Source organism: Paenibacillus oryziterrae, from assembly GCF_042610485.1.
In the GTDB taxonomy this organism is placed as follows: domain Bacteria; phylum Bacillota; class Bacilli; order Paenibacillales; family Paenibacillaceae; genus Paenibacillus_AQ.
Genome location: NZ_JBGJZO010000014.1, coordinates 1 through 57,671 on the forward strand (window position 1 = coordinate 1; position 57,671 = coordinate 57,671).

56 protein-coding genes, 3 pseudogenes and 1 riboswitch (1 of these 60 running past the window's edge) are annotated in these 57,671 nt (G+C 40.2%); of the genes and pseudogenes, 42 read left to right on the top strand and 17 right to left on the bottom strand.

The features are described 5' to 3' along the window. The first annotated feature begins 109 nt into the window (after positions 1–109). From ACAN55_RS15255 to ACAN55_RS15305, 11 genes are all read left to right on the top strand, one after another. Complete coding sequence (locus tag ACAN55_RS15255) at positions 110–418, top strand: hypothetical protein (RefSeq protein WP_379134367.1); 309 nt, start codon at positions 110–112, stop codon at positions 416–418. Beyond that, positions 388–708 carry a hypothetical protein gene (locus tag ACAN55_RS15260; protein WP_379134369.1) on the top strand — a complete coding sequence of 107 codons (321 nt, stop codon included), beginning with the start codon at positions 388–390 and terminating at the stop codon, positions 706–708. The genes ACAN55_RS15255 and ACAN55_RS15260 overlap by 31 nt, the downstream gene beginning before the upstream one ends. A 271-nt stretch (positions 709–979) precedes the next feature. Then, positions 980–2,059 (top strand): hypothetical protein, encoded by a 1,080-nt coding sequence (locus ACAN55_RS15265; RefSeq protein ID WP_379134372.1) that lies wholly within the window; start codon positions 980–982, stop codon positions 2,057–2,059. A 311-nt stretch (positions 2,060–2,370) separates the two neighbouring features. Then, complete coding sequence (locus ACAN55_RS15270; protein WP_221803540.1) at positions 2,371–2,841, top strand: NUDIX domain-containing protein; 471 nt, start codon at positions 2,371–2,373, stop codon at positions 2,839–2,841. A 9-nt stretch (positions 2,842–2,850) separates the two neighbouring features. Next, positions 2,851–3,633 (top strand): DUF5919 domain-containing protein, encoded by a 783-nt coding sequence (locus ACAN55_RS15275; RefSeq protein WP_379134375.1) that lies wholly within the window; start codon positions 2,851–2,853, stop codon positions 3,631–3,633. Positions 3,634–3,905: 272 nt separating this feature from the next. Continuing rightward, the gene (locus ACAN55_RS15280) at positions 3,906–4,772 is read left to right on the top strand and encodes a hypothetical protein (RefSeq protein ID WP_379134377.1); all 867 of its coding nucleotides are present in this window, start codon (positions 3,906–3,908) and stop codon (positions 4,770–4,772) included. Between the two features lie 98 nt (positions 4,773–4,870). Beyond that, positions 4,871–5,188: a hypothetical protein gene (locus ACAN55_RS15285; protein WP_379134380.1), complete on the top strand. Its 318-nt coding sequence runs from the start codon at positions 4,871–4,873 to the stop codon at positions 5,186–5,188. A 172-nt stretch (positions 5,189–5,360) separates the two neighbouring features. Then, on the top strand, positions 5,361–5,873 hold the full coding sequence (locus ACAN55_RS15290) for a hypothetical protein (RefSeq protein ID WP_379134383.1): 513 nt from the start codon (positions 5,361–5,363) through the stop codon (positions 5,871–5,873). A 4-nt stretch (positions 5,874–5,877) separates the two neighbouring features. Then, positions 5,878–6,066, top strand: a complete 189-nt coding sequence (locus ACAN55_RS15295; RefSeq protein WP_379134386.1) for a hypothetical protein — start codon at positions 5,878–5,880, stop codon at positions 6,064–6,066. 1 nt (position 6,067) lies between these two features. After that, positions 6,068–6,676: a hypothetical protein gene (locus ACAN55_RS15300; protein ID WP_379134388.1), complete on the top strand. Its 609-nt coding sequence runs from the start codon at positions 6,068–6,070 to the stop codon at positions 6,674–6,676. 300 nt (positions 6,677–6,976) lie between these two features. Beyond that, positions 6,977–8,767, top strand: coding sequence for a TniQ family protein (locus ACAN55_RS15305; RefSeq protein WP_379134391.1), 1,791 nt, complete (start codon positions 6,977–6,979; stop codon positions 8,765–8,767). 343 nt (positions 8,768–9,110) lie between these two features. Here ACAN55_RS15305 and ACAN55_RS15310 read toward each other — a convergent pair whose 3' ends face one another. Continuing rightward, positions 9,111–9,620 (bottom strand): helix-turn-helix domain-containing protein, encoded by a 510-nt coding sequence (locus ACAN55_RS15310; protein ID WP_379134394.1) that lies wholly within the window; start codon positions 9,618–9,620, stop codon positions 9,111–9,113. A 197-nt stretch (positions 9,621–9,817) separates the two neighbouring features. Between ACAN55_RS15310 and ACAN55_RS15315 the strand changes: the two genes are divergently transcribed. From ACAN55_RS15315 to ACAN55_RS15335, 5 genes and pseudogenes are all read left to right on the top strand, one after another. Continuing rightward, complete coding sequence (locus ACAN55_RS15315) at positions 9,818–10,585, top strand: hypothetical protein (protein WP_379134397.1); 768 nt, start codon at positions 9,818–9,820, stop codon at positions 10,583–10,585. Beyond that, a complete protein-coding gene (locus ACAN55_RS15320; RefSeq protein WP_379134400.1) occupies positions 10,566–12,626 on the top strand; it encodes a hypothetical protein in 2,061 nt (686 codons plus the stop codon). The genes ACAN55_RS15315 and ACAN55_RS15320 overlap by 20 nt, the downstream gene beginning before the upstream one ends. Position 12,627: 1 nt before the next feature. After that, positions 12,628–13,569 (top strand): TniB family NTP-binding protein, encoded by a 942-nt coding sequence (locus ACAN55_RS15325; protein WP_379134403.1) that lies wholly within the window; start codon positions 12,628–12,630, stop codon positions 13,567–13,569. Positions 13,570–13,599: 30 nt separating this feature from the next. Next, a complete protein-coding gene (locus ACAN55_RS15330) occupies positions 13,600–15,573 on the top strand; it encodes a TniQ family protein (protein ID WP_379134406.1) in 1,974 nt (657 codons plus the stop codon). A gap of 431 nt (positions 15,574–16,004) precedes the next feature. Next, positions 16,005–17,142 (top strand): annotated as a pseudogene (locus tag ACAN55_RS15335) (IS3 family transposase). 1,029 nt (positions 17,143–18,171) lie between these two features. Here the strand turns inward: ACAN55_RS15335 and ACAN55_RS15340 are convergent. Both ACAN55_RS15340 and ACAN55_RS15345 read right to left on the bottom strand, forming a co-directional pair. Beyond that, positions 18,172–18,759: a hypothetical protein gene (locus tag ACAN55_RS15340; protein ID WP_379134409.1), complete on the bottom strand. Its 588-nt coding sequence runs from the start codon at positions 18,757–18,759 to the stop codon at positions 18,172–18,174. A 109-nt stretch (positions 18,760–18,868) separates the two neighbouring features. Beyond that, the gene (locus ACAN55_RS15345; RefSeq protein WP_379134413.1) at positions 18,869–19,438 is read right to left on the bottom strand and encodes a hypothetical protein; all 570 of its coding nucleotides are present in this window, start codon (positions 19,436–19,438) and stop codon (positions 18,869–18,871) included. Between the two features lie 980 nt (positions 19,439–20,418). On the opposite strand from ACAN55_RS15345, the gene ACAN55_RS15350 reads away from it, so the two are divergent. From ACAN55_RS15350 to ACAN55_RS15380, 7 genes are all read left to right on the top strand, one after another. Further along, positions 20,419–20,682: a hypothetical protein gene (locus tag ACAN55_RS15350; RefSeq protein ID WP_379134416.1), complete on the top strand. Its 264-nt coding sequence runs from the start codon at positions 20,419–20,421 to the stop codon at positions 20,680–20,682. Positions 20,683–20,910: 228 nt separating this feature from the next. Further along, positions 20,911–22,965 carry an AAA family ATPase gene (locus ACAN55_RS15355; protein ID WP_379134418.1) on the top strand — a complete coding sequence of 685 codons (2,055 nt, stop codon included), beginning with the start codon at positions 20,911–20,913 and terminating at the stop codon, positions 22,963–22,965. Continuing rightward, positions 22,950–24,746: a UvrD-helicase domain-containing protein gene (locus ACAN55_RS15360; protein WP_379134421.1), complete on the top strand. Its 1,797-nt coding sequence runs from the start codon at positions 22,950–22,952 to the stop codon at positions 24,744–24,746. Before ACAN55_RS15355 ends, ACAN55_RS15360 begins: the two co-directional genes overlap by 16 nt. Positions 24,747–24,862: 116 nt before the next feature. Further along, complete coding sequence (locus ACAN55_RS15365) at positions 24,863–25,441, top strand: hypothetical protein (RefSeq protein WP_379134423.1); 579 nt, start codon at positions 24,863–24,865, stop codon at positions 25,439–25,441. Positions 25,442–26,746: 1,305 nt separating this feature from the next. Beyond that, on the top strand, positions 26,747–27,196 hold the full coding sequence (locus ACAN55_RS15370; RefSeq protein ID WP_379134426.1) for a hypothetical protein: 450 nt from the start codon (positions 26,747–26,749) through the stop codon (positions 27,194–27,196). Positions 27,197–27,413: 217 nt separating this feature from the next. Continuing rightward, positions 27,414–28,733, top strand: a complete 1,320-nt coding sequence (locus ACAN55_RS15375) for a hypothetical protein (RefSeq protein ID WP_379134428.1) — start codon at positions 27,414–27,416, stop codon at positions 28,731–28,733. A 965-nt stretch (positions 28,734–29,698) separates the two neighbouring features. Next, complete coding sequence (locus ACAN55_RS15380; protein ID WP_379134431.1) at positions 29,699–29,950, top strand: hypothetical protein; 252 nt, start codon at positions 29,699–29,701, stop codon at positions 29,948–29,950. A 290-nt stretch (positions 29,951–30,240) separates the two neighbouring features. On the opposite strand, the gene ACAN55_RS15385 is transcribed toward ACAN55_RS15380, so the two are convergent. The 5 genes from ACAN55_RS15385 to ACAN55_RS15405 are packed head-to-tail and all read right to left on the bottom strand — an operon-like array spanning position 30,241 to position 35,355. Further along, positions 30,241–30,936 carry a 4'-phosphopantetheinyl transferase family protein gene (locus tag ACAN55_RS15385; protein ID WP_379134434.1) on the bottom strand — a complete coding sequence of 232 codons (696 nt, stop codon included), beginning with the start codon at positions 30,934–30,936 and terminating at the stop codon, positions 30,241–30,243. Between the two features lie 45 nt (positions 30,937–30,981). Next, on the bottom strand, positions 30,982–31,758 hold the full coding sequence (locus ACAN55_RS15390; RefSeq protein ID WP_379134436.1) for an arylamine N-acetyltransferase: 777 nt from the start codon (positions 31,756–31,758) through the stop codon (positions 30,982–30,984). A 31-nt stretch (positions 31,759–31,789) separates the two neighbouring features. Next, a complete protein-coding gene (locus ACAN55_RS15395) occupies positions 31,790–33,058 on the bottom strand; it encodes a beta-ketoacyl-[acyl-carrier-protein] synthase family protein (protein WP_379134438.1) in 1,269 nt (422 codons plus the stop codon). A 2-nt stretch (positions 33,059–33,060) separates the two neighbouring features. Next, positions 33,061–34,341, bottom strand: coding sequence for a beta-ketoacyl synthase N-terminal-like domain-containing protein (locus ACAN55_RS15400; RefSeq protein WP_379134441.1), 1,281 nt, complete (start codon positions 34,339–34,341; stop codon positions 33,061–33,063). Between the two features lie 3 nt (positions 34,342–34,344). Then, positions 34,345–35,355, bottom strand: a complete 1,011-nt coding sequence (locus ACAN55_RS15405; protein ID WP_379134444.1) for a GDP-mannose 4,6-dehydratase — start codon at positions 35,353–35,355, stop codon at positions 34,345–34,347. A 199-nt stretch (positions 35,356–35,554) separates the two neighbouring features. Here ACAN55_RS15405 and ACAN55_RS15410 point away from each other — a divergent pair, with 199 nt between their 5' ends. Genes ACAN55_RS15410 through ACAN55_RS15435 form a run of 6 tightly spaced genes read left to right on the top strand, consistent with a single transcriptional unit; the run spans position 35,555 to position 39,347 of the window. After that, positions 35,555–35,947 carry an acyl carrier protein gene (locus tag ACAN55_RS15410; RefSeq protein ID WP_379134447.1) on the top strand — a complete coding sequence of 131 codons (393 nt, stop codon included), beginning with the start codon at positions 35,555–35,557 and terminating at the stop codon, positions 35,945–35,947. A 59-nt stretch (positions 35,948–36,006) separates the two neighbouring features. Next, positions 36,007–36,762, top strand: coding sequence for an SDR family NAD(P)-dependent oxidoreductase (locus ACAN55_RS15415; RefSeq protein ID WP_379134451.1), 756 nt, complete (start codon positions 36,007–36,009; stop codon positions 36,760–36,762). 40 nt (positions 36,763–36,802) lie between these two features. Beyond that, positions 36,803–37,264, top strand: a complete 462-nt coding sequence (locus ACAN55_RS15420) for a hypothetical protein (protein ID WP_379134453.1) — start codon at positions 36,803–36,805, stop codon at positions 37,262–37,264. Position 37,265: 1 nt separating this feature from the next. Then, on the top strand, positions 37,266–38,489 hold the full coding sequence (locus tag ACAN55_RS15425; RefSeq protein ID WP_379134456.1) for a glycosyltransferase family 2 protein: 1,224 nt from the start codon (positions 37,266–37,268) through the stop codon (positions 38,487–38,489). Continuing rightward, positions 38,479–38,904, top strand: coding sequence for an acyl-CoA thioesterase (locus ACAN55_RS15430; protein WP_379134459.1), 426 nt, complete (start codon positions 38,479–38,481; stop codon positions 38,902–38,904). The genes ACAN55_RS15425 and ACAN55_RS15430 overlap by 11 nt, the downstream gene beginning before the upstream one ends. Then, on the top strand, positions 38,901–39,347 hold the full coding sequence (locus ACAN55_RS15435) for a 3-hydroxyacyl-ACP dehydratase FabZ family protein (RefSeq protein WP_379134462.1): 447 nt from the start codon (positions 38,901–38,903) through the stop codon (positions 39,345–39,347). Before ACAN55_RS15430 ends, ACAN55_RS15435 begins: the two co-directional genes overlap by 4 nt. Before the next feature lie 3 nt (positions 39,348–39,350). Here the strand turns inward: ACAN55_RS15435 and ACAN55_RS15440 are convergent, their stop codons facing one another. Beyond that, positions 39,351–40,160: an SDR family NAD(P)-dependent oxidoreductase gene (locus ACAN55_RS15440; protein WP_379134464.1), complete on the bottom strand. Its 810-nt coding sequence runs from the start codon at positions 40,158–40,160 to the stop codon at positions 39,351–39,353. A gap of 93 nt (positions 40,161–40,253) precedes the next feature. Here ACAN55_RS15440 and ACAN55_RS15445 point away from each other — a divergent pair, with 93 nt between their 5' ends. The 12 genes and pseudogenes from ACAN55_RS15445 (at position 40,254) to ACAN55_RS15500 (ending at position 50,031) form a co-directional block, all read left to right on the top strand. Continuing rightward, the gene (locus tag ACAN55_RS15445) at positions 40,254–41,231 is read left to right on the top strand and encodes an NADP-dependent oxidoreductase (protein ID WP_379134467.1); all 978 of its coding nucleotides are present in this window, start codon (positions 40,254–40,256) and stop codon (positions 41,229–41,231) included. 25 nt (positions 41,232–41,256) lie between these two features. Further along, entirely contained in the window at positions 41,257–42,219 is a 963-nt protein-coding gene (locus tag ACAN55_RS15450; protein WP_379134470.1) for a phosphotriesterase family protein, read from the top strand. A gap of 31 nt (positions 42,220–42,250) precedes the next feature. Next, entirely contained in the window at positions 42,251–43,486 is a 1,236-nt protein-coding gene (locus tag ACAN55_RS15455) for a sugar efflux transporter (protein WP_379134473.1), read from the top strand. After that, positions 43,486–44,649 carry a glycosyltransferase family 2 protein gene (locus ACAN55_RS15460; protein WP_379134639.1) on the top strand — a complete coding sequence of 388 codons (1,164 nt, stop codon included), beginning with the start codon at positions 43,486–43,488 and terminating at the stop codon, positions 44,647–44,649. Before ACAN55_RS15455 ends, ACAN55_RS15460 begins: the two co-directional genes overlap by 1 nt. 188 nt (positions 44,650–44,837) lie before the next feature. Further along, positions 44,838–45,062: a hypothetical protein gene (locus tag ACAN55_RS15465; RefSeq protein WP_379134476.1), complete on the top strand. Its 225-nt coding sequence runs from the start codon at positions 44,838–44,840 to the stop codon at positions 45,060–45,062. Positions 45,063–45,164: 102 nt separating this feature from the next. Continuing rightward, the gene (locus ACAN55_RS15470) at positions 45,165–45,695 is read left to right on the top strand and encodes an NAD(P)H-dependent oxidoreductase (RefSeq protein WP_379134479.1); all 531 of its coding nucleotides are present in this window, start codon (positions 45,165–45,167) and stop codon (positions 45,693–45,695) included. A gap of 23 nt (positions 45,696–45,718) precedes the next feature. Continuing rightward, complete coding sequence (locus ACAN55_RS15475) at positions 45,719–46,426, top strand: SDR family oxidoreductase (protein ID WP_379134482.1); 708 nt, start codon at positions 45,719–45,721, stop codon at positions 46,424–46,426. Positions 46,427–46,490: 64 nt separating this feature from the next. Continuing rightward, positions 46,491–46,643, top strand: a pseudogene (locus tag ACAN55_RS15480) (iron chelate uptake ABC transporter family permease subunit); the annotation flags it as partial. An 86-nt stretch (positions 46,644–46,729) separates the two neighbouring features. Beyond that, positions 46,730–47,131, top strand: a complete 402-nt coding sequence (locus tag ACAN55_RS15485; protein WP_379134485.1) for a NusG domain II-containing protein — start codon at positions 46,730–46,732, stop codon at positions 47,129–47,131. 105 nt (positions 47,132–47,236) lie between these two features. Next, on the top strand, positions 47,237–47,503 hold the full coding sequence (locus ACAN55_RS15490; RefSeq protein ID WP_379134488.1) for a GNAT family N-acetyltransferase: 267 nt from the start codon (positions 47,237–47,239) through the stop codon (positions 47,501–47,503). Between the two features lie 184 nt (positions 47,504–47,687). Further along, positions 47,688–47,876, top strand: a riboswitch (cyclic di-AMP (ydaO/yuaA leader). Positions 47,877–48,048: 172 nt separating this feature from the next. After that, a complete protein-coding gene (locus ACAN55_RS15495; protein ID WP_489685776.1) occupies positions 48,049–48,588 on the top strand; it encodes an NfeD family membrane protein in 540 nt (179 codons plus the stop codon). 21 nt (positions 48,589–48,609) lie between these two features. Then, positions 48,610–50,031, top strand: a complete 1,422-nt coding sequence (locus tag ACAN55_RS15500; RefSeq protein ID WP_379134494.1) for a flotillin family protein — start codon at positions 48,610–48,612, stop codon at positions 50,029–50,031. Positions 50,032–50,196: 165 nt separating this feature from the next. Here the strand turns inward: ACAN55_RS15500 and ACAN55_RS15505 are convergent. Then, positions 50,197–50,532, bottom strand: a pseudogene (locus ACAN55_RS15505) (cell wall hydrolase); the annotation flags it as partial. A gap of 29 nt (positions 50,533–50,561) precedes the next feature. On the opposite strand from ACAN55_RS15505, the gene ACAN55_RS15510 reads away from it, so the two are divergent. Continuing rightward, positions 50,562–50,894, top strand: coding sequence for a peptidoglycan-binding domain-containing protein (locus ACAN55_RS15510; protein ID WP_379134496.1), 333 nt, complete (start codon positions 50,562–50,564; stop codon positions 50,892–50,894). A 16-nt stretch (positions 50,895–50,910) separates the two neighbouring features. Here ACAN55_RS15510 and ACAN55_RS15515 read toward each other — a convergent pair whose 3' ends face one another. From ACAN55_RS15515 to ACAN55_RS15545, 7 genes are all read right to left on the bottom strand, one after another. Beyond that, positions 50,911–51,423, bottom strand: coding sequence for a hypothetical protein (locus ACAN55_RS15515; RefSeq protein WP_379134499.1), 513 nt, complete (start codon positions 51,421–51,423; stop codon positions 50,911–50,913). A gap of 139 nt (positions 51,424–51,562) precedes the next feature. Continuing rightward, the gene (locus tag ACAN55_RS15520; RefSeq protein WP_379134502.1) at positions 51,563–52,108 is read right to left on the bottom strand and encodes a hypothetical protein; all 546 of its coding nucleotides are present in this window, start codon (positions 52,106–52,108) and stop codon (positions 51,563–51,565) included. A gap of 16 nt (positions 52,109–52,124) precedes the next feature. Continuing rightward, on the bottom strand, positions 52,125–52,643 hold the full coding sequence (locus tag ACAN55_RS15525) for a hypothetical protein (protein ID WP_379134505.1): 519 nt from the start codon (positions 52,641–52,643) through the stop codon (positions 52,125–52,127). Between the two features lie 246 nt (positions 52,644–52,889). Further along, positions 52,890–53,534, bottom strand: a complete 645-nt coding sequence (gene sleB / locus ACAN55_RS15530; RefSeq protein WP_379134508.1) for a spore cortex-lytic enzyme — start codon at positions 53,532–53,534, stop codon at positions 52,890–52,892. Between the two features lie 79 nt (positions 53,535–53,613). Continuing rightward, positions 53,614–54,579, bottom strand: coding sequence for a sugar ABC transporter substrate-binding protein (locus ACAN55_RS15535; protein ID WP_379134511.1), 966 nt, complete (start codon positions 54,577–54,579; stop codon positions 53,614–53,616). Beyond that, complete coding sequence (locus ACAN55_RS15540) at positions 54,579–56,174, bottom strand: response regulator (protein WP_379134515.1); 1,596 nt, start codon at positions 56,172–56,174, stop codon at positions 54,579–54,581. The genes ACAN55_RS15535 and ACAN55_RS15540 overlap by 1 nt, the downstream gene beginning before the upstream one ends. Further along, positions 56,171–57,671, bottom strand: the 3' portion of a protein-coding gene (locus tag ACAN55_RS15545; RefSeq protein WP_379134518.1) for a sensor histidine kinase. The gene runs 305 nt beyond the window's last position; 1,501 of the gene's 1,806 nt are visible here — the last part of the coding sequence; its start codon lies off the right edge, out of view; it ends in the stop codon at positions 56,171–56,173. Before ACAN55_RS15545 ends, ACAN55_RS15540 begins: the two co-directional genes overlap by 4 nt.

The window sequence follows — 57,671 nt, forward strand, 5'->3', positions numbered from 1 at the left end:
AAAGTCCCATGTGTTCTCCCCAACCTTTCTGTTACTTCCATTTTACTGGGTTTAGGAGTTTACACAAACTATTTTACAGACTCGAAAGAGTTTGCTGGCTGTAATTATTTTGGGAGTATTATACTTTATCTTAGGCTTCATAGCTGTTCAACTGGGTTGGATGACTTCATCTAACTATAATTCTTATGCTACGATCGTTGGCGGTGTTGCTACATTGTGCGGTTTAATAACATTTGCGTTACCAAAACTAACAGCTAAAGATATTGAAACACTAGAAATAGAATCACTTCATCGAGTCGCTAAGGTAGCTGAAGAGTTGAACTCAAAAAATACAGAATTAAATTTACGGGCAACTGAAATAACTAAACTAGAACAACAAAAAAAGAAATGGAATTCCTTGTCCGTAAAGCAGGCTTAAGTATATTTTTACAAGATCAAGTTGAAAGAAGTGAAAAAAGAATTCTAGAAGTGATAAGTGAAAATCAAGAAGTATTGCGTTTACTTGGAGAGATAAAATCAAACAAAGAAAAGTTAATAGCTTTAGATGAAGAAATTAAAACGAGCGATCAAGTGCAATTATTACAAGAAATTATTTATAGAGCAAAAATAGAGAATAATGATATTTCTGTTGGATTTCAAGGTTTAACTATAAGGCTAGCCAATCCAATTGATGTATTATACAAGGCAATAAGAAACATAATGAGATAATTGAAAGAATAATCGAAGAAGGCAATTACTGCGCATAACAGAATATTCACGCTGCGGGCCATGCGGCCCTTAATCTGCCCGAGGTATTTTCGAAGATGAATAATCAGGCAGATACGTCCATTCTCCTAAGATAAGAACTATCTATGGGGAATGGACGTCGCGAATACGACAACGTTAAGCGAAATTCCCGAGACCATAAAAAATTATGTCATAACAAGCTTTAAACATTGGGCTCTAATTATTTTTAATTAAAGACTTGGAGGAATTAGTTGTGTCAGACTTCATTCGAATGCATCAGTTAGGATTTTCGGAATCAGAAATTGAATCATTCAATCAGAATAAAATTGAATACAACAAAAGGGCAAGCAACATTCTTAAGAAAAGTAGAGAAGATTCGAAAAAGTCACAATGCTATATATGTGGAAAAGACTCTAGTAGCTTTTGTAATTCTCATTCAGTACCAAGATATTGTCTGGAGCATATAGCTCTAAATGGACGTGTTTATTATTCGGGCAATTTAGTTGATACGCCCATGTTCGATAAGGAAAAAGGAGTAAATGAAGCAGGAACCTTTCGAATAATCTGTAGGAATTGTGATAGTACAGTATTCAGTGATTACGAAAATCCTGAAAACTATTCCAATGTGCCAACTGATAAAATGTTGTCCCAAATGGCAATGAAGAACTACTTGAAGAATATCAGTAAACGTGAACTGGAAATCTCATTGTATAATAATTTATCTGAAATGTCAGGCAATGATCTATCACAGCAGCAAATAATTAATGAGTTGGATCTAAACGAGTATATTAATGGATTTGAATATGCGAAAAAGGCAAGTGAATCCAAATGGAATAATAACTACTATCTATTCTATTATGAAATACTTGATTATGTTGTACCAATTGCCTTCCAAAATAATGTATCGTTGGTAGGTGATCTTGAAGGCGGTGTTATTAATAATATATATCACTCATCTGCTGACTACGTCTTAAAGGATATTCATATTTGTGTTTTTCCATTAAAGAATACTAGTGTGGTACTTATGTTTATTAAGAATGGAGAAAGCAGGTACAGGGCTTTTTTCAAACAATTCAAGAGGTTATCAGTCAACGAGAAACTCAAAGTAATAAACTATATATTGTTCAGCTATTCTGAAGATGTCTTTATTTATGGTGGACTAGCAGATAGTTTATTGAAAGATGAAAGATTAAAATTAGTTGCCAAGCAGACACCAATTGCAATAGCAGACTCTCCATTTTTTGATCCATTAGCACAAGCTTTAAAGACTTTTGATCTAAATAAAAGATCTACTATACCAAATTTATTAGATGAGAATTATAAAGTGAGATGATATGTAAAAATTATAAAGATTAAACTTTGAAAGCAGTACAAGAAGTCGGGAACTTCGCTTAACAGAGTATTCACGCTGCGGTCCATGCGGCCTTTGGTCTGCTAGTGGCATTTCGAAGAAGCGGAATCAGCAGGGAGGCAACCCTGCACTGGCTTAGTCCGTTGGACCCAGGGCAAGCGCCCTTCAAGCCAGTAAGAGTTTGTGAATCCAGCAACGTTATATACAATTCCTGAAAAATTTGTACAAGTTAATGTAATAGTCATGCTAAACTTACTTCTAGCTAGTCAATTAGTTGGGGAGGAATCTAAGTCATGGGTAGAAAAGATTATTATTATGATAATAATGCTCCTAAGCCAAATGTTATTGTTGCAGCAGCTTCTGCTGTTGTGACTAATAATGAAAATCAAATATTGCTCCATAAGAGAAGAGATAATAATTCATGGTCTCTACTTGGAGGGGCAATGGAATATGGTGAAGATATAAAGACAACTATAATAAGGGAAGTGAAAGAAGAGTCAGGTTTGGAAGTTCGGATTGAAAAACTTATTGGAATTTATTCAGATCCCAATCACATAATTGAGTATTCTGATGGGGAGATCAGACAACAATTTTCAATTTGTTTTCATTGCATCGTAGAAGCTGGTGAAATTAGTGTTAGTAATGAATCTTACGAAGTTCAGTTTTTTAATAAAGAAGAGATAACTAAATTAATAATGCATCCCGCACAAAAAATTAGACTGGATGACTTTTTCTTGAATTCTTCAAAATCAATGATTAGGTAGGGGTTCTCATTGGAAAAAAATAAAAACGAATTACTTGTCTATATTGTTGTCGTACTCCTGGGAGTTATTGCTGTTGTAACTGGTCAGTTTTTAGGAAGCACTTTTAAGGGGATACTTACTAGTATCGGGACTTCTGTACTTGCTTCAGCTATCATATATTTTTTGCTAAATCATTTTGTTGGTAGCCCTATCCTTCCTATAATATCCAGTTTACAAAAATTGGATTTGAGTCTAAAAGAGTCAGTGGAACTTCTGAATCAAACATCTAAGGTAGGCTTGGTTGGGATATGGAGTAGAAGAGTATCAATAGACAACGAGGTGTGGATAAAAAAGATTAAAGAATCTAAGTCGAAAATAGATATTTTAGGATATGCCATTCACTTCCTTCCAGAACATTATGAGTTTAATAAACTGATTGAATCAAAAAGTAAAGAAGGATGTCGTATAAGGTTTTTATTAGGGAAACCTGATGGCTATTACATAAAAGCTAGAAACATTGAGGAAAAGAATGAAGGGTCTATTCCCGAAAGAATCGAAACAACGTTGGCTAGATTAGGACCTTTGATCGAACAGGGATTAATAGAAATTAGATTACACGATGCTCCCCTCTATAATTCAATTTACAGATTTGATTCAGAAATGTTGGTGACTCCCCATCTCTATGGGTTAAGAGGAGCTGCAGCTCCCCTAATAAATTTAAAAGAAATCGATAAAGGAATCTTTGAAATATATGGGCAGCACTTTGAAGATATATGGTCGATTTCTGAAGAATATCTGATGTCAGCAGATTAAGTGATATCAATTTTAGAGTAGGGACTTAGCCGGAAATAGAACAATTTCAGGGTTAAGTCCTTATATTAATAAACAATCTATTTTATAAAGCACAAATTACTTAACGCATAGTTATTGGAGACAGGAACAGTATATAACAAAATATTCACGCATCGGGCATACGTCCTTGGTCAGGTATGAAAGGATTTCGGGAAAGCAGGAGCAACCGGACACACAAACGCCAGGCGTCGTGAATACAGGAACGGTATGTGAAATCTATTAAAGGAGTTAATATGAAAAAATCATATAATCTATATTTGGTATTATCTTTATCGTTTATAGTCATTATCTTAATTTCTTTTTTTGTAGGTATAAAACCAGAGATTATTTTTGGGTATTCGGTAGCGACTTTAATTTTTGCAGCCATTGATTTTATTATCGTGTTACAAGAAGGGAAAGGTAGAGTATCTTCATTAAAGAATGAAGATATTGATAGTACATTAGATGAGTACATGGGCGCAATTGACGTAGTTGTTGAAGATACAATGGGAAGTATACGAGATGGGAAAAGAGAACTAGTTAATACTAGAAAGAAATTTTATGAAAAATTATTAGCTCAACAGCCTCTCTTTAATATAAAAAAGAAAAATGTGAAAAAAGCTATGAAGCCGGTTGAAAATATAAACGAGCTAAACAGAGACTTTAAATTTGCAGATGGTCTTTTTGATAAGCTTACCGGAGATTTACAAGCATTGGATCCTGAAAAGCGTGGTAAAAAGCCAAGCAAATTAGTATGGTTGTTCTCAATGGTTGGATTGATCTTAGTGTTAGTTTCTCCATTCATACCTGAGCTAGTATACGTTTTTATTTTTGGTAAAAATTTCAGTTCTATAGGAACATATCTTGTTCTGTTAAGTTTAGCTTTGATTTTTTTAACAAGCTATTTCAGAAGTAAATATGAGGAACAGGCTTTAGAACTTCAAAAGTCACAATATTATGCTATGCTCAGTCAATTTGAAAAAATAAAATTTCAAATGGATTTCAGTATGAAAGATTTAAGAGACGCTTTAGAAGATTCATCAGAAGAATTTGGTGAGATTATGAACTTAATAGCTTCAAGTCTTGAAAAAGTTGTAGAGACAAAAGAAGAAAAGAAATAGACTTCACATAACAAAATATTCAAGTATCGGCGCCATGGGGCGTTTCGTGAATACCAGAACGTTAGTTGGAATTGCTAGGTTACAAAGAGAGGTAAAACATGATGAGAGAATTAAATTCAAGACCTAGGCTATTGAGATGGCATTTCGATGATAAAATTGAAACGGATAATTCAGAAGAATGGAATTGGATAGAGATCACGATGCATTTCACCGATGATTCGAAACGATGGAGCACTTTATACACACCAAAACGATTTCTAAATAACTTGTCCAGACCAAACGTAGATCCACCAGGTCTTCATATTCAACAACTTATTGTAGTCAGAAGCTATGAAGTTAGTGACATTGATAGAGTGCTAAGAGTTTTCGATGAGGAAGATAAATTGATAGAAGCCTCAATGGCATATCCTGAATGATTCGAAGAAGTCAGCAACATTATCTGCATTATATTCACGCATCGGGGCTGACACCAGTCGGACCAGGAAGTCAGGAGTGAAGAAGCGTACGCTGGGACACATCTGAGAGCCTAAGCACATCGCGCTAAGGCTCTAGACGTCGTGAATGTAAGATGCGTTAGTCGAAATTCAATTGGGGATTGACATCATCAAAACACAAATACGAAACAAAATAGAGAATGTCCTTCTCTTTTTATACGAATATGACAGTTATCTAATTGAAAACAATTTACATGAAAGAGCAATTACTCATAGAATAGGATCGTATTTAATCAAAGAGTTTCCGCAATGGGATGTTGACGTTGAATATAACAGAGTCGGAAATGATCCAAAGAAAATCCATGAAATTGAAAGTTTAATTTATGAGGAGATTTACAAGAAAGGCCTCCAAGATCATTTTAATAATAATATGAATGTTTTGCCGGATATAATTGTACATAAGAGGGGAACAAAACATAATTTAATAGCACTTGAGCTTAAAAAATGGTATTCATCTGTTGAAGAAGACGAAATAGATAGAATAAAGCTTAAATGTTACTTGAAAGAAAAATCATTAGAATATAACTATGCGGTTTTTATCAAACTTCTTAAAGATAGGAAACATATACTGGAAGTTTACTCTATCGAAGAATTGAACTTCGGTTAACATAATGTTCACGCTTCGGCGGACGAACCGCCTTGGTCCGGCGGGATTAGATGAGGAGTCGGGGATGCAATTGCTAGTAGCAGGCAAACGGAACAGCCGGACACATCCGACATCCGACATTCGTCAGACGTTGGGAATATGTGAAACGTTATCTACAATTGCCCAAGTATATAAATTCAAAGGAGAACAATAACTTGAATAAATTTGATAACTATTACAGAGCTAGCAGTTTTATTATTGAAAAGACCCGACCCGTATTTTATCTATTTGATAAAATTCCACTGAGAATCCCCTACAGATGGCTAAGTCTTAACCAAATGCATCTTATGAAAGAGAGGTTAATACATAATTATTCCGATTCAGAACTTAGAACTTTAAAAGCTGTGGTAAATAGTGAAATGGAGTCAAAAAAGAACTTTGGACCTAATAATATTCTAATTACAGTTTTTATTACGGGGGTGTTTACATTTTTAATTAGTTTTTTTATTTCATATATTAATTTTGTTGGTCAAATTTATACCATGTCTCTCAGAGGTGATATTAAGGACACTGAAATTTTGAATGAAATTAATGCAGATTTAAATAGCCATTCAACTGGATCAAAGTTTGAAGAATTCTTAACTAACCTTTTTACTGAAAATATGACAGGATATTATAAGTTTTTCTTTATAGCATTTGGATTTATTATCATCTATGTATTTTGGTATAAATTTAGTTTCATGAGACTAGTAAAGTTGGATAATATTATAAACCAATCAATTGAAGAAAAGAAATTAACTGAAGAATATAATGGGAAAAAATAAACTGTTGCTGACATCGGAAGATGATTGAAATTCTGCTTAAAGAAGAGGCAACAGCAGATAACACCATTTTCAGGCATTAGGCGATTCGGACATAAGTCAGCCTGAGGCATTTCAGAGGAGAGAAGTTAGGCGGATACCCGCACCATCTAACATCATAGTTGCAGGTCCCGTTTTGAAGGACAAGCCTGATCAAAGGCTTGTCCTTTTCAGATTCATTTATTATCTTATTTTTTTGAAAGGATAAATGAATATATTATCTCAACGCTGGAGATCAATGATGATAGTTCCTAAATTCATAGAGTGACAGGTGAGAATATGAACCCATTAACAGTGAGGATGAAAATATCAGATAGCGAGTCGCTGCAAAGTTATTTAATGCGTTGTGCCAAAGTAAATGGAAGAAGCTTTCATGAGCTTTTTAATTTACTTAAGAAAAACAAATATAAGTTATATAGCTGGGATTATCACAGGCTTGATTATTGTCCAACGAATGTGATTAATACTGATTCCCTAGAGCAAATCACCCATCTCAGGAACTCGGAAATACGCAATGCAACATTTTCAAATGTCATCCATACGTTTAAGGAAAGCGGTAGTGAGACTACATGTAGGTTTCTTAATAACTTGATACGAGACAAGCTACATTACTGCCCAATTTGTTTAGCTGAAAAAAAACAGATCAAACTAATCTGGAAGATAACGGATGTAACCACTTGTTTGATACATCAAAGGCTGCTCCTACATAAGTGTGCTCACTGTAATAAAGAGATTGATTACCAAGAGATTTACCAAGTTGACAAATGCCCGTACTGCCTACATGGGCTGGCTGATAATACTTCACACCATGAACATTTAGAAGATGATCTTGTTCAAAGAGAAGAATGGTATGCAAAAAACTGGATGTATTTGTTGCATAATCAATCTGAAGTACAGCTAAGTTCTAATGACATAGCGATTCGGCTTCTTTTCATTCTTAGTGAAAGAGCTGCCCTCTTAAACAAAAGAGAGGTTAGAGGGAAGATTAAAGAAGCAACATTTATTCACTTTCTCCAATGTGCCCGAGGAACAAGGAAGAGGAATTCTATTCGCCTCCAAACCCTGTTGTCCATATTGTATAAGCATCACTTTGAAATCGATGATTTTTTAACATTGAAGGTACCAGTATCATTTGTAGACTCCTTGATGCCTTCAAGGGGAGCATCATTATCTCCTACTTGCATAGCTCCGTGGTGCTTGAATTTTGGGTCCTACATGTCACTAATTAAAACACCGTCAAAAAATATCAAGAGTAGAAATCAGACTCTAAAAGAATACTTGGTTTGTAAAGAATGCGGCTGTGAATATGCTACCACGACTCAAAATGAACTCATTGAAAGAACCTATTTCATTTCCGGATATAAAATATTGTCCAGTAGGGATATTTCCAAATTGACTTGGCCAGAGAAGGAGAAGGTATTTGGACTGAAAAAAAACCGCATTCAACGGATCTGTGCCTATTTTTATACAAGAGGTATCTTTACGGAGAATAATTTCAAAAATGAGTTAGAGATGAAGAAATTACAACTTTTTTGTGATGCGATTTGCCGAGGGGATTCAATATTTGAAATTCAGCATTGGAAAAATTGGAAGAATGATGATCAATATTTAAAATATAGATACCATCCATTGGTCATTAGGACAATAGTTGAATGTAATTATCAACAAGAAAGATCAACAGAAGTGAACCTAAATAAAGAGTTTGGGAGCCTTGTCAAGGAGATCTGCGAGTGGATGGTGAGTGAGAATAAAGCAATTACGATATCATCCGTTTCTAAAACAGTCGGTTGTAGTGCTACAACTTTACGCAGTAAGGGAGGGGCTATTATCGTTGTCAAATATAAGGGTATTCAACAGGAAGAAAGTGTAAAGGCACTAAGGAAAAAAGTTTTAGATCAAGTGATTTTCTATTTCGATTCTCATATAGGTCACATTTTCTCAATAGATTTATTTAAGAATCTTGAAGTTAGCAGGACTACACTAAAGAAACAAGCTCCAGAGTTATGTACAGAAATCGAGCAAATGCGAAAAGAACGAAATTACCTTTGTAGTTAAATCTCTGACGAGAGTTTTTTTAGAAAAAAATATCCGTATAGTTATAAAATATAACTATACGGATATACTAATTTCTATTAACAGTAAAAGGCGGGTGATAGTTCTGAGAATGTTAAGTTTAGCTGTGGTTACGCCAAAAGGAATTCGATTTCACTCGATTTATTATTCATGCCCAGAGGCTATCCTATCTAAATGGTTTGAGAGAGCGAGGGTAGAAAAAGAATGGAAAATACTCGTTATATATGAACCGGAAAAGGTAGAGGAAATCCAATTATATATCAATTCACAATTTGGATGGGTAAAGGGAAATGCAATTAATTCGTTCCTGAAACTATAAGGACATTTACATCCTGATTATTCTTCCTTCGGCTCCCATTATGAAACAAACATCGGTTTCATTTTCCACCTGATCCAACAGGTTTTGCTTTATAGATTTCACTGATTCTATTTCATTGATTATAGTCTTAATCAGTAATTCTCTCTCCAAATGGCTAAGCAATTGATCTTTAACGACAATACCATAGGAGGAGCTAAGAAGCTTAATCAAGTCAAAAGTGACGTACCCTTTTTGAAGTGACGATCCAAGCTCTTGTTCTTGGTCAGCGATAATATCCAGACGAGTTGCCATATCTAATTGATCACTAAAAATATCTTCAACTCGGCCAAGCAGATAGTCTGTTGATGTCTTTAGTATTTCGGCTAGTTTTGCCATATCTTCATTATCCGGTGAACTGTAGCCACGCTCCCAGTTGGAAATGACCTGAGTGGATACTCCAACTAAATCTCCAAGCTGACGTTGCTTCAACTTGATATTTGTTCTTAATTTGCGTATCCGATCACCAAAAGTATTCATTTCATCATATCCTTTCTTCCGTTACTTTTTATTTATTTTAACATAAACTAACGGAATATTGGAATGATTAATTGACAAGAGATGATTAATGGATAATAATAACGAAAAGCGTTCTTTTTTAAGAATAATAACGAAAAAATGAAATTTTTAATCCTTTCAGTAAATAATGCAGTGAGGAATGCAGAAGGAGTTGAAATATGGATTGGGATCATAAAGATTGGATTTTGGAAGATCAGCTTTATTACCCGAAGAGACGTGTTGATAATAAGATCAGCTGGCAGAGACCACATATTATCGGTTCTATAACCAGTACTAAATTGAATAATCGTGTGGTCGAGTACCATTCCTTAAATGAGCGATTGTTTTATTATTTACTTGAACTCGATCCGGGAGTTATTCGATACTACGTTCAACCTGTGGAAGTTGCAATCAAGCATCTTGATCCTGAAGGACAGGAGAAATTCTGGATGCATGTACCAGATGCACTAGTTTTTCGAAAAGATCAAATTCCTCTGCTTGTACAAATTAAAGAATCACCTGATGGACAAACAAAAACATTTGTACGTTGCAATCAAGCATGTTCATTTCACTCTAATAATGTTGGATGGAAGTATGAGGTTATCTATCCCAAGACACTTCCGGATAAAGTGTTATTAAACCTCAAATTCTTATCGCAATTCCGTAAGTCCCGCAAATATTATGAACAATGGATTGATCAGGTAATGAATAAAGCGGCTTATCTAGAAGGTGTCAGTATTATTGAATTAGCCTTAAGTTTCTCTGGAATAACAGACTTTCGCATAATCCTGCCGCTAATCTACCATCTTATAGCAAATGGGAAGTTATGGGTTAATATCCTAGAACAAGTATCTGAACAGACGATAGTTTCAGTAGGTAATGTGTTGAATCCCTTTGAACTAGTTTTTCAGCAGGGAGGTTATTTGGATGAAGTTACACAGAGTTAAGGAGAACATGGAGTTTCAATTAGAAGGAATTAGATATAGGGTAACGGAAATTGATCCGCCAAAAGTTTTTGCTATCTCCACAGGGTCTATTGAAGAAGTGGAATTTAACTACTTTGAACTTATTAATCAATCAACATTTTATTCCGTTGATACCTTGATTGATAAAGCAACTCAACAAAAAGAGGAAAAAAAGTTTGTATCTATACTCGATACTATAACTGAAGAACAAAGAAAGGTGGTTGAAGATCGCTATGATATGATTCGGCCTGTCTTGTTATTGGAAAAAGCAAAGTGTGGGGATGTTCGAGCTGCAGCTACACTGCAACAAAAATATAGTCATTATTTTAAAAAGAATACGATTGCACAAATGACTCAAGAAGCATTAATTGAACTGGTGGCAGCCGTATATAATTCTTCTAACCGGACAATAAAACGAAGGCTTGCAGAATACCGAAAAGAAGATTCTGCGCTTCCCAATCGAGGCAAGGAGGGATTAATACCTAAAGTATTCAAACACAATTTTAATCGAATAGATTGTAAAGTATTAGAAGTTTGTCACCCAAAAAAGCCGGATTTAGTCCTTGATCAGATAAGGGTTAGGTTACCGGAAGAGATGCTTCCTATCATTAAAGAAGTAATTGAAAAAGAATATCTCACCTTAAAGAAGGATACTCCCAGAACAGTATTCGAATCTATTGAAGCTAAATGCGGGAAACAAGGAATCGCCCCCCCCATTTACGATACGGTATATAAAATATTAAGCAGACTCGACCCGGAAATTAGATCACGAATGAGGGAAGGGAGAAAAGGCCAAGAACAATACAACGAAGTCAGCAGAGGATTTTCTAATAAGGAAGCAATGTTTCCATTACATATTGTAGAGATCGATCACACACAATTGGATATTGATGTGTTGGATGAAAGATCTGGATACGTTATTGGGAGACCCTATATTACCCTTGGAATTGATGTGTTTAGCCGAATGGTATGGTGTATGGATATTTCTTTTGAACCTCCTTCGGCCAATAAAGTCCGGCAAGCTCTCATGCATGGTATGTTCTTTAAAAATGTAAAGGAAAAGTACAAAACACTAAACGAGTGGGATGTCTATGGTATTCCCAATATTATCTATATGGATAACGGTCCAGAATTTAAAAATGCTGATGTAAAACGGATGATTAATGAAACGTTAAAGTCTGAAGTTCAATATCGACCAGTCAAGACACCGCGGTACGGTGGAACCATCGAACGCCTCTTCGGAACGATAAATTCGAAATTAATTCATCGATTGGATGGAACTCGAAAAGGGAGCGTTATTGCAAAAGGGGATTATGATTCTGAAGCTGAGGCCATATTTACTTTAGAGGATATTCGAGAGCTTTTAACTGTTTATATTACTGATGTCTACCATCATGAAGTTCATAAGGGACTACCATTTTTTTCACCTGTACCAGCAAAGAGATATTATGATGGGCTACACAAAGTGGGTCTTCCTGAATGGATTGATAAGGAAGACGAAGAGTTTTATCGGATGGAGTTGTTGCCGGTAATTTTAAGACCATACACACGTGACGGTGTACGCTTCGAGAGTATCATCTATAAAAGTACTACTAAAGCTAAACGCTTTATTAAACCAAGGACGTATAAATATAAGATTAAATATGACTGTAGCGATATATCCAAAGTATATTTACTAGATGTAGAGACCGGAGAATATATAGAGTTACGCCCTCAGCAGGAAATGTTAGAGGAAACAGAGGGCATGAATCAATACACATTCAAAAAAGTTCTAGAAATCATGAAAGATAAAGGATTATTGGAGGCCCGAAAAATCCCTGGAGTAAAAAATATTAAGAAAGCTAAGGAAATGTTGGCAGAAAGGGTAGAACAAAGGGCGAAAACTAGAAGAAAAGAAAGAGCTCAAGCAGTACGAATGAATATGGAACTTCCAAATGTTAGACCACCAGCATCGGTTAGCTCTCCAAAACCTGCTACGCTCAGTCAGTTGTTTAAACAAATAAAACCAAGAGAGGATGAATAGCATGATCAATCCATCACCCATTAAAGAGAAACCATCAAGTTTTGCGGAACGTGTTGCGAATTTAAATATTCTGCATCCAAAGGTTCAAGAAATTTGGTCATTACTAGATTCTATTCGTTATCATAATTCTTTCCAGGGGGGAAGAAACTCTCCAAGGCATCGCTTTATTATTGGTCTTTCCGGAGTTGGGAAGACTCAAATGGTAAAACGATATGCTGAAAAAAACGAAGGGTATACTCATATAGATGAGGACGGTACTGAGAGAGATATAAGACCGGTTCTGTATGTTAATTTACCTGATCCTTTTACAATAATGGAACTTTACCAGAGCGTAGTTCATAGCTTAGGGGCACCTCAAATTCCAGGACGCCCTTCTATAGGAGATGTTAAGAGGCAAGCATTCACACTCCTTAGCGAGCAGAGGGTTGAAATGGTTATTTTTGATGAAATGGACTACATATTATCTTCACGCTATGTTAGTAATGAGGAAGCAATGAGTGCGATAAAACATATTTCAAACCATGGAGGGGTATCCGTTATTTGTGTGGGAACATCCGCTATTGAAAGCTTGAGAAAATTGGATTCACAGTACTTCCGCAGGCACCCCCCTACCTGTCTGGACCGTTTCAAAAAGTGTGATGAAGAATTTCTTCAATTATTAAAATCAATTGAAGAACAATTGATGCCTCCCCATGAATTAAATCTTTCAGATGTATCTGCAGTTCACTCTCTTGCACATATTCTTCATAGAGCTAGTTATGGTTTAGTAGGCTATTTAACACCAATTCTTCAAGAAGCATTTCTTCTTTTGGGAGTTTTTGAACCTGAGTTTAACGAAAAAACAGCAAATTTAGCACTCGAATCGGTTTTGGAAAGAGCGTATACAAACATAATTGGTGAGGTAGCGGAAGAGGAATTAGATAAAATGATTCTTACAGAATAATACCTTGGTGTGTTTAGAGGAGGATTCTTATTGAAGTTTGGTATTCGTTGCAAACCACTCCAAGGGGAGTCATTATCAGGATATTTAGAGCGTCTTTCCTATCGAAATGGCTTCCCTTTCTTGAAGTTGATCAGATTACTATATAAAACAGATAAACAGTATTGGAAATCTCTAAGTAAAATTGACTTGTATTCAGATACGAATATAGACATAGAAAGAACGGCGGAGCTTGTAGATCTATCTGTCACTTGTTTAAAGTCAATGACCATGCAACCTGCACATAAACTATATCAGAGATTCTCACCAACGCATTCGCTCAAAAAAAGCATGCATAATCACCATCGACGATTTTGTTCAACTTGCCTATCAGAAGGTGTAACTCATCGTTTGTTTTGGCAAATTCATGAAATAAAAATTTGTGATAGACACCATATGAAATTGCAAAGTAACTGTACGAATTGTGGTCATTTGCAACCGTATTTAAATCGTAAACCACTAACGAGACGTTACTGCGACAATTGCGAGTATGATTTAGCTGTAGGGTCTGAATCGAACGAACTTGCACTTTCAGCATCAGTGATTGATCAACAACTAAAAGTGTATAAAAGTTGGGAATATTTATTCAGCAGAGAGATTGGTGCAGCGTCCCTATTCCAGAAGGATGAGTTATCCTACTGTATGTCTCTTTTATACGCAGGCCAACATTGTGAAGAAATGTTTGATATAAAAAGATTAGGGGCAAGTGATAATGAGATACAGATAATATTGAGTGCAATAAGAGGGTCGAAGTGGGGGAATGTAGTCACTATACCTCGGACAATGAAAATTATACACTCTCGGAGTATGACATTGGAAGAATTCTTAAACTTGACTGTCCCGGGAAGTTACTCAGAAAGCGTTGAGAATTATGTACGTGGAGTCAAAAAAGAATTTGGTCCCTGCTTAGCACCTTGGTGTAAAGCATATTTATCTAAAGATTCAATGAGGGCTCTTCATAGACAGAAAAACAAAATACTTCGAAACAATAGAAGATATAACCATCTAGCATGGTGTACAAGTTGTAGCCTAATATACGGGAGGAGTCGGAATTCGGAGTGGGAAGAGGTAGATAATTATATCTCACATGGCTATGCTGTTGCACTAAAACTTTTAGAAGAAGGGTTCTCAGTTTTCGATATACGGAAGCAGATGGGTGAGTGTAATGTGGTTTTATTAAGATGGTTTGGCTATTTCGCTAATCGAAAGGTTATCTCTAATCAGTATATTATAAATTTTTTACCGCATACCATTGATCAGAGTTTTCTTGAAAAAATGATATCACTTGATACTCGTCCCAAAAAAGCTAGAGTGGAATCAGCAAAAGCGCTTTTTCAATGGAAAATGAGAGATTATTTTTATTATTTGGGTGATGCAAGAGTTATGGAGCATATAGCTCTCTCCTCAAAAAAGATCCAGCCTAAGGGACAAATTGCGAGGAAACTTCTGCTCCCTAGGGTAAGAGATACCTTAGAGTATCTACTGAAAAATGAAATTGAAATAACATTTCAGTCAGTTGCCTTAAAATTAAATGTGTCAGCTAGTCTTATGAATGCTAATGGTTATAATCAATTGATTAAGGATTATAGGAATAAACAGATTCTTCTGTTTCGTTCCAAACTTTATCATCAAGCGGAAATATATATATTAAGCCAATCTAACAGTCCTGGTCTATTTATGAAAAATTTTTACCGTAGCATTGGGAAAGCCGAGACTTTGATTGATTCATATTTCCCTGAGTTTAAACGCTGGGTGGAAGATCAAAGAGTTATTCATAAAGTACGGTATAAGGAATATCAAGAAAAACACCTTGCTGAAAAGGCGAGGAAAGTCATCGGCGAATTAGCAATTCTTGGAGAAAAAATCACTCAAAGTTCATTAGCAAAACACTTGCATGTTAGTCAAAAAGCTATAAGCACTAATCCATATATTATTGAAATGATAAATGCCTATTACATAAATCAATGAGGTATAAACTAGATTACCCCAAAAATCTAATGATTTTTCAAATAACGACGACATGAAAGATTCATTTTATCATATTCGGTTGCCATTCAAAAAACCTCCTAAATTATGATTAGATTTTATTCAAAAAAGTACATACGGTTGAGCAATTGGTTCAACTCCAGTTTAATTTGGTATTCCAGACCTCGACTCCAATATTCACGATTGCTGAATTTGGTCATAATAATTCTTATGTGCTTCCTAAAGGCAGAGTCTGCTGCCCATTCAGTTTTATAAATATCTTCGACCTCAGTCCTCATTCCTTCATAAGTAAACCACTTGGCCATCCGAAAGTAAATTGGGGCTGACCCCATAACGTGAGACAAATCAAAACACCTTCAAGAGAATGGAACCTTGTCGTAAGATAGGGAGATAACCTTGGAGGTGTTTTTGCGTTGGCAACCAGAGTGAGCTATCCCGTAGATATAAAGATGAAAGTTATCGAAAGGAGATTGGCAGGAGTACCCGTGAGAGAGGTCATGGAGCAGCTTGGAATACGGAATAAGGCGCAGCTACTGACATGGAAGAGATGGTATCGAAACGGTGAACTGCATCGAATGGAACAACCTGTGGGTAAGCAATACAGCTACGGAAAAGGTCCAGAACATTCTTCTGAGCTTGAGAAGGTAAAAGCAGAGAACCGGTTTCTTAAACAGCAATTGGATTTGCTAAAAAAGTACAAGGAGTTGGAAAGGAGGTGGAACCAGCGGTCGCCGTTGCCTGGATCGAATCCATTCGAACAGAAGTAACGGTATCTGAGGCTTGTGCATGGCTCGGGATCGCGCGAGCTACCTACTACCGCTGGAAAGCGGCTGGAACTCGAAATACAGAGCAAACAGTGGAAAAGATCCGGCAGCTTTGCACGCAGCACAAGTTTCGGTATGGCTACCGGAAAATCACGGCGCTCTTTCGGGCAGAAGCGCCTATTAACCACAAACGGGTTCAGCGGATTATGCAGCGTGAGGGGCTGCAATGCCGGGTGAGGATGAAGAAACGAAAAACTACGGGGCAACCGGCACAACCTGCGGAGCATCTGCTAAAGAGGCAATTTCACGCGTCCGCTCCCTTGCAAAAGCTGGTCACGGACATCATTTGCCGTTTGGTGGCAAGATGCTGTACCTTTCAAGTGTTTTGGATCTGTACAACGGAGAGATTGTCGCTTACAGTATAGCGGACAGACAGGATACATCCTTGGTGTTGGATACACTGGAGCAGCTTCCGGAGCGGACAAACATGCTGCTCCACAGTGACCAGGGCAGCGTGTATACGTCTCAGGCGTACCAGAGCGTGGTCAAAGGAAAAGGCATTACCATGAGCATGTCCCGTAAAGGAACGCCCGCTGATAATGCCCCCATCGAATCGTTTCATTCCACACTAAAGTCTGAAACGTTCTACCTCGAAGATCTCATGTGTACAACGACTGCAATCGTTGAACAGACCGTTCGAGACTACATCCACTACTATAACTCAATTCGGATTCAGGCGAAACTAAATAACCAGTCACCGGTAGACTTTCGGCGACTGGCTGCTTAAACTTGCAAGGTGTTTTGATCTCTGTCTCACAAACGGGGTGCAGTCCCTTTTGAGGTAGATGTTTTGAAAAAACTTCCATCAATACGTTTGCAGCTTCCTTTTCCGCTTGACGCTTGGATTCGGAATCAGCAATATTATCGAATGAGATTTCAAGATTCATTGCGCGATTAGTGAAGAAAACGGACAACCACTTTTGGACCATGCTTCGAAGATGCAGAACGAAATTTTCGTAAATAACAGCTCGCGTCTCGTGTCCACTTCCATACTCCAGCTTTCTTTTATGAGTATAAACTGAGCGTCCATGGTAAGTTTTTCTTTTAGACTCATATTGGAAATAGTTGTTTTGTGAATCTCGGGCATTAAGAGCAACCATCGTCTCACCAAACAGATTCAACATAACCTCTACATCGGTATTAATCTTAATTGTTAAGGCGGGCTTAGCGATATCCTTTACCTGCAAATAGCGAAGTCCTTTACTATCCGGCATATGAGATTCGTTTACTTGTCGCACAATATCGAATAGGGCATCGTAAAAAAACTCATTCGTTAACTTCATTTCTTTCATGACGTCGCCCACTAAGGATTCTAGTTGCACTGAATCAAGTGAGATAAGTTCCAATTGGGTATTAATCCCAAAATTATGGGTCCATTTTTTACTATCTTCTTCGTTTTCCTTCACCAACTCATCAAACGCTTTTTTTGCGAATTTCACTGCATTCTCTTTTAGTAAGCTGAGATCTCCTTCTGCCTCCATACAGATTTCTTTCATTCTAGAATATACCCGGAAATCTGCTCTAGTCCTCAAAATCTTTACGGGAAGACCATTCATTTTTTCCTTAATTTCCTTTTGGTTTAGAAGTACCTTGAAATTGTCGTAAACTGTTTTCTGAGCATCTGCACCGCAGAGAAAGAGAAAAGCATCAGTTTTCAGTCCTAGATTATGCTTCATCGTATCCTGCATCACATCAAGACTTTCACCTGTTTGGGTTAACCCTGGCGTATCCAAAATATTTAACCTTAGAACTTTTCCTAAAATAGCCTCTTGATGGAAGTTGGCCTAAAACGATGATAAAAATGCAGCGGAAGGTCGAACGCAATATGCCAATTCATCCAACACGAGAGAATAGGCGCTTTTTTATCATATGTGCTTCGAATCAATGCTTCAATAGGATTCTCAATCGTCTCGTGACTTGTGGTTGCATTTTTATTGTCATCAATAATACCATCAATGACTGCATAAATCTGGTCGTCATAAAGCCACTTGCAATTCTCCATAATCTCATTTTGAATAAAACTATGAAGTCGTTCAAACCAATCAACGACGTTATTCATAGGTGCGGCCAGGTCGAAATTTGTAAGTCGCTCTTGAATGACCATTTCGTATATTTCTTTCTTTTTGGGCTTTGGATAAGCAGTTTTTGTTTCCTTCTCCTTTTCCCGAACTGCATCACGAAGATTTGGAATCAGAGCATCAATTAACTTTGCCAGTAAGTCATGGAGTTCATCTTTCGTCGGACAACCTGTCTTACGCTTCTCAACGTAGTCTGCAAAATGGTATGCCCGGTCTCGTGGATTCAACAAACTATAGGTAGATCGAATTATTCCTTCATTTTCCAACATTAACCTTCGATATTGCCTTATCTCTGAAAAATCAAATAAGAACCTTCTTTAGCTACTCCGCCGATGAGTGGATCTCTGCATTGACGATCCCTTGCTCCGAAATTGTTCAGAAGGACTTCGTTGGTCCGACTGAATTCATTGGCCCACTTGATACTGCGTAATAATCATTTATCAGCTCATATCCTGCTTCATCATTGTAACGATTATATTTACATGCAAACTTGATGTTTTGTATACGGCTGGGATAACCACATTCATATGTGAGTTGTTTTCGCATGTTGCCTTCATATATCCAGAGTAGGATCTGGGTTTCACGAAATTCTTCGTTCAACAACCCCGCAAGTGCCGCGCCGTTAATATTTGCTCGCAATTCTTGAAGTAGAACAACGGGCTTATAACATTTTGGTAGGAGTACTCGGTATAGACTAAAGAGCTCTTCCTGAATTAAGTGAATGAATTCGTGAGCGAGAATGAATTTGACAACGTTCGGTTGTGAATCCATAAAACATTCGATAAATTTTTTTTGGAGTTTTATATTCCCCAAAGCGGTTACTCTTCCCAATCCCCCTTTGTCGTTTGTGTAGATGAGTTTGATTTTTCGTTTGAATTTCGTTTTTTCCTGAAATTCGGTTATCCATTGGTATAATTCGGGGTATTTTTGATTTGGTATCTTCATTTCTATGAACCTCCTGGTTGTAGTTTTCCCCAGAATATCATGTAGGTGCGTCTGTGGTCAGCATTTAACCTGTTCTAGTCGGTTCGAGTCCCATTTTCTGCTGAGTAATAAATCCCACTTCAACAAAGATATATATCTTCGAATTCTCGAAATGGTATTGTGATGGATCTCGGCAAGAATAATGATTTTGGTTAAAGGGTCTATTTTTCGATTGGTGTCTTTTGTGACGAACCTTGACTTGGCACGATAGTAAGTAACGCCTGCATAGAATCTCGCCAGTCGCTGTTTATGCTCTAGTTTAGGGAATGGCTGCTACTTTACCCGGACGTGCCCAATGACCTCCGATAATGACTGAAACGTTTGTTTTCAAGTTATCTGCAGGATTGTTAGCCTTTTGGAACCGCCGCATGCGGACTCGAGGTGTAAGTTGCAACAGGCTGTGCTCATTTGAGTTATAGTCTGTTTTTATACCAAATTCAAAGTGAAAAACCTATTTGAACCTTTTTTTTGGTATGTATACTTTTACTTTCAACTGCTGATAATGTTAGTGAGTATAATTAATGATTTTTATGGATGGGAATGATGATTTGTCATATAAAGAGATTTTTGACCTTCACGTACATCTGCTTTCAATCTATGAAAAAAACAATTCACCAAGCTCTTATGAGCGTGAAATTAACTATTACAGACAACAATATTTTATTACTCAAGATATTGTTCAAAAAAATTTGTTTTAAATCAGTTAATTTTGATTTATGAAAAAAGTAGAAAAGCACAAATTAGATGGGGTTCGGAGTCGTACTTCTGAGGTGAAGAAAATGACCCTCTTGTAGAAAACCATACAACATGAATCTAGTTCATCCAATTCGCTTTGATGCTATACTCTATTATTACTAAAACAGATTTTAAATGGTGGCAGGAAGTAAACGAAAGATATAATTTGTTGTATATTAGAAGAACAAACGGTAGGAGGTGAGAGGTTGAATATTCCCACTAAGCCTTATTATGCAGTTGATAAAACCATATATTTTACGGACGGGGTTGAAGAAGTGTTAATCTACACTGTTGATCAAGATGATGCTGTTGAGGCAATATGTGAGTTGCTTAATAGTGCTTATGACTCAGCATATCAAGATGGTTTAAATGCTTCTTTAAGCGGACATCACAAAGAACTGCTTGATAAATTGCTCATGCTAACAATGGAGAATTCTCGACTGAAAAGTTTAATTAAGATGAATGAATAAAGTGAATATTTTCATAGTGTAATTATCTATACGACTAAAGTAATGATTATACTAAACAAAAAGTCCAGCAATAACGCGATGCCATGTGGCTTCGTGTTTTATTTTGTCTATTTGTGGATAAAGATGGGGCATATGGAAGGGGGATCGTTTTGTCTGTCGAATTATAAATGTAAATAGGATGCTTATTTTATTCTTTACAGAATTTTTGTTCTTAGGAAGGGAGTAAAAATGTATATATCTAGTGTTAGTATAAAAAATTACAGGAATTTTAAAGATACATCCATTATCTTCAATGATGGTATAAATGTCGTTATCGGTCATAACAATGCAGGGAAGACGAATCTTATAAAAGCATTATCACTTATTTTAGATCCGAGTGGAAAGAAGAGATTAGACATATATGATTTTAATAAGGCTGTTCTATTAGATGAGATAAAATCTAATCCTCCTAAAGTTTCTATAAGCATGACTATAAAACAGAGTGAAAATGAAGATCTTCTCTCTGATGATCTAGTGACTGTAGCTGAATGGTTAACAAAACTTGATGAGCCATATGAAGCAGCTATCACCTATGAATTTTTTCTCCCAGAGAAAGAAGTTGAAAAGTATAAAGTAGCTATTAATCGGGCCACAGATTTAGATAAAGCATGGCGGATCATTCAACAGGAGTTCTTGAGACTGTATGTTTCTAAAGTATGGGGAGGCGCTATTGTTAATCAAACCATCGCCGACAATGAATCATTGCAAAAGTTTGACTTTCAATTTTTAGATGCAATTCGAGATGTCGAAAGAGATATGATCTCAGGAAGGAATTCTTTGCTTAGAGATGTCCTGGATTTCTTTATGGATTATGATATTAAATCTGATCCTAAGCGAACAGAAATAGAGAAATTAGAGGAAATAAAAATAAAAAAGCAATCTTTCTCAGATAGTGCTGATATGCTGATAGCAGATCTCCTGAAGAGAATGTTGCTTGGTAAAAACCAGATATTATCCTATGTCAAAGATACTGGGGCAGCATTTAATAACGCCAAACCTGATTTTGAAGGGAATATATCTGATGTCGATTTGTTTTCAGCGTTAAAACTAATTGTGGAATATGAATCAGGTATAAAGATACCAGCGACTCATAATGGTTTAGGCTACAATAACTTGATTTTTATGTCTTTATTACTGTCAAAAATGCAAGTGAATTCAGATGGGAGCTACTTAGGAAGTAATGCGAAAGTTTTTCCTGTCTTAGCCATTGAGGAGCCCGAAGCTCACTTGCATCCAGCGATGCAATATCAATTTCTGAAATTCTTACAGAAAAATAAAGAGGAAAAAAAGGTAAGACAAATATTTGTGACCACCCACTCAACGCACATTACTTCTTCTGTCTCTTTAGATGAGATGATCTGTTTGCATAATGAGATTGGTGAAACAAGTGTAGGTTATCCGGGGAAAGCACTCAGTGAGAACGATAAAAGCAAAAAATACGTTCAGCGATTCTTAGACGCTACTAAATCAGATATGCTCTTTGCACAAAACGTTATTTTAGTGGAAGGAATAGCAGAGCAACTGTTGTTACCAATTTTCGCAAGATATTTAGGTGTCTCATTGGAAGAAAAACATATAGCTGTGGTTAATGTCGGTGGAAGATATTTCGAACATTTTCTTTATTTATTTAACTTGAAAAATCCTTACGCAATACATAAAAAGATAGCATGTATAACTGATAGAGACCCTGAGAGAAAAGTGAAGGGAACAAAAGGCGAAAACTATAGCAAATGCTATCCTTACGAATATGGTGCCCAAAATGATAAGTATGAATATAAGCAAAATCCTGCATTTATGATGTATCCACAAGATGGACATTCTAACATTGCTATTTTTACTCAGGATGAGTCTGAAGGAAAAACCTTTGAGTATGATTTGATTTTACATAATCCTTCACTAAAGTTATTCCTAACAAATTCAATGAAAAATCAAGATGAAATTCAAAGGTTAATGGAGTTATATAAAATGGGGGGAGAACTTGTGGAGTACGAAAAAACACTAAGGAAAAGTGAAGAGAATGATAGAATAATTGAAAGTTTAAAATTCAATACTTCTTGGAAAAGTGATCAGAAATCAAAGGCTTTTATAGCTTCACGATATCTAAATTCTGTTGGCAAGGGTGAAAATGCTTTGGAGTTAGCTTCTGTACTGACAGATAATTTTTATAAGAGGGGAACAGACGAATTTCAAACTATTAATGTCCCAAATTATATTAAGGATGCCATCACATGGATAGTGGAATAATCGAAATTGACTCCGATGCTTTAGTACCTTTTGAAAATCATTTTCGTGTAGCAGCGGGACCTGGTGCAGGAAAAACATACTGGCTTGTACAACAAATTAAAAATGTTTTACATCATTCTCAAAGGTTGGGAAAGTCTCGGAAAATAGCTTGTATTACCTATACCAATATTGCAGTAGAAACCGTTTTAAAGCGTTTAGGCACTAATAGTAATCAAGTTGAAGTTTCTACGCTGCATAGTTTTTTATACAGACATATTTTGAAGCCCTACGCCTTATATCTAGGTAGTCATTATGAATTGAATGTAAAAGAGATGAGTGGGCATGATGACACAGTAGTACATCAAAAAAAAGTAAAACATTGGATTGAAAATCATTCCAATGTAAATTTGTTAGTGCATCCGTATTCCGTAAAACAATTAACTATGCGTGAAGAAAATACAATACCACTAATCAATTGGCTACATCACTTAAATTACGAATTCAATATGCAAGGGGAGCTTACGCTCGTTGGTAATCCTAAACGAGCATATAGAATAGAGAAAACCGGTGATAAGGAAGTACGTAAGTATCTTAATAAAGTCTGTTTAGGTATTCTAGAAACAGATTTTTTTGAGTACAAAAAACTTTATTGGTCTAAAGGAATCGTGGATCATTCAGATGTTCTTTTTTTCAGCTATCAACTTCTTCAAAAGAAACCATTTATTTTGAATGTTATAAGGGCAAAATTCCCGTATTTGTACATTGATGAATTTCAAGATACTAATCCCATACAAGTGGAGATTCTGAAACTTATAGGTGCCAAGGAGACTATCGTTGGTATTATTGGTGATACAGCACAATCAATATACAGTTTTCAAGGGGCGGATCCTGACCAATTTACTTCTTTTTCTCTACCCAATCTTTCAGAATATGTTATGAAGAAGAATAGAAGAAGTACTAACCGCATTATAGATTTGTTGAACTTTACTCGGAAAGATATTCAGCAGGAATATTTTAGGGATGTTGTTGGAGATAAACCTAAACTTCTGGTGGGAGAAAGAATACAGGCCTTATTAAAGGTGCAGGAATTTTGCCCCGATGGTGAAGAGCTTTACTCATTATCACGAGACAATCCAACGTCAAATGCCATGAGAAGATTTTCTTGCGAATATACATTTAACGAGAAGTTAATAGATGAGCTCTTAAAAATTGATAAATCAACCAGTAGTAACAGTTATAGAAGTAGGGTAGTTATTAGTTGTTTGAAATCTGTAGAATATGCTTGCAATGGAGATATAAAGAAAGCAATAAAAGAAATTGAAAGCATTGAACGAAATGTTAGTAATAAAGAAGAGAGTAGGAAGATCGCGTTAAAATCGCTTTATTTTCTCATGAACGAGTATTCTTCTTATAAGAATAAGACTTTATATGAATTTTATTTGTGTATTAAGAATGCTATAAAAACAGAAATATCTAAGTTGAGTCAGGGTGCAGCCAGAACATTTTACGAAAGCTATACTTATGAGCAATTAGCCCTATGTGTAAATATTACAGACGATAGAAGCAAACATAAAACTATACATAAGTCAAAAGGAGATGAATTTGATAATGTAATGATTGTCTTGAAATCTTCATCTGAATTGAAAATGTTTATTAAGCCTAATTTAAGAGATGATGAAGAACATAGAGTTAAATATGTTGCTTTAAGTAGGGCAAGAGAACGTATCTTTGTAAATGTTCCCTCGGTAGAAGAAAATCTTCTACCTAAACTAAAAAAGGTTTTTGAAATTATAAATGTATGACAAGCAAGCTTGAAATATATATTAAATTTACACACTCTGCAGTATTTCACTCTATACTTTCATTTCGTAAAATATTGAATTTAAACAATGATACGTACTCTATCGGAGGTGTGAACGTGAATAGTAAGGAAGTATATGAATATTTGCTGGCGGGCAATAACCTGTCAATTGAAGACCGCTTAAAATTTAACGTGACTTCAATTGAAGATTTAATCAATGAGTTATCCGAACAATATCAGGCTTTATTTCACGCTACCAGAGTTAGAATTCCTTTTGGCATTGAGTTAAACTTAAATCCATTACACCAAGAGCATTATATGGTAAAACACCATATTATATCTGCGGGAAGGCCAACGGCATTTGCTGCTAATTACGCAAGGGCGCTTTTGATAAAGGCTTTATTTTCAAATAAAAACAACCTGAAATATAGCTATGGTGAAATAAATGAATTGGGATTGTACGGCGTTGAACAAGGAGTAGTATTTGAGCAAGGATATATATATCTTTTGAGTAAGACTGAGCATTTTATTGATACCGATTACTCACCTTGGGAGAAGTATACAACACAAAATGGTGCTCTATTTGGTGGGGCAATATTGGTAACGTTAAATGACTTACCTTCAACACTTAGAATTTTCAATAAGGGTAACCCAATTACAATTGAAGAACTAAGGAGTGCAGCGCAAGGTGAATAAAAGATATGTTGAAAATGTTCAAAGAAAATAAAGCATTAGACTGAAAAATAAAGTATTTGACTAGGAAAATATAGTTGTAGACTGGCGCGGCGACGGCGGCCGGCCGCGAGTAGCTGCAGCTCACGTTCTTGGTGCTTCCGGATGAAACCCGGCTTCGCGATCGCGCGCCGGCAACGGCGGTCGGCCGCGAGTAGCTGCAGCTCACGTTCTTGGTGCTTCCGGATGAAGCCTGGCTTCGCGATCGGCGCGCAGGCAACGGCGGCCGGCCGCGAGTAGCTGCAGCTCACGTTCTTGGTGCTTCCGGGNCGGCCGCGAGTAGCTGCAGCTCACGTTCTTGGTGCTTCCGGATGAAGCCTGGCTTCGCGATCGGCGCGCAGGCAACGGCGGCCGGCCGCGAGTAGCTGCAGCTCACGTTCTTGGTGCTTCCGGGGATGAAGCCCGGCTTCGCGATCGGCGCGCCGGCGACGGCGGCCGGCCCCGAGCAGCTACAGCTCACGTTCTTGGTATTTCCGGATGAAGCTCGGCTTCGCGATCGTCGCGCTGGCAATGGCGGCCGGCCGCGAGTAGCTGCAGCTCACGTTCTTAATGCTTCCGGATAAAGCCGGCTTCGCGATTGGCGCCGGAGACGGCGTTCGGCTCGAGTAGACTAATACTTTATTTTCTTCTGACAGCGGCCAGCGCCAGCAACTGCAAAATTGCACTGCCGGCGACAGCGGCAGGTACGTGTTCTTGTTTCTTTAGAATGACCCTTTTCATTACCGGAAATCGCGAAAATCAAAAAACTTCAGTTTATCCTGAAAGAAAGCAGATGCATAGCTACAGAAAGAATTCCAACACAGGTCGATTTGCCAGCTGCAGTCTACAGCAGTTGGATTGCTGTGCAGGACATTCCCCTTTTCGTTGTCTGAATGCAAACTACGGATCTATAGTAACTTACCCCCGGGCAAAACGATCGGCAGCCGGTTCCGACGATCAGTTGCTCTCGTATGGTTCAGCCTAATACTTCAATTTTCTCGCACACTGATATGCCATCAGACGGCGTAAGATTTTTATTATATCCACTCAATCAGCGGATGACATAGACTCTGAGTCCCGATTAATTGGAGCAGTTGAAAGAAAATAAAGTTGTAGACTGGTAGATAGCTCTGGAATAGAACTGATTGTAACTACGGTGTGATGAACGATTGATGATGGTTAAGAAGATATAGTTCTATACTAACTGCTTGGACTGAGCACTTTGTAAATCGATTTCAGTATAATTATGGAACTGAAGCTCTAGAAGAGCTTTTTCGAGTGCGCTCCTATTTGATTTTATGGCCAGTGATGGCTTGCTGCTCAATTCGGGTTATGAACCCCGATGACACGTTCAAACCCGAGTATATTGTCCCCCAGCTCTTACTACAATGGATCCAGCATTCGGGGGAGTACGATGGGGTCAGTTATTTTTCCACTAAAATTGATGATTATACGCGCAAAAACTATCGAGCGTTTCAGAACTTTGCATTCCCCGTCAAAGAAAGAAAGCTAAATGGTCATTGTGATCAGTTACGAGAAAAGTTTAGCCACCTCACAAATGCTGTGCCTTGGCAGGTTTTTCAGATGCATAAAAGCACCAGTTTGGGAAACACCGGGCCGTGTGAACGGAATTTTGAACTTTCTTTAATTCCAAACATGCCGTTTTTATATGCTACTTCGGATTTCGGCAGGCTCGAAACTTATCTTATTGACCTTATGAGTATTGAGAGACAAGAATGACTTTAGCTTCCCCACTACTGAAATCATACTCCTATATTTTATATAATGAGTCTCGTCAACTATCGAAGCTGAACGGTCCGATCGTCCTGCTAATGTAGAAAGAAAAATAGAAATAGAATACTGGATCGGAAAAAAAGTTGTAGACTGGGGCTCCGGACGAAACCAGGTTACCGTTCACCTTGGCCGGCAGGAGTTCCTGATTCTTAGAAGTGAAAGGATGAAAAAAGTGGATTACTTATATATTGATGAAAAAGGTCCGCAAGAAACAATTAGGATTACGACACCCTATGATGACGAAAAGAAAATCAAGTTAGGAAATGACAACATGTATGTTTATGTTGCTGACTTAATTAAGATAAAAGAGAAACACCTCCTTAAAATTGAGGAAAATTATAAAATGTTAGAGCGAAAATACATATCTTCTAGAAATTTTCCTGACGACAGGGAATTAAAAGGAAAAGATATTTTGGACAAGAATTTCAATTATGGTATCGCTAGTCTCAAGAATCGTGAACTAGATTTCTATAGCTCCTTGTTCGACTTACTCCTTGAAAATGAAGTTGATAATTTATTATTTTCAATAAATAAAATGTCTCTTATTGTAGACTATAGATTTACAAGTTGGATTCTTAAATTAGAAGAAATAAAATTTATACCATCAGCACGGAATTTTAAATATTCTCTTGTGAAATATTTGGAGATTGAAGCTAGCGAACGTGTAATTCAATCTATTTTCAATTCAGATATGGGTAATAGAGAAGTTCTTACAGAAATTCAAAAACACTTGGTATCTTTTGTTGAACAGAATGAGAATATTAAGAGAATGGAGAGGCAAATACAGAATTATAGAGATATAATTCAAGTGATCAGACAAAAAAAGCATTTAATTAAAGACACCCCCTTTAAGGAAGCCTCCTTTGATTGGAACAAGGTGTCATTTGACATTGATTTGTGGATTTCAGAAATGACTCTTGCAAATAAATTTAATATGGAGTCAACAGAACTTATTCTTGATGAAGGGATACCAATAGAAGCATTCAAAAAATTAAATTTTCCATTAATAAAAGAAGATGAAGATTCTACTGCTCATGTTGGACTTCGAATTTCTGATGTATTGGTCGTAATTGCAGGGAAATATATGTCTATATTACCGAATGACGTCAAGTACGATAAAAACACCCCGAAAATTACAAAACGATTACCTAATGATTGGTTTCAATTAGAGGAAAAGCAATTTGATTTATTGAAAAAGATGAATAAATACTTTTTCTCTAATGATTCAACCTATTGTTTTATAGTTGATACATATTTTGATGATGCACTTGAATTTGAAACTTATTTAGGATATATAAATTCTTATGAATCTTTTCATGATTATAATAAACAAATAGAAACGCATACAGAAAAACACTTTATATATTTTGTCGAAGTTATGTCGTCAAAATGGGATTTGGCAATATCCAACGAAAATTGGGTAAGAAGTTCTTACGGGAATATGAATGCAGGTATTAAAGCTGGAATTGTCCGTCCTATATGATCAAGAATTTATATGAAAAATAATTGAAGGTTGTTTTGATCAATCAAAATAAGCCTTTTCTTATTGTTTATTTATAGAATCTCGCACAGCCGCGACTAACTGCAGCAACGCAGCAAGCCAAGCGGATCCATCGCAGGTATCTTCGAGCATAAGTAAGCAGATGCGTAGTGCTACTGCAGGCAGCATCAGTGCAAGCCAAACCGTCCGCTCCGTCCGCTGACTTATCCGGAAATAATGCATGCCCGACTAGTCCCGAAACAATCAGATGTAAGTAATTGCTACAGGTCCTTGCCCGGTCCAGCAGTACCTCACAGTTCAATCCGGAAGCAAACGGTGTGCAGATCAGTGCTTCTCCTGAGAATCTTGAGCACAAGATGATACTTAAGAAGCAACTGGCCACACCGGAGCGGGAAGTTTACCAGGTTTAGTTTGGAGCAAGAGAAGTATTTTGCTGTAGCAACCGACTGCACCGGCACAGTACGCTCCCACTGTTCAAAGAAAATAAAGCATTAGTCTGAAAAATAAAGTATTAGACTAGAAAATATAGTTGTATACTGGCGCGGCGACGGCGTTCGGCTCGATTAGTCTAATTCTTTATTTTCTGATTTTGCTACTTAATACATCATAATCGCAGGGCAGTCTAAAACTTATTTTTCTATAGCTGACGATTTTCCCAATACAAAAACCGCATCAATTCAACATCTCGAGTCTAATACTTTATTTTCTTCTGACAGAAAAGTTCATTCTAACCTTTGGTTACGACTTATCCATTTTAGAGTTGTCAAAAACACGACTTATCTGATTTGTGTAAACCGAGTATCTGATTTAGACAAAAAAAAGCGCCCTTTTCGGCGTCTTTTTGTCCGATCTATAATGGCTGCACACAGAAAGAAATTGATCTTCAGAATGGGGAGGTCGCTGAAATAGGGCAGTTTGTTACTTTAGATTCTTTAACTATCTGGGATGTGAAGAATCTAGATATTGATGAGTTTGTTTCTCTTCCATCACTAAATCGGGGAACAATTTCAAAAGAATATATATTCCCTAATTTTCTCGCTCAGTGTGCTGGGAAAGCAGGGATTAATGGCATCAAATATAACAGTGTCAAAGATAAAAATGGCAACAATATTGCTCTTCTAAATTATAAAAAGGATTATAATTTGCATCTTCTTTCTAAGAAAATAGAAACTATCGACTATTCAGTAATGGTTCGTTGAGGACAAGCCTCACCTATGTTCAGGTGTATTCAATGTCGGGAAATCTTTGGCCCACACTTTGTGACAGGTGTTATTACAGGAATCAACGGTTTATGCCAAGAATAGATACAAACTATGCCAAAACAACGTTACAAATTCGCTCGAATTGCTCCTTTTTAGTGACAAGATGAATTACAACTCACAGCCATTGTGTGAGTTGTAAGTCACCTGGCACCGATTTGAACGTAGTTTTGTCACAATAAAGTCAATCCCGATACGCCTGAAATCCTGGGTATATCGGGATTTTTTTGTTATACCACGCTCGCGTAAAAGAATTGGCATACATCCTGATAGGTCATTATTTTTATGGTTTCGGGCAAGTTATCGGCGTTGGAGCAAGCGGACACATAATGCCCCGCATCAATACGGAAGGTTTTGAAGTAATAGCCCCTTGTTTCAGGAGAATGCCATATTTGATTGCCACAGGAGCGGAAGGAGAACGTATCTAAAGGAATGGACAAGCCCTTTCCTTCAGCTTTGATATAGCTTTCCTTCAATGTCCAAAGCTGAGCGAAATAATCCATTTGTTCGGTTTCTTGTCTGGATTGCAGATCAAGATATTCTGATTTGTGAAAAAATCTCTCCGCAATGCCCAAGTCCATCGGCTTGATCTGTTCCACATCGATCCCCAATGCGAACTGCCTGCTGCTCCATATCATTACAACCCAATGCCCGGAATGAGATATATTAAATGTAAACTCAGGACAATTCTTTAAGGATGGCTTGCCGTATTGGTCAACATGAAAGCTGATTTCGGGGTTACTCATGGAGGTGTTTTGGCAAATAACCAACCGCACAAGCAGTTCACCCAGTAAGGATTGATATGCACTCTGAGTCTGTTGATAGCGCAGAATCCGAGTCTTCTTCGCTTCCCCGATTCTAGTGAGAAGGAACTGGTAAACATCTGATGGTATAGATTCAGGTATCCTCAAGGAGATAATCTCCAAAATAATCCACCCTCGCGAAGATTAATAAATTACATCCATGACGGTCTAAGGGGCACCGAAAATTGTTGTGCCTAAAGATTCAAGGGTATCTACTGCTTCATGCACCGGGAGGTTTGGGAAGCCGAATTCACCATCCAGAATATCTTGTATCTCCTGGACGGAATGTAATTTATACTGCTCCTTGCCCTCATCATACCGAATGGTGAACGAATTATTAAATAAAGAGAGCGAGCGGTGCTGTTCGGGCTGCCATAAATGCACACGTAAAAGAGTCGTAAACAAACGTTGCGGTTCGTTACTCCAATTGATGAGTTTTTCAACTTCCTGCAAGCCTATGCTTTCATGTGGACGAAACACCCAGTGATATTGCTCTTTGCCTGAAATTCCGTGTTCAACATGAAATCTAAACTTCTTATTGGGGTCCGGATATAATTTCAGTACGGATTGGTCAATGTTGATTTCGGTTGTTGAGGTAATATCTGCCGGCAAGTATGTGGGATGACCCATGGCAACATCCGTATAATAGAGCTGGTCAGAGATACGGACAATGGTTGCTAAATGCGATGCGTATTTTATAGGGTAAGCGTCAAAACCAAGCTCTAGCAAAAGTTTATAGAAATAGTAATTCCCTGTATGGCAAACTCCTGAAAAATCGAATCTATACATATGATCTATGTATACATCCGCCGGAGGTAAATAAAACTGATTTCTATCAAAGTGTTTGAGATAGAATAATTTGGATATATTTTCAAAGGCGAGCTTGGTAATACGGGACTTTACTAATCTTTGGAGATATTCCAAGCTGGGATAATCGATATCCATGCCAATCCGATTTAAGTATTTATGGGCCCATTCAGAAGGATTCGCCATTCGTTACTCCTCGCTTATATTTAGAAATGACTAAAGATGCGTTTTGTCCCCCCATACCAAATGAATTGGTGATTGCTACGTTTATATCCTTTGCTTTGGAATGATTAGGATTATACTGAAGGTCGCAGTTGGGATCTGGAGTTTGGAAATTAATGGTTGGCGGTACGAATCCGTTACGTATACTGAAAATAGTGACTAATGCTTCCATTGCACCGGCCGCGGTCATTAGATGACCGTGCATCGATTTGGTTGAACTGATATCAACATGTGTAGACAGAGCTCCAAATACGTGCTTAATGGCTTCCGTTTCATGTTTATCATTTTTTTGTGTTCCTGTTCCGTGAGCATTAATATAATCGATGGATTCAAGAGATACCTCAGCATCCTCAATAGCGCGCTGCATGGAGAGAGTCATCCCAAGAGAGGTTTCGTGCGGATCGGTAATGGAGTAACCGTCCATTGAGCTGCCGTATCCCTGTATCTCGGCATAAATGTGCGCATTTCTGCGGAGCGCATTCTCCTCCGTTTCCAGAACGAATAGAACAGAGCCTTCTGCGATAGTGAAGCCATTTCTATGTAAGTCGAACGGAGAACAATTCTCTTTATGATTAATCTTCGTTGGCTCCAGGGCGCCTAAGCGACAAAGTCGTGCGAGTGACATGGGGTCCAGCTTTGATGAAACCCCGCCCGTTATTGCAGCATCGATATCTCCTGATCTTAGCATAAGCATGGCGTCTCCAATGGCCTGTGCAGAAGCTGCGCAGGTTCCGAAATTAGCTATGCCAGGTCCCTCAATGCCAAAAGCACGGGCAACGTGATAGAACATAAAGGATGGATTATTGGTCAATAATTTTTCCGTTTCAAAAGGTGCAGAAGCAGGTGTTTCTTCATTTTTAACATGGGAATAAAGATATTGGAGATCTTCCGCTGAGGAAGTATTAGGGTCGGTTCCAACAATTAGACCGATGCGCTCCGGATTATAGATCTTGCTTAAATCACACGTTTCGAACAAGTCTTTCACACAGGAATAGAAAAGCTTAAAGATTAAATTACCGGCAACCGGGTACTGAACTTCATTCAGTACGGATTCATCGATCATAGCAGCGTGTTTAACCGGCAGACTGCCAACATGGTAACGCTCAATACGTTTTATTCCTGAATTACCTTCTTTTAAGTTAGTGACAATGGAGTCTACATTGCTGCCTAGAGGTGTAATTGCGCTTATTCCGGTAACGACAATTTTGGCTTTCATAGCTAATGTATTTCCCCTTCCTGCAGAATTACAGAACAATAAGCTCCACCGAGTCCCGCACCATTAATGACGCAATGTTGAATTTCCATAGACGTATTCTCCTGATGGACCCAATCGATGTTTTTTTCGCTCACTGCCTGAGGATGGCTTAGAGGTAGGGCTGTTTTGGTTATCATGGATTGAACGGCTAATATCACATCCAAAATACCAGACGTGGGTCCAAGAAACCCCAAGTATCCTTTGGTTGATGTAGCTCTGATATGGGATTCCCTCCAGACTTTAGATAGTCCATCCAGTTCAGCGTTATCCCATCCCGATACAGACGGTGCATTGCATAAAATCAAATCCATATCGTTTGGAGCAAGGCCGGTTTTTTTGAAAGCCGATTCAAGTGTCTTAGCGAATCCTTGTCCGGACAGAGCGAAATAAGTTTCACCCGGAACGGTCAGGCTTGACCCGCCGCATATTCTGGCAAGAATAGGGTGGCCATTCCTTAATGCGCTTTCTTCACTTTCTAAAAAAATAGCTCCTGCACCTTCGCTCATGATTGTACCTGACGATTGTGGATGGAAAGGGGCGACAAGTTCTTTCGGATCATCTCCGGGCGTTGTACTTCTGATAATCCCTGTTCTGTACCACCATGCAAATTCATGTGGGCTAAACGGACTAAAGGAGGCTGATACAACCGCTTGTTCAATTCTTCCGGTTTCAATTGCTCTTGCTGCGGATAGTAAAGAGGTTAGACTTCCGGAGTCGCCGCTATAATACAAATTACCGGGTCCGTGTGCTCCCGTATATTTGGCAATAAAATGTGAAGGTACAGTGGTTAACTGTTTTACGCCGCTTAAAGGTGGAATTTTATTCAAACCATCCCCCAGTAAGGAAAAATCGAGGATTTCATTGCCGTTCTCGCTGCATATGGAACGAAAGATCTGAAGTGTCTCAGAATCAACATTCACTGTATGGTTGGCCACATAAACTGCACAATTTATGGCGTTGTTCTCCAAGCTTGACATCAGATTATAATCATTCAACGTTTGAATGACTGCTTTCATTTGCATCTTGTTATATCTAAGCATGATATTTGAACCGGAAATCCCCAGGTCTCTGATATTAAAATTCTTGATTTCACCGCCAAACCGGCATGCATAAGTGGATGAATCAAATTGGGAGATTTCACTGAATGCGGTTTGCCCTTGAATCATCGCTTTATGGACGTCCTTGGGATCATTTCCCAGAGGGGTTACACAACCCATGCCTGAGATCACAACTGTTGTATTCATGGGTCAAACAACTCCCAACACAGCATTTTTGGAACCGGAATTCCAATAATCGTAATACCAATCCACTGTTTGTCGGATTCCTTCTTCGAGAGAAGTTTCTGCAGACCAATTGAGCATAGATTTTGCTTTATCCGGTGAAAGGTGCTGGTGTAGGATTTCACTGTTTTTTTGATGTTCGTACAGCGGTTCAATATGTTCAAGATTCATGGCACGCTGAATGATTTCGATAACTTTTTTAATGTCCCACAGCTTGCCTGTTCCAAAATTAAAAACGTTACCTGTTCCTTCTTTATCAACATAATCGTACATAGCCATATAAGCGGCAATCAAGTCTTGAATATACAAGAAATCTCTCATGTATATTCCGTTTGAAGGGATTCTAATAACCGGCGGTAGTTTGGCGTACAGCCGCTGCATGGTGCCGGGTACTAACCGGCGGTAATTCAAGTCACCGCCCCCGTAAATATTGCCGAAACGGCCTACCGCAATCGGCAAATTAAAGCTGTGTCTATAACTCTGAGAAATAAGATCAGAACAAGACTTCGATACATCGTAGGGATTTCTACCTTGGATCGGCATATCTTCATCATAGGGGAGAATGGGACTGTCACCATATACCTTGTCACTGGATGCAACTATTATTTTCGATATCTGGTCTTGGTGGATGCGGCAAGCCTCCAGTAGATTGTAGGTGCCCTTTACATTGGTTTCAAAAGTCTGCATGGGGATCTGGTAGGCCAAATCTTGAAGGGAAACGGCAGCGAGGTGAAAGACCGTGTTAATTTTTCCGACGGTAATTGCCCGTTCAATCAAGTTGTAGTCGGCAATAGAACCATAATAGCATGTAATCTCCTTGTTGAGCCCCAGTTTGGCAAACTGGCTTCGCGGGTTGAACTCACTCAGGATAGTGGTTACTTCAGCACCTTGATTAATGAGATGATGAGTTAACCAGGCACCTACAAATCCGGAAGCACCTGTAACTAAAGCTCGGCAATCGGATAAAGAGCGTTGCATTGTTAAAACCCCCCAAGTGTTATGGTAAGTCAATGATAAAGGATTAAATATCCATTTTTGTCGATAATATACCCATTGCTAAATAATTACAATATTTTTTTGCTCTACTAAATTCCAAAGATATCCAAAAACATCATTGCTATTTATAGAAAAATATGTATACAATAGCAACGAAATCAAATATCACTGGAGGTGCGGTATGGATAATATGGTTTATAACAAAGTAAAACATTTGTTGGTGGAAGTGCTTGATTTGCAAGAGGATCAAATAACGCCTGCTACTTTTTTATACAGAGACCTTCATTTGGAAAGTGCCGAAACCCTCGAGCTTACTTTTACGCTGGAACAGGAATTTGATATTTCGATAGGAAATCAGGAATTTTGGAATGTTCCAAATGTGATTGCTAATCAAGGCATGTACAGTAATGGCAAGTTCTCCGCTGAAGCGGTATCTTTAATCCGGCAATATTTCAATGTATCGGATGAGGAGCTTTCCGGCATTGTAAGCCCCTATGATCTGTTTAATTATGTGACGGTTGAAAATATGGTAGATTTTGTTGCCAGTAAAATGAAAACTTCTGCCAATTCCTAGGCTTTTGGAGATCAGAATTCATACTTAAATCCAAAAAAATGTAATTGGATGTGAACCCTTTGAACATTGATTTTTCCGGGAAAGTGGTTATCATTACCGGCGGAAGCAGGGGAATCGGCAGAGGATTGGTACACAACTTCGCCCGGGCTAACGCCATCGTATACTTTACATATTTATCAAATGAAGATAAAGCGGCAACTGTTATTGAAGAGTGCAAAAAGCAATATGGAGCCGATGTCGTAGGGCTTAAAGTGGATGGAACGTCCAAAGAGGACGTGGATAATTTCGTGAAAATGGTTTGGAATACGCATAAACGTATGGATGTTGTTGTCAATAATGCCGCTTGGATTCCAAGAGGTCTGTTTCTTCAGATGAGTGAGGGGAATTGGATCGATGGCATCAACGCAAATTTGAATTCGGTCATTTACTTTTGCTCTTCAGCCATTAAATTCATGATTTTAAAAAAATCGGGTTCCATTATTAATATTTCGTCCCGTTCTGCGCTGCAGCCTGGACGGGGACAGGCCGTTTATTCAGCGACTAAAGGCGCTGTCGAGTCCTTAACTAAAGTTCTGGCGCTGGAGTACGGTCCTTATAATATCCGTGTGAATACTTTGGCCCCTGGACTGGTTGAAACGGATGTTGTAGATACCATGCAATCCGAGCTAAAACAGAAAATTCTAGATCGAACACCTTTGGGGAGATTTGGAACAGCTGATGATATCAGTAACGCTGCTCTATTCTTGGCAAGTGATTATGCCTCATATATTACAGGTACACAATTACTGGTAACTGGGGGAAGGCATTTGGATTAACGTTCTGTTACAAGGGAGAGGTGTGTTTCATTTGCGTTATATGAAATTGGTCTCTTTTACAAGACTAAGTTCAACTGAGGTGGAATCCTGTCAGGTTCTTCAGCCTCGCGAAGATGTATTTGAAAGCGAATTCGATACAGGCTTAACGATCCCGTTTTTTGTGCTGCTGGAATCTATTTTCCAAACTGCAGGACGACTTGCCCGTGAGGTTACCAATAATCAATATGGCGCCGGGATCGTAAGTTTCAGTAATTTTGCATTTGCCAGGCCGATATTTCCGGACGAGAAAGTTACCTTTTCTGCAAAATTGTTGTCCATCAATGAAGATATCCGCAGCTTTTTTTTTCAAATCAAAATCTCCGTTGAGGGTCAAATCATTGTTCCGGATGGAAAATTAATAACGAAGCAAGAAGATGTAATTGCTACTTCTGATCTAAATAACAGCATGATGTTATCCGTGGAAGATGGATTGATCCAATTGGGATTGATGGGGGGGCATTGACTTGTTGATTTGGATTATTAATATTTTCTTTATTTTATTATTCCTGGTGCCCGGGTTTCTGGGTGTTTTTTTTATGTTGGAAAGAAGCCGTGTCAGAACAACCTTGGCCACTCTAAAGCCCTATTATCCTAATGTCTCAGTCTTATTGCCGTTTCGCGGGATTGATTATAACTTTGAGGATACCTTGAAGAGTCTTGCGGCTCAGAAATACCCGGGGAACTATGAAGTATTGGCGATCACTTCCGAGGAGAACGGACAGGAAATAGATTTGGTCAAAAAATATGAGGGTCTGTCACCATTAATTCATTTGGTAAAGGCAACTCATTCAGATGTATCCAAGTTTCGGAGCGATAAAGTAAATAATCAACTAACCGGGATAGATCATGCATCCAGCGATACCGAAGTTTATTTGTTTATTGATTCTGATATTGTTCCTCAATCCACATGGATCGAACAAATGGTACAGCCCCTGCAGCTCGAAGGTTTAGGCCTCACTAGCGGAAGCGCATGGATCGTATCGAAGCGAAAAAGCGTAATGGCCCTTGCGGCAAGGTACTGGGATTTTCTGGCTACTACCATGATTACATTTCCGGTAACCAGTTTTGCCAGAGGGTTCTCATTTGCGGTTAGAAAAAAAGTGTTTGAGCAAATCGGAATGAAGTCGATCTGGTCTGAAGCATTTCATGACAATTTCACAATATCGGATGTCGTAAGAAAGGCCGGGTACCAAATAAAGTATATTCCTGATTGCCTGGTGCCGGAACATTTTGATATACAGGGTTTATCTTGGGTTACGTGGGTGAAACGGCAAGTATTAAACACGAAGAAAAACTACAAACGCCTGTGGGCATTTGGGTTCTTCCTGGTAACCTTACCGCGTTTATTGGGAGCTGTTCTATTTGTGATTTCACTTGTCCTGATGTTAACTGGGAATATGCCGCCTGTTCTGGAGATATTCTTGTACTGGCCGTTATTGCACATTATAGGTACTGCCATTGTAGTGGGAGCCGTATCCCAGGATTATTCCCCCGATCAGGGTTATCCACATTCATTTATGAATGCTTCCCTGTTGGTGCTTTCTTCATTTGTATCTGTTTTGTACTGCATCAGCTCACTTTGGGCTATTGTGTCCAATAAAATGGAGTGGAGAAACCTTGTTTATCATCAAAAAACTCCATTTACTACGGTTGTAACGGGAGAAAGGTTGAATAACAATGACCAATGAGGATGAGAAAGTCGCGGTTATTCATAAACGGATCTATTTCAAAAATACCGATTCCGGCGGTGTGGTCTATTTCGGTAATGCTTGCGAGTTTATCGAAGCCGGCTGTACGGAATGGTTCCGGCTGCATGCGCTCTCACTTAAAGAGATACTGGATCAATACAACCTTTTTTTTGTGATGAAAAAAGTTGAAATTGATTTTTTGCGTCCCATTTACTATGACGAGTGTATAGAGATCAGAACATCGGTCAAGAAAATCATGCATTATTGGGTTGATTTTTATACTGAGATTCTCGTTGATCATGATAAACGTTATATCGCAGAGAATAGAATGATTCCTGTAGATATTACAACCAAAACACCGACGCTAATCCCTGAGGATGTATACTCCGCAGTAAAAGGAGCCTGCAGAATATGAGATTTATTTTTATTGATGAAGTAACCAGCATTTCAAACGACTCTATTACCGGGAATAAGTATGTATCATTGAATGAAGATATATTCAGAGATCACTTTCCGGAACAGCCCGTGCTTCCTGCTGCATTGCTGACAGAGTCAATCATTCAGTTATCCAGAATCTTCACTTGGATGAATAGTGAATATCAATATTCGCTTATACCCATAAAATTTGAAAGGCTGAAGTTTTTGCGTATGGTTGGCCCCGCTAATATTATCAAAGTGGAGCTTTCTTTTAACCCAACCGATAACGAAGACAACGTTAAGGTGAAGGCGAAAATAAAGTCCGGTGAAACGGATCTTGTTAGTGAAGGATCGATAGTCTTTCAAAAGGTGAACTTTGCTTCTATTCATCGAATAGAAGCCTGTAAGTCTCTTGTTGGAATATTAACCAAAAATCTGTGAGAACTATGAAGAGGTATTTAGATGAGAGCCTCCCGTTACCAACAGATCTGCTCCGGTAATATAGTCTGCATATGTACTTCCCAGAAATGCCGCTGCATGGCAAACATCTGCTGCGTAACCCACTCTTTGTAAAGGTATCTTTTTCACATCTTCTTCAGTGACTATTTTTTGTTTTTCTGTAACGATCAAACCGGGAGATATGGTATTTGCGCGGATACCAAAGCTTCCATATTCAATGGAAATCGCTTTTGTGAGCGATTCAACCGCGTTTTTTGTTGAGGAGTAGGCCGCTTGCCCTTTAATAGGATGATCAGAACACACGGTTGAGATATTGATGATACTTCCGGATTTGTTCTTAATCATATACTTAAGGGCGGATGTGCAGTGATTGACAACGCCCATGATATTGGTCTGGACTGATTTATTCCATATCTCTTCTGTGGTATTGAGAAAATCCGCTCTCCATATGAATGCAGCATTATTAATTAGAACGTCGATGGCTTGATCTTTCTTCCAAACATCAGAAGTGAATGCCTCCACCTCATCTGCTGATCGTGCATCTACTTGGATCCCGGTCGGTTGTTGGCCTTTAACGGTGTCAAATACGGAAGGGTTGAACTGTTCAGCAGATCGGTAGGTATAGTATACCGTTGCATTTAGATTACAAAAGGCTGCCACAAGCTGACGGCCAATACCTCGGGAACCGCCGGTTATCACAATAACTTTTCCGGAATAATCTAAGTCCATCATGAAATACCCCTTTTTTTGACTATTATTATATTTAATGGTTAAAAACGACTCTATCGTAATCATATATAACATTTCAAATTAAATCAATATTATCCATAATTAATGATATATGGGATGTGGTGATTTGATGTGCCGATAGTAAATAAAAGAATTGTTATGAGTCAAAGACCACAAGGGATGCCTGCTCACCAACATTTTCGTATGGAAACGGTAGAGATTCCAGCTGTTTTGGATGGTGAGGTGCTTGTTGAAACCAGGTATCTTTCCGTAGACCCCTATATGCGAAATCTTATGCGCCGCAGTAAATCGTATATGAGTTCCTACCAGATTGGCGGACTCTTCGGAGGAGCGGGAATTGGTGAGGTAATAGAAAGCCAATCGCCAGATTTTCGCAAAGGGGACATGGTGTGGGGTATTTTGGGCTGGCAGGAGTATAGTGTCCATAAAGCAGTAAATCTACTAAAAACCGATCCGCATCTGGAACCAGTCACTGCTTATCTTGGGGTTCTGGGTACACCTGGGCTTATCGCGTATTTTGGACTTATCGACGTGTGCAAGCCCTGCAAGGGAGAAACCCTAGTGGTATCCAGCGGGGCCGGAGCGGTTGGGAGTGTAGTGGGTCAAATCGCCAAAATATATGGATGCCGTGTGGTTGGAATTGTAGGTTCGAATGAGAAAGTGCGCTATTTGAAAGATGAACTTGGCTTTGATGAAGCGATAAATTATAACCAGGTCGAGAACTTGCGCATAGAATTAATGAAGTCTTGTCCTAAGGGCATTGATATTTATTTCGATAATGTAGGTGGAGATATTTCTGACGCGGTTATCGGTCATATCAACGACTTTGCCCGGATTGCCCTGTGTGGCCAAATTTCACTCTACAATCGGGTCGTGCAAGAAACGGGCCCCCGGATTCTACCGTCTATTCTTGTCCATAGAGCCATGGTGAAAGGGATTATCATTTCAGATTATGAAGAACATCTGCCGAGAGCCCGACAAGAGCTTAGTCATTGGATTTCAGAAGGAAAGCTGAAAGGCTCCGAAACGATTGTCGAAGGATTTGACAATATTATTGACGCTTTTATCAATCTATTTAGCGGAACGAATATCGGAAAACAATTAGTGCGGATATGAACTAAATGTAAGGGAAGACATACCTATGACATTCATAAACTCTGTAACAGGAAAAATTCATAGTTCTGAACTTGGTTTCACCCTTGTACATGAGCATCTTCGGGTCAGGTCAGTCGAGCTCGCCACACAATTTCCCCATTTATATAACCACGACGAGGAATTCCAGCTGGCAAAGGATCAAGTCCTCTCCGTGAAAAATGCAGGCGTCAATACCATTTGTGATCCAACCGTGATGGGCCAGGACCGGGATGTTGTCTTTATGAGAGAGATCTCCGAATGTACGGGGGTAAGAATTATTGCAGCGACGGGAATTTACACTTTACAGGATTTGCCCGAACCTCTTCGCAATAAAGATATTGATTATGTAGCTGATTTATTTATTAGGGATATTGAAGTTGGCATTCAGAACACTGAAATCAAGGCGGGTTTCCTCAAATGCGCTACTGATATTCCGGGTATAACCCCGGACGTGGAAAAAGTGATCCGTGCTGTCGCTCGTGCCCACAAGAGAACCGGTGTCCCCATTATGACTCATACGCATGCAGCTTCTAAAAATGGTTTAAATCAATTGGACTTGCTCGAAGAAGAAGGGGTGTCGGCCGGTTCCGTTATTATTGGACATTCAGGGGATAGCAACGACTTCTCCTACTTAACGCAGTTGTTGAACAGAAATACACTATTGGGATTTGACAGATTTGGATTGTCTATGGGGATGTATTCCAGCGAGCGTCCCGGTATTATTCTGCAGCTTATAGAACAGGGATATTACAAACAGTTAGTTGTATCTCAAGATTATTGCGGTTCAATTGATTGGTGGGACCGGGAAGAGGTGCTTCGATTTGCGCCAGACTGGTCAATGACACATATTACAACCCACCTCTTTCCGTATTTAATTGAAAAAGGAGTGGGACCAGAAATTTTGAATGAAATCACAGTGAATAATGTACGGAAATGGTTTGAACATGCGGGGAATCAAGTTGCTAACTGAAGAACTATAAATTTATAACTGGAGATAAACAATGAAGATGAATAACAGCTTTCTGAAAGATATTATTAAAATGCCTAGTTTTATTGCCTTAGTCTTTACCATAACTATGCTTGGAATCAATGTTTCAGCGACCAATCCTTTTTTGTCTCTTTATTGTATTGAGCAGACGGGTATGAGCCCTTTATCGTATGGTGTGCTGATGTCAATTACAATGATCTGCGGATTAGTCATAAGTACAATAATCGGAAAAGCATCTGATTATAAATTCAGCAGAAAAGGAATGATTATTTTTACGCTGATCTCTACGGCAGCGGCGTATGTGTTATTTGCTTATTTTACAAATTATTATGTACTGCTTGCCGTGTCTGCGATATTTTTCGGCATCTCTTTTGCATCATTTCCGCAAGTATTTGCCTATGCAAGAGATTCAATCTCCAAATCCAATATTAGCGCGATCAACCAACCTCTTGCGATGAATCTATTAAGAATGCTTTATTCGCTTGGCTGGATTGCCGGCCCTTCAATCGGTTCACTGTTAGTCAATAGGTATAATTTTCATTCTCTGTTTCTCATCGTTGCTGCAACTTATGTCTTTGTAAGCTTGCTGGCTTTAATTCTATTTCGTGGCGATAAAAAAACAATAACTGAAAGAGAAGTAAAGCAGCCTGTTCATCTGGGAAGATTTGTGAAACAGCCGCAGATCTCCTCTGTTCTCAGCACATTTGTGCTGCTCAGCATTGCCTCTTCCATGAGTACAATCGTTTTGCCATTGTTCTTTTCAACTACTCTGCACGGCAATTACCAGCAGTTAGGCTGGCTTTATAGCATTACGGCTATAGCAGAGCTTCCTTTAATGATTGTTGTTGGAATCATGGCCAGAAAAATGGGGAAGAGCAAAATTATACTTTTGGGGATATTCTCAAATTTCCTGTATTTCCTGGTCTTTGCCTTATCTCATTCCATATTGCTTACCTATTTCGCCCAGCTGCTTAATGCAATCTCGGTATCGATTATTATGGGATACGGGATTAGTTACTTCCAGGAATTACTGCCCGATGAACCGGGAACAGCAACAACCTTGTATAGCAATACCTCCAGAATCGGCTCTTCAATGGGAGGAGTGGTTTCCGGAGCGGTTTCCGGGATGTTCGGTTACCGGTCGGTATTTGTTGTTTGTATGTCCATAACTCTGGTTGCGCTATCCATGTTTGGTTTAATCAGTACATCGTTTAGTAAAACAACCAACGAGGAGGTAGAAACAATTTGATGATTCGAAATACTTCGGAAGAAGATCTTCCTGTGAAGTTAAGTATCATTGTTCTCGCTTATAATATTAAACACATGGTATCTCAGTGCTTATTGTCACTGAATCATCAGGTCCGGATACAAGATGATATGTTCGAGGTTGTGTTCGTGGATGATGGCTCTGATGACGGGACACAAGAGGCGGTAGCAAACTTAAAAATCGATTATAAACTAAAATACGTATACAGAGCAGCAGATTCCAAAAAATGCAGATCGACTGCAAGGAATTTAGGAGCTTCAGAGGCTAGCGGGGACCTTCTTTTATTTTTGGACGGAGATCAGGTGGTTGAACAAGATTTCATCTATCAACATTTGAAAGTTCATCAATTATGCAGTGAGACGTTAGTCGTTGTAGGTCTAAGGGATTTTCTGTCTGTAGACAGCCCGATTCAATTAAGCAATGGTGAAGAAATTGATCGGTCCTCATTGATCCTGGAGAGGAGAGATCCGAGACTGCCTATATTCGAAAGGTTCTCGGAAAATGCGGGGAATATCGAAAATATTTGGGCTTTGCTCTATAGCTGCAACTTTTCACTAAGCAAAAAAATATATTTCGAAGTTGGGGGATTTGACGAAGACTTTATAGAGTGGGGACTCGAAGATTGTGAACTGGGGTATCGTCTATATCAGCAGGGAGCCAAATTCGTCGTAAACACAAAATGTATTGTGCTGCATCAGTACCACCCAAGCATTTACGATGCGAAAAAATATCTGGGCTGGTTTATAAACCTCGAATTATTCAAGAAAAAACATCCCAGTCTGGAAGTTGAATTACAGGGCATTCTTGCAGACTGGTTTGACCCTGAACGGAGGAAGCCTTGGAAGGATGCGTTTATCCGATTCGAGCTTGCCGTAAGAGCTGTTAAAGGAATCTATAATAACTTAAACACTTTGTATAAGTTAGTTGTCGTTACCGATGGAAACGATACGGAAGACTTGTTATTAAGAATTACCAATGCGCTTAAATCCCATAACGTCTTGGTTATTGATTTCTCAGATTCTGACTTGGACCTGTTGATTCAGCTGGTTCCGCGGTCGTTTGATTTGCTCTATTACAGGCAGCCTTCTCAGGAAAGAATCATTGAGGTCTTCAAGTCTGTTGCCACAAATATATCTGAACTATGAGAATGCGGCATAGTTTCTAGATTTGCTGTCCGGAAATGTGAGCTAAATCTGATAACATTCTCAAAAAAACGAGAACGATCAGTAAAAACAATTCTTTACCGATCGTTCTCATTATGCTAGAATATCCCTATAAGCACGGAAAAAAGGCATGAACGATGATAATTATAGAATGATCTTTCTCAAAAAAGATGAAGGGGCTGATGGATACCCGTCAAGGTTCAGCGATCAAAGAGTCAGATCAAGTATGGATGACAGAATATTATGTACAGCATGTCTATCAAAGCGGGCTTCAATATCTTGCAATGATTGAGCCTAATGGTGTGATAGCTAAAATGAGCGTCAACCGCGCCGTCAATGGACTCGGTAGTCTGCAGCAGACCGCACGGTTATCGGTTCTATTACTAAAAAAATAAAAGGCTGCAAGAAACTATTTTTTTTGATTAAACTAGAACGATCGTTCTCGATACAAGGGAGTGAAATGGAAGGGCGATAACTAATGTGAGGAGAGATCGTTAATGAAAACCTTGATCATTATAGGGCATCCCGAATTGAACCGTTCACGGATCAACAAAGCCTGGGCGGAAATGCTGAAGCAACAAAAGGATATCACCGTACATGTGCTTAGCGGAGCCTATCCGGACAAGAACATCAATATCGCCAAGGAGCAGGCGCTGCTGGACGGGCATGACCGGATTATTTTTCAATATCCTCTGTACTGGTACAGTACGCCACCGCTCCTCAAGCAATGGTTCGACGAGGTGCTGGAATATGGCTGGGCTTTTGGACCTGGCGGAGAGCATTTAAAGGGCAAAGAAATCGGTATCGCCCTTTCAACCGCAGGTACGGCGGCTTCTTATCAGCCTGGCGGTTATAACTTGTTCACCATCCAGGATATCACTAAACCCATTGAGGCGCTTGCCAATCATGTCAGCGCGCTGTATCTACCGCCTTTTACGCTTCACAATGCCAACCAAGTAACAGATGAAGAGATAGCTGCAAGTGGGGCCGCTTATCTGGAACATTTCGAGACGGTTACAGTCATTTAAACCAAAACCAGGAGGAATTTAAGATGAACAACAAAGTAGCATTAGTAACAGGAGCAAGCAAAGGGATCGGATTTGAAGTCGCCAAACAGTTAGGGCAGCAAGGAATTACGGTATTAGTGTCGGCACGAACGAAGGCTGACGCTGAAGAAGCTGCCGGCCATCTGAAAGTCCAAGGCATAGAAGCCATTGGTGTAGAGCTGGAAGTGACGAATAGCGCGCACATTGCCGCGCTCACTAAGTGGATCGAGGATCAGTACGGCCGGTTAGATATTTTGGTCAACAACGCAGGGATCTGGGCGGAGCCATCTCAAGCCGAAGGTGCCTTTGAAACCACTTTTGAGGTCAATACATTCGCCCCTTATCACATTACCGAAGCGCTGCTTCCCCTGCTTCTGAAAAGTAATGCGGGTAGAATCGTCAATCAGAGCAGCGCTTTGGGGTCGATCCAGTTTCTGTTGACCAATGAGTTGGCACAGCGGCTCGCTACTCCTGCCTATGCCGCGTCCAAGGCGGCTCTCAATATGCTGACTGTGTATTGGGCTAAGAAATACGAGGGAACCCAATTGAAGATCAATACCGTGCACCCAGGTTTGGTGAAGACCCGCATGGGGGGAGATAAAGCTGAATTATCGCCTGAAGAAGGTGCGAAGACGGCAGTTCGTTATGCCACTCTGGCTGCGGACGGACCAACAGGCGGTTTCTTTTATATGGATAATACGCTTCCGTGGTAAGTTAACTCCCCAAAGGAGTAGACAATCATTAACATAAGAGTCCTGGTGATCAAGAAACCCTTGGTCCATCAGGACTTTTTTTATGTTACGCATTGCCGATACCATCGGAAGAACCATAGTGGCACCGTATGGAATTCCGTCTGGCCTCATTATTATGCTGATGGGTGTGCCATATTACCTTTTCCTTATGTATCGCTCTCTGGTTAGTAAGGTGTAAACATCGGATACTATCCGTTCTCTATACTTTCTCCATACTTTTGTGGTAGGGTTGACTTATAACTATTCAGCGAGAGGGTTAACACTTTGTTTAAAATAAAATTCGGAGATTTCATTATCATTGGGGTTGTACTGCTTGTCGCAGGCGTTATCTATGGGGTGGAGTGGCTGGATACTCGCAACGATACGTATGTTCAAGGACAGCTGGCTGCTCAAATCACGGTGGATGGCAGACCGTACAAGACCGTGAATTTGACCAAGAAAGAGCAAGTAATCGACATCCAGACCAAATACGGGCATAATACGCTAAAGGTATTTGATTACGGGATTCAAATGGTCTCTGCGGATTGTCCGAGGAAAATATCGATGCAGATGGGTTTCAAAACGAAGCCGCATCAGCAGATTATATGTATCCCCAACCGGGTGCTGGTTGAGGTGATTAACCCTGAAGGCTCTCAGGGCGAGGATGAACTCGACGCTGTTATTTAGGATCATAGAGATGAGAACATAGGCTGACTTTCGGGGGCGATCCTGAGGTCAGCTTTTTTTTTATATAAAAATATTCCCTTTGGGCTCCTTCTGGACCATTTATCATTGATTACCGAGTTTGGGTTCTGGACGATATTGGATATGGATGTAGCATTTATCTATGACATCATGGTTTACGAGAATCACCGCAGAGCGGGGTATGGCAAGAAAATGATTCAATATATGGGGGGATTAATTCAAAAAGAGGGATTGAACAAAATGGTTCTGAATGTATTTTCGAATAACGTCGCGGCAAATGCTTTGTATGAAAGCATGGGTTTCACAGTGATTGCAGAAGAAAGCGGACAGAAAGCAATGATTAAATACTTGTAAGCTCCTATGTGGAGAAAAACGCAGCAAATCAAAGCAAATAATCGACCGGTTAAGAACGGAGCCAAAGAATGCGCCTTCATTCCTGCAGGATCGGCATTCTTTAGCTTCTTTTGCCATTGGATATGTTTTACATTGAATGGCCGCAGGCGTATGATTCAAATCAGCAACCGAATGTTATATAACTGTTCTCAAATTGCTGAATTCCGACAGTGGGAACGGGGGAACCAAACGTGAATGATAGCGTCGAAGACTGGATGCTGGAAATCACACTGGGGTGAATCTTTGCGCGGGCCGACAAACCGTCCCGACAAGGTAGGGCAATCTCGCTGCCCGAATCCGTCAGCTAACCCCGTAAGCGTTGAAGAGAGAGGATGAGCCGCCATGATCGATTAGCCGACCACGGAGAGCCCTGCCGCTTCTGTGGTCTTTTTGCTGTGGACATTTGAATGAAAGACTGTGCACACTGCAAAGAAAACGTCATTTAACAATGGGCAAATGTTAGTTTTGGGAGTCTAAAATATTAGTTTATAGCGGGAGGGCTTCTTATTGTTACAGCGTTTATTGTCTGCTTCTGGGTAGGCTTGTTGCTGCTCCTGACCAGCGGTGTTCACGGGCACGGGTTTGGGCATATCCATATGGGAGGAAGCGCGGGAGACGCGGGAGGGACGACTTTTGTACCTATTCTTCCCTTGATGGTTTTTGTTATGGCTTGGGGCGGCGCCGGTTATGTGCTGACCCGGTTCAGTGAATGGAACGGACTTTGGGTTCTGCTGATTTGTACCTTCATCGCTATTGTACTGGGCTGCCTGATGTATTATGTGCTGGCCAAGGTGATGCCCCGGTATGATGATAGTATGAAAGAATTGGATTATGATCCGGCTGGGCAGCTTGGGTATATCAGTATCCCGGCAGCAGATGGAGCAGTCGGAGAAATGAAGTACGTGCTACAAGGCACGATGCGCTCCATTGGGGTACGGGCGGAAACCGGCCAGCGGCTCTCCAAGGGAGACAGAGTTATTATTTTGAAGGTAGATAAGGGAATTGCAGCCGTAACCCTCTTCGAGCGGGAAACGGAATATGAGTGAAACAAGGGAGAGTCGAACTGAATGGTCATTATTTATTTAACCGGGGCGATTGTTGCTGTTATCCTGCTTGCGTTATTTACGATTGTGAATGCCTACAAAAAAGTTCCGCCCAATCAGGCGATGATTGTGTATGGTCTCGGCGGGAAAAGAGTGGTGCAGGGGGGCGGGACTTTCGTCATTCCCGGCTTTCAGAACAACAAGACCATCTCCATGATGCTCATGAGCTTCGATGTCATTCCCGCTCAGGCCATGTTCTCTAAGCAAGGTATTAAGCTGAACCTGGAAGCTGTGGCACAGATCAAGATAAAAAGTGAACCAACGGCCATTCTTACCGCCAGTGAGCAGTTTATCGACCGGCCTGAAGAAGACCGCGAAACGATTATTCTGCATTCCGTGGAAGGGCATTTGCGCGGTTTGATCGGACAGTTGACGGTGGAATCCATTCTGAAGACGCCCGACGAGATCAACAGTAAAATGCGGGAGACGTGCTCGGAAGACCTCGATAAAATGGGACTTGAGGTCGTCAGCTTCACCATTAAGAAAATTACGGACGACAAAGGATACATCGATAACATGGGTGTTCCAGAAATTGAGCGTATCCGCCGTGATGCCAGCATAGCCAAAGCGGAGGCGGAGCGCGACATTCAAATCAAGCAGGCTGAGGCAGAGAAGGAATCCTCGATAGCCAAAGCTAATTCTCACCAGGCTACCATTGAAGCGGAAACCGCTGCCCGGGCGAAGGAGTCGCTGTTTGAGAAGGAGCTGAACATCAAGCAGGCGGACTTTAAGCTGGAGACGGAAGTGAAGAAGGCGCAGGCGGATCTGGCATACGAGCTGCAACAGAACAAAATCAAGCAGTCGCTGGTCACCGAGCAGGTCAAAATTACGCAGATGGAGGCGGAGGCGAACCGGACCGTCCGCGAGATTGAAGTAGAGCTCAGACAGAAGGAGCTGGAAGCAACGGTTATCAAACCGGCGCAGGCGGAGAATCAGGCGACGATTATGAGAGCGGAAGCAGCCAAACAACGGCAAATCCTTGAAGCGGAGGCTGAGGCCGCCACAACCACTAAACGCGGACTGGCGACAGCAGAAGCGGAGCTTGCAAAAGGAAAGGCCAACGCGGAGATTGTTCAATTGGCAGGGGCGGCGGAAGCAGGCGCGCTTGAGAAGAAAGCGGAAGCTTACAAACAGTTCACGCAAGCTGCGCTTACAGTTGAATTTCTGAAGATTCTACCTGAACTGGCTGAGAAAATCGCTTCTCCACTGGCTAATGTAGATAAAATCACGGTGATCTCCCAGGACGGCGCATCGGCCGGGGTGAACAAAATTACCGGTGATATTGCCAAGATGATGACTCAAATACCGGAATTAACCCAAACCCTTACCGGAATGAATGTGTCAGAAGCGATCAGCGGGCTGTTTGGCAAAAATAAAGAACTGTAAGTCATGCAACTTGCGGCGGTACCTGGAGCCTGCTTCGGAACATTTTGGCAACTTACCGCTGCGTTACACACAAAAAGACAGCACCGGGCATTATGGGTTCAGTCCCATGAATCTCGGTGCTGTCTTTTGATTTCAGATTAATGCCGATAAGTCACCGTATGGTCCTTAGTCGGTGAAAATATGATTGCCTATGGAAAGATTCTGTGGACGTGACCAGATCCACTTGCTGGTAGCAGTGCTCGGATTAAAATAGTAGAGCGAATTATGCGTCGGGTCCCATCCGCGAACGGCATCGAGAGCCGCGAGATCAGCGGTACGGTTCGGAACAAGCCAATACTGGCCATCCGCTATAGCTGTAAAAGCGCCGGGCTGAAAGACGACATCCCGGATATTGTCCGGAAAAAGGCTCGATTGGATCCGGTTCATTACCACCGCGCCGACAGCTACCTGCCTCGAATAGGGTTCGCCCCGGGCTTCACTGTATATAACCTTGGCAATCATAATTGCTAACATAAAGGAGGGGGAATAAAGTGAAATCTCTCACCCTAATGCTATTGTTACTCATCGTTGCAAGCTTTGCCCTAAGTCCGTCAGCAAGTGCTTCATCTGTGTTCGAACCGGGGAGAATCTCACGGGACTTATGGTATCTTCAGCACCGGCTCAAAACTTTAGATTTCTTCACTCAGCCATTAGATGGACAGCATGGTACACAGACCAAGACAGCCGTATTTAAGTTGCAAAAGGAATACGGAATTCCAGTCGATGGACTTCCAGGAAAAACCACCTGGAACGCACTAAAGAAATATTCTCTGAACATCTACGAATTGGATATGGGGGCGGGCGGAAAGGACAACACTTACTAATTAGAAGGAAGAACGATTATCGATTAGTTATTGCTTCATAAAACAAATCAAAATGTTTGTCTTCACTGTATCTTTCGGTGATCTTAGCTTCATAGGTATAGGAGTTTCCATTGGTTTTGGTGAAAATAATGACTCGATTATTTACCGTTTTATACTGCATTTCCATGCCGTTTATCACTTTTTCATTTATATTATCTGTGATTATATCCATTTTACTTTGAGTAATCTTGAAAATATCCGTTCCTTTATAAGGTCCATATAATATTCTAATGTCACTACTGTTGTTCTTAGCTTTATTAAGTTCTCCTTTTTTATCTGTAAATAAATAAATAAAGGATTCACGATCCTGTACTAACGGATCGGACAAGATATCAATCTCTTTAACTTCAAAGCCTTTTACGTTAGGAATAACTCCACCACTATTTTCGATTTCTTTAGTTGCTTGTTTTAATCCGTTTTCTTTAGATGTGCAACCAGCAAGGCTTAGTATCACTACGAATATAAAAATTAACATTAAGAATTTCCTCATGTTTTCCTCCTTTTTGTTAATTTAATGTTTTACGAATAACATTAAACATAAATTAAGATATGATTTATTTATAATTGAAATACACTTATTTTTGTTCGGAATGTATCAGGCCCGAATAGAATGAGCCTGATACGAAAAATTATTTTACTGACTCAATAAACTCAATAATTTTTTCGTTAGAAGTATTTTTAGCAATTATGAAATGACTTAATCCACCCTTAAACCAACTATATGCAATATAACCTTGTTCGGGAATACTCTTAAATTGACCATGTACACCATTTATAAGGATATCTTTAGCATCTTCATCCATGATTACAATTTCCATTTTCTTTGTTGTGTAATCTATCCAACTTGTGTTGTCCGTTGTATTTCTGTAACGGATAGTTACTTCTTTGAATTTTTCAACATCAACTTTAGCTCTAACATTTTCATTAAGTATCGTTGTTGGTTCGTTATATATAATACTTTCTTGATAAAAATTTGTTGGAAGCTTTGATGGAAGCTGTAATTCAGTATTTCCAAAAACCTCTTTTGCCTCGTTAGCATTCAATACTTTAGCAGAACTAGTAACTGAATGACCCGATACAAACTTCTCTCCATTATTGGAAGGAGAAGCTAATGTTGTACCTATTATCCCTGTAAGGGCAAGAATTGAGATAAGAGTAATTAAATATCTTTTCAAAAAAAACATCTCCTTCTTAACGATTTGTGTAAGCAATTCTATCATATCTAACATTAGATTGACTTCCATCTATACCATAAGAATCAGCATAAACCGTCATCTCACTGTAGAGACTGCCCATGTTAGCTGTATAGTTTGTAGGAACACTTTTAGTAGTTGTTATACTTTGGGCATACCAGTCTAAATATCGTTTATCTCTAAGATCGACGATTTTATATACTCCAAACTGCGCACCAGATGGACTGCTTGTTCCCGATGATGTTCTAACTTGAGAAAAGTAAACAGTTGTTGGCGTATTACTATTTCCTTGTACAGATTCACTCCTCCAGTACCTATAAGTTAATCCACTATAATTAGATCCACTATTGATAACTTCATAGGTTGATGGAAAACTGTCGGGATAAAAAATACCTTGTAAATCAGCAAAAGCGTTACTACTATACATCACCACTGAAATCAGGAATGCAGTTACTAATGCACATGAATAAGATATTAAGTTCTTAAATCGAAATTCTTTTTTGATAAAATTCAGCATATATTGCCCTCCTAATATTAAATATTTCAAATTACTTGCCTTCATCCTCTTTTTTCAATATTTACCTTAAAATATAAATATTACTATATATTGAATGAAATAAGTGTCGAATGGTGGAATAGATAGTTGCCAAATCTTCGCCAAATTACGACATTATTCTCTGAAATCTGAAAGCAGAAAAAAAGCTGACTTTCGGATATGCTCCGGTTGCCAGCTTGTTGTTTATTAAGAGAGTTATAGCCGTTGTTAGTCGGTGAAAATATGATTCCCAATGCTAAGATTCTGCGGGCGGGACCAGATCCACTTGCTGGTTGCGGTACTCGGATTAAAATAGTAGAGCGAATTATGCGTCGGGTCCCATCCCCGAACGGCATCGAGAGCCGCGAGATACGCAGTACGGTTCGGAACAAGCCAGTACTGGCCATCCGCTATAGCTGTAAATGCGCCGGGTTGAAAGACGACATCACGGATATTATCCGGAAAAAGGCTCGATTGGATACGGTTCATTACCACCGCGCCGACCGCTACCTGTCCGGTATAGGGTTCGCCCCGGGCTTCACTGTATATGACTTTAGCCATGATATCCATTTCGTAGATGTTCAGGGAATATTTCTTTAGTGCTTTCCAAGTCGATGTTCCTGTAATTCCATCGGCTGGAACTCCGTATTCCTGTTGAAACTTAAATACGGCTGTCTTGGTCTGTGTACCATACTGTCCATCTAATGGCTGAGTGAAGAAACCTAAAGTTTTGAGACGGTACTGAAGATCCCATACATCTCCTGAGCTGCTCCCGGGTTTGAGTACAGATGCAGCACTTGCTGACGGACTTAGGGCAAAGCTTGTAACGATGAGTAACAATAGCATTAGGATGAGAGTTTTTACTTTATTCATAGCCCCCTCCTTTATGTTAGCAATTATAAAGGGGGCAGGAAGAAGGGACAACACTCACATATTGGAAGAAAGCTTTTCTTTATTCGTAAATTTCAGTGATTCCTGTATTGATAAAATCCGGAACAGGCTCACCCTGAGCCGCCTTCAGCAGGGTGTTAATAATGAATTCTCCCCAGTGCTGCTCGTTCTGGGAGATGATTCCGGTGATCTGTCCGTTTCTCAAGGATTCCTGTACCGAACTGGTTAATCCCAGTGCGACATTAAATCGCTTTAGTCCCTTCGCCTTCCATACGAGTACAGAGCTGGACCCCGATATGAAGTCCAGACTGATCAAGGCACTGAAATGAGGATGTGCGTCGATCATCTCTTCCAGCTGATTCATGGCGCCTTCTTCGCTGCCATCATTGCTGCGGATATCAAGCACATCAATTGCTGTATGCTGGGCCAGGTAATCCTGCAGCCCGGCTAATCTCTGGCTTAGTCCCAGCATATGGGGCATGCCGGACTCGACAATGACCATGCCTTTGCTGCCCAGAAGCTGGTCCACGGCTTGGCCGATGATGCTTCCCGTCTTGTAATTATCTGCACCGATAAAGGATAAGCGCCGGCTGCCGGGTGAATCGGATTCAAAACAAACGACCGGGATTCCATTACCCAGGGCTTTGTTAATGACTTGGACAAGAGCCTCTGAGTCTACCGGATCGATCGCAATGCCGTCCACACCTCTTTTGATCATCATCTCCATAATCCGGATTTGCTGTTCGAGATTGGCCTCGTCCGGCGCCTGAACAAGCAGATTAATCTGATGTCCGGCAGCAGCGGCTTCCGCATTCCTCGTGATCATTTCATAGGTAGAATCTACCATGGGATAGATGATGCCGAAAGTAAGCGGAGGCCCATCAGGCTGTGGCGAGTGGGAGGGTACAGGGGTATCGTTCTGCCCCTGCACCCTCTGATTACGGGTTCCCGTGCAGCCGCTGAGTATTAGCCCGGTGGTCAGCAGTAGAACAAGGAATCGCCTGGCGATTCGTATTCGGCAGGTCACTAACGTATCCCTCCGTTCCTTCCGACACCGGCCTTCTCTTCCGGGCGGTCTTGTCTGCGGTATTCCATCGGCGTCATGCCTGTTACTTTCTTGAAGAGATTCGAGAAGTAGTGCTGGTCGTTATATCCCACCCGGAAGGCGATCTCAAACGTTTTGTAGCGGGTCGTCTTCAGCAGCTCTTTTGCTTTGCCGATCCGTGTAGCGGTCAGGAATTCGGTCATCGTCTGACCGGTTTCCTGGCTGAAGATTTTGCTAAGATGGCTTGAGCTGACGCCGATCTGTTGTGAGATTTCATAGAGGGAGAGCTGGTCATTGTCATAATTCTCACGGATATGCTGCTTCACCTGATCGATCAGCCCGCTGTATTTATCGGAGCCTTCATACCGCCATTTCCACAGCCGCTCGAGCAGTACATTCAAATAATCCAGACACTCCTGGAAACCGGTAATTTGACGGATGGCATGCTGCAGCTCGTTGATTAGATCGGCTGGGCTTTCCCCTGCATGAAAGCTCTGTTTGGCCGTATGCACCATTTCCAGCGTAATATCGTTGATCAGGTAATAAGCATACATTGATCCCCAGTTCATACTGCGGAGATCGGCGGCAAAATCCCTTATAAAGTCCTGAGCCTCTTTGGGTGTCCCTACTTTCAGGAAATGAATCAGCTTGTTCCGGTCGAGCAGGATGTTCTCTGATGAGGGATCATAGGAGGCTTCCCAAAGTGCCGCTCTGTTCTGTTTGGACATCTTCTTCCACATCTTATCTTCTTCCGCTTCCAGATAGGAGGCGTGTACTCCCTGCAGCCGTTCTTGGGGGCTGCCAAGACTGATGGACAAGTCGATACCGAATGCGGCTTTCAGTTCCTTGTGAATAGAGGTGCTCAAAGCTTCGAGGGTTTCGGACAACTGTGCTGAATCGAACCCTTTCAGGAGCAGGATCGTTTCGGTCCTGCTGCGTTTACAGAGGAGGCTGTCTGGAAGACCTTCAAGGCGTTCAGCAAGCCATCGCTCGGCTGCCAGGCTGACTCCTGTATCTCTTTCCATTGGGAACGAATCGGAGAATGGAAGCCCAAAGATAGCAACAGCGTAATAAGGAGCCATTATCTGCAGCCCAAGCTGGGCCGCTGCCTCAATGGCCGCTCCCGTACTGATTAGGCCACCACACAGATCGGAAACCAGCTGCTCCCGGGTATAAGTATTTTTTCGTTTCAAACGTTGTTCCTCGTCGATTTTTTCACTTGCCATATGAAGGAGCTGGATCAGGTCAGAGGAACTGACAGGCTTCAGGCAGTAATCCTCAACACCGAGCCTCAGCGCCGTTTGGGCATATTGAAAGTCGTCGTGTCCGCTTAAAATGATGATTTTGGTATGAGGCAGCTGCTGCCGGACAATGGCGCTAAGCTCCAGCCCATCCATAAAAGGCATTTTTATATCGGTAATGAGGATGTCGGGAACCCACTGTTCAATTAACGGGAGCGCCAGTTCTCCATCGGAAGCATCACCGCAGTAGAGGAAGCCTTCCTTCTCCCAATCGATACATTCCCGAATACTTTCCCGGATCAGTATTTCGTCATCAATGAGCATGACTTTCTTCATGATAAGCTCCCCCTGTTCTTGGGTATGCGGACAAAGATTTGCGTACCTTGGCCTTCCGTACTGTTCAGCTCGACGCCATACTCTTCTCCGAAGTAAAGCCGCAGTCGTTGGTGCACGTTCCGCAGGCCGAATCCGCCTTCAGAAAGCTCCGTCTCCTCCGCTTCAATCGGATGATTGAGCTGTTCCCTCAGATAGGCGAGCCGGTCCGGAGAGATTCCGATTCCATTATCCGTTACGGTCAGTACGACCGAGGAATCTCCTTCAGCATAACCCCCGATGATAATCAGGCCTTTGCCTCTTTTATTCTTAATCCCGTGATACAGTGCGTTCTCAATCAGCGGCTGCAGCGTCATTTTCAGAATCGGATATTCCTGAAGCTCAGCAGCCACATCGATGCGGTATTCAAGAATATCGCGGTAGCGCATTTGCTGGATAATCAGGTAGCTTTGCGCATGGGCAAGCTCTGTTTGGATCAGTACCCAATCCCGTCCGCTATTCAGGCTGATCCGGAAGAGCTGGGATAATGCTTTCACGAGTTGAATGACGCTGTCGTTTTTACCGGCTTCGGCCATCCAGACGATGGAGTCCAGCGTATTATAGAGAAAATGCGGGTTAATCTGCGCCTGCAGCGTCCGCAGCTCCGCTTTTTGCAGCTGCTGCTGCTCCCAGATATTTTGTTCCAGAAGCCGCTTAATCTGATCCAGCATTATATTATAGCTTTGTCCGAGGTCGGCGATCTCATCGGTACCTCCGGGTTTGACCTTGGCTTCAAGATATCCGCTCGCCGTAAGCCGCATTTTATGCTGAAGCAGCTGGATCGGTCTTGTCAGTCTCCGGGTCAGAAAGAAGTGGATCGTAATGGCAAATATGATGCTGAGCACGACGCTTGCAATAATGAGCTGTCTGATTCGGTTGGCTTCAGCCACAATTTCCTGCAGAGGTGCCATGCCGACAATCTTCCAGCCGGTAGAACGGGAGGAGGCATAGACTATAAACCGGGGCGGTCCGTTTGAATGAAGCACGAAACTGTCGCGATCAGGTGCATTACCCTCGATGCGGGTCTGCCGGATCATCACCTGGTCCTGATTATTAACGGATGGAACATAAATCGGATCACCATGCTGATCCAGAATATAGAAGAACCCTGTTTTGCCGATGGTGACCTTGTCGCAGAACTCTTTAATGAAGGAGTCATTCAGATCGATGATGATGAACCCGATGACTTCATGAGTAATCTGCTGTTTGACAGCAGCGATGATGGAGATAACATCACGGTTCTGATACGTAAATCCGTCCACCCGGTCATATTCGCTCGTTAGAAGCGGTGGTATTTTGAGCACCAGATCGGGATTCTGGGAGAGCGACTGGAAATGCGGATTCCGCAGCGGATTCAGGTTGGATTGAAACACGCCCCTGCGCTCACTGATTCCTTTGCCATACAAATTAATAAAGCTGATGTTGATTACATTCTCATATTTGTACGTTTCCCGGTACAGG

Coding starts and splice junctions, on each gene's coding strand:
- ACAN55_RS15260 (WP_379134369.1), top strand. CDS start 388: ATGGAATTCCTTGTCCGTAAAGCAGGCTTAAGTATATTTTTACAAGAT.
- ACAN55_RS15270 (WP_221803540.1), top strand. CDS start 2,371: ATGGGTAGAAAAGATTATTATTATGATAATAATGCTCCTAAGCCAAAT.
- ACAN55_RS15280 (WP_379134377.1), top strand. CDS start 3,906: ATGAAAAAATCATATAATCTATATTTGGTATTATCTTTATCGTTTATA.
- ACAN55_RS15285 (WP_379134380.1), top strand. CDS start 4,871: ATGATGAGAGAATTAAATTCAAGACCTAGGCTATTGAGATGGCATTTC.
- ACAN55_RS15295 (WP_379134386.1), top strand. CDS start 5,878: ATGTTCACGCTTCGGCGGACGAACCGCCTTGGTCCGGCGGGATTAGAT.
- ACAN55_RS15310 (WP_379134394.1), bottom strand. CDS start 9,620: ATGAATACTTTTGGTGATCGGATACGCAAATTAAGAACAAATATCAAG.
- ACAN55_RS15315 (WP_379134397.1), top strand. CDS start 9,818: ATGGATTGGGATCATAAAGATTGGATTTTGGAAGATCAGCTTTATTAC.
- ACAN55_RS15320 (WP_379134400.1), top strand. CDS start 10,566: ATGAAGTTACACAGAGTTAAGGAGAACATGGAGTTTCAATTAGAAGGA.
- ACAN55_RS15325 (WP_379134403.1), top strand. CDS start 12,628: ATGATCAATCCATCACCCATTAAAGAGAAACCATCAAGTTTTGCGGAA.
- ACAN55_RS15345 (WP_379134413.1), bottom strand. CDS start 19,438: ATGAAGATACCAAATCAAAAATACCCCGAATTATACCAATGGATAACC.
- ACAN55_RS15355 (WP_379134418.1), top strand. CDS start 20,911: ATGTATATATCTAGTGTTAGTATAAAAAATTACAGGAATTTTAAAGAT.
- ACAN55_RS15360 (WP_379134421.1), top strand. CDS start 22,950: ATGGATAGTGGAATAATCGAAATTGACTCCGATGCTTTAGTACCTTTT.
- ACAN55_RS15375 (WP_379134428.1), top strand. CDS start 27,414: ATGAAAAAAGTGGATTACTTATATATTGATGAAAAAGGTCCGCAAGAA.
- ACAN55_RS15390 (WP_379134436.1), bottom strand. CDS start 31,758: ATGGATATCGATTATCCCAGCTTGGAATATCTCCAAAGATTAGTAAAG.
- ACAN55_RS15395 (WP_379134438.1), bottom strand. CDS start 33,058: ATGAAAGCCAAAATTGTCGTTACCGGAATAAGCGCAATTACACCTCTA.
- ACAN55_RS15400 (WP_379134441.1), bottom strand. CDS start 34,341: ATGAATACAACAGTTGTGATCTCAGGCATGGGTTGTGTAACCCCTCTG.
- ACAN55_RS15405 (WP_379134444.1), bottom strand. CDS start 35,355: ATGCAACGCTCTTTATCCGATTGCCGAGCTTTAGTTACAGGTGCTTCC.
- ACAN55_RS15410 (WP_379134447.1), top strand. CDS start 35,555: ATGGATAATATGGTTTATAACAAAGTAAAACATTTGTTGGTGGAAGTG.
- ACAN55_RS15420 (WP_379134453.1), top strand. CDS start 36,803: ATGAAATTGGTCTCTTTTACAAGACTAAGTTCAACTGAGGTGGAATCC.
- ACAN55_RS15430 (WP_379134459.1), top strand. CDS start 38,479: ATGACCAATGAGGATGAGAAAGTCGCGGTTATTCATAAACGGATCTAT.
- ACAN55_RS15435 (WP_379134462.1), top strand. CDS start 38,901: ATGAGATTTATTTTTATTGATGAAGTAACCAGCATTTCAAACGACTCT.
- ACAN55_RS15440 (WP_379134464.1), bottom strand. CDS start 40,160: ATGATTACGATAGAGTCGTTTTTAACCATTAAATATAATAATAGTCAA.
- ACAN55_RS15445 (WP_379134467.1), top strand. CDS start 40,254: ATGAGTCAAAGACCACAAGGGATGCCTGCTCACCAACATTTTCGTATG.
- ACAN55_RS15450 (WP_379134470.1), top strand. CDS start 41,257: ATGACATTCATAAACTCTGTAACAGGAAAAATTCATAGTTCTGAACTT.
- ACAN55_RS15455 (WP_379134473.1), top strand. CDS start 42,251: ATGAAGATGAATAACAGCTTTCTGAAAGATATTATTAAAATGCCTAGT.
- ACAN55_RS15460 (WP_379134639.1), top strand. CDS start 43,486: ATGATTCGAAATACTTCGGAAGAAGATCTTCCTGTGAAGTTAAGTATC.
- ACAN55_RS15465 (WP_379134476.1), top strand. CDS start 44,838: ATGAAGGGGCTGATGGATACCCGTCAAGGTTCAGCGATCAAAGAGTCA.
- ACAN55_RS15470 (WP_379134479.1), top strand. CDS start 45,165: ATGAAAACCTTGATCATTATAGGGCATCCCGAATTGAACCGTTCACGG.
- ACAN55_RS15475 (WP_379134482.1), top strand. CDS start 45,719: ATGAACAACAAAGTAGCATTAGTAACAGGAGCAAGCAAAGGGATCGGA.
- ACAN55_RS15500 (WP_379134494.1), top strand. CDS start 48,610: ATGGTCATTATTTATTTAACCGGGGCGATTGTTGCTGTTATCCTGCTT.
- ACAN55_RS15515 (WP_379134499.1), bottom strand. CDS start 51,423: ATGAGGAAATTCTTAATGTTAATTTTTATATTCGTAGTGATACTAAGC.
- ACAN55_RS15525 (WP_379134505.1), bottom strand. CDS start 52,643: ATGCTGAATTTTATCAAAAAAGAATTTCGATTTAAGAACTTAATATCT.
- sleB (WP_379134508.1), bottom strand. CDS start 53,534: ATGAATAAAGTAAAAACTCTCATCCTAATGCTATTGTTACTCATCGTT.
- ACAN55_RS15540 (WP_379134515.1), bottom strand. CDS start 56,174: ATGAAGAAAGTCATGCTCATTGATGACGAAATACTGATCCGGGAAAGT.